Below are 56786 nucleotides of genomic sequence, written 5' to 3'. Positions count from 1 at the left end.
CCTGATCATGATTTGCTCTCCTTCCTGCAGAACGAAATAAATGATTCGGCCTCTATGAGCGAGCTGCGCGCGCAGCACTCGGAGAACAGGAACGCGAGAATCTCCCCGAGCGCCTGCGCCTCGGCCCTATATCTCAGGAACTGGCTCTCCCTCCTGACGCTCGCGAGCCCCGCTATCTTCAGTTTCTCCAGGTGGTGGGACAGCGTGGAGCCCGGTATCCCCAGCTCCGACTGTATGTCCCCCACTACCATGCCCTCCGGGTGGGATTGCAGGAGGAGCCTCATTATCATGAGCCTATGCTCGTTCCCCATGGCTGATATCATGTCGGCCAGGCGCTCTACGCTTTTCCTCTGCCTCTTTAGTTTCATATTTCTACTATAGCAGAAATAACGTAATAAGCAAGATGAGGGTATCAGGTTAACCGTTGCTCAGCCCTGAGTCCGTTCAGGTGCCAATTGACGCATCTTTCATTTCCCTCCCCCTCAATGGAGGGGGAACAGTTGTGAGCAACAGTTCTGAGCAGGCGTAAGAACTGGTCACTACCGGCTGATTATTGGGGTGTTACTATAGTTGGCAAGAGGCACATCAATACAAATTTGCAATCGGTCACTGCTGGCTAATTGCTTAGATGTCTATTATCTATGAGACTTAGTGAAATAAACTAAATCTCTATCGGGAATCCAGTCTTTAATAAACTGTAGGAGCGGCTTCCAGCCGCGATACCTTGAATTCCCTCCCCCTTTCTCAAGGGGGAGGGCACGGGTGGGGGTTTACCTCAATCTCTGTCATTGCGAACGTCTTGTCCGGCGGAGTTTATTTACGAAGTCGGAAGCGCGGCAATATCGCCTTTTATTTTAATTCCCTCCTTAGAAAAAGGAGGGTTAGGGAGGATTTGTAGTTTTTGTCTTTGCGAGGAACGGTTCTGAACGTGTGTAAGAACTGATCACTATCGGCCGACGGTAAGCACGCTCATCAATTTATGCACGAGGGTCACACGAGCCAAATTACGCTTTTGGTGACCGCGGCAATCTCATCCTTCTCTTTTCCTCCCCTCCACAGCCAGGAGAACCGCGGCAAACACCGCAACTCCTGCCAGCGCCATAAGCGGCATCTCTATGACGATCGCCGCGAGAAGCCCCGCGGCGAACCCCGAGAGCGCTTCCGCCCCAACCTGGAGCGACTGGTTATTCCCGAGCACGCCCCCCTGCTCGTCCGCGCTCACCATGAGCGACAGCATCGACGCGCACGCGGGCAGCGCCACGGCGAGCGCGAGGCCCGGCAGGAACAGCGTCACCCATAGCGCCCCTTCGCGCGAGGGGAGGATTATCGCAAACGTGAGTACCCCGAAGAGCAGCGTCGAGTATATGGTTATCCTCCGCGGCTGGAACCGCTTCGCCAGGTACCCCGTCAGCCACAGGTTGGCGAACACTATCGGCACCGCCACCCATGCTATGAAGTCGGACACCCTGCCCACGTCCATGTGGTAGCGGTCCACGAGATACATCGGATATGAGCGGAAAAACCCGAATATGGAAAAGTATATGAGAAAGTTGACGAGATAAATGATCCTGATACGCCCGGGCGAGAATATTGTCAGCATGTTCGTGAAGGCTTCGAAGTAGCCCGTCTTAGCCCCTTCCCCGGGCACTCGCGTCTCCCTGAACACGAAGAAGGTCAGCGAGACCGTGAGAATGAGGAGAAAGAAAACCGCCCAGTATGGCGTCGCGTAATCGAACCAGGGCAGTATCGACGGGTCGGCGAGCTTCCCTCCGAAGAGCGGTCCCGCGACGTATGCGCTGCTCGCGCTCAGGTATATGTATCCGAACAGCCTGCTCCTGTTCTCCTGCGTGCTCACGTCAGCGATCGCGCTCTGCGCGGTCACTATGTCCGCATCGGCGAGCCCCATTATGATAGAGATAATCATCACGGCGGGAAGGTTGCTCATCTGGAGCGAAAAAGCGAAGAGGGCATAGCATAACGCGATAACAACCAGCGAGATGAGCAGTATCGGCCTCCTGCCGAACCTGTCCGACATCGCGCCCAGCACGGGGGAGCCCAGGAACTGCCCCAGCGGATAGAGCATGAGCAGCACGCCCAGCACCACTGACCTGTCGACTTTGAACGGGAGCGAGTCGAGGATGCCCCCGCTGTTGTCGAGTATCAGCGGCGTGAATATGGTTATCATCAGGCTGTAGCCGAAAAACCCCACGAATATCACTATATAGAGAGGGAGTATCCGGATAAATCCCGATCTCCGGCTGCCGGTCACGACGATAGCTCCTCCACGCCGCAAGAGCTTAACCGCCGACAACAAATTTGTCATTCCCGCGCCCGATCCGGAATCCGGTTTCGATCTGTCTTTGCGAGGCTCAGAATGAGCCCCGCCTGCCCCGGACACCGATCCGGGGGCAATCTCATCCTTTGCTATTCAATTACCTCCTTTGGCAAAGGAGGGGTAGGGAGGATTTTTCCTTTCATTTCCCTCTCCACTCCGAGGAACAATTGCGATGAATAAGAGCAATCGGTCGCCTTTGAACAGTGGCAATGGAGCACATCAACAACAGGCTCAATTCTGATTAAACCAAATTAGGGCCAGGGTGAGGGGGTACCTTAAATCAATCTGTTCAACCCAACCAGTTCGTTCTGCTCGTCACGGCGTAGCATTTAGCGAAGCCGGAAGTTCGTCGAAGGGAGGGTTGGGGAGGATTTTATTCTTTGTCATTCCCGAATGCTGTTATCGGGAATCTCGCCTTCAATAAACTGTAGGAGCGGCTTCCAGCCGCGATACCTTTAATTCCCTCCTTTCGTAAAGAGCCTGAACTGAGCTCGTCGAAGGATCGAAGGGAGGGTTAGGGAGGATTTGTATTTATTATTCATTGCGAGGGAGCAAATTCCACGACCTCCGCACCCTCCCCTCACTCCACCATCATAAACGCCTTTATCCTCTCATGCGGATCGATGCACAAAAGCATATAGAAGAACATCAATGCCGCGAGCGCCGCCGCTGCCGCGATCACGATCAGCGCCGCCCTGCTGAAGTTCTTCCTGTCGGGTTCGACTTTCGCCCCGAACGCCCAGTAGAGAAGCACCGCCACGTTGACGACCGGCACGAGAGCGATCACTATCGCGCCCATCCACCCCGTCACCGAAATAGGCTTGTCCACCGCTCCCGGATCACGCATATTCATAAACCCCTCCTCTCGTTCCGCAATAAAGACACGTTCTAATTTTCTATCATTACCATCGGCCACACCAGCCGGAAATAAAGCGCGAGGAAGAGTATAAAATTCGCCCCTCCAATTATCAGGCTCGCGATGCTGAAATTCTTCCTGTTCACGCTCCCCTTCTTGCTGAAGGCCCAGTAAAAGAGGAATATCAGGTTGACCGGCGGCAGATATATGAGCAGAAGCGTTATTATCCACTGCCCGACCGTGAACGGCTTTTCGCCCGCATCCGTTGTCGCGATATCCATTTCCGCCTCCTGTCGGAAAGAAAAAGCAGACCCTGCGATATCTATATACGAACCGTCCTGCCTAAAGTTTTAATCCTCCGCCTTACCAATCATTTTCCTACTTTGGAAAAGGAGAGCCAGCGTGGAGGCGCACCTCAATTTCCTGTCATTAAGAGTGCGGTCCTACAAACTCATCATTTTTTGTCATGCTGAACTCGTTTCAGCATCTCGTCTTTCCTTTTTAATTGCCCTCCCCCTTGAGGGACGATTGCAAGCAAGCGCGCAATCGGACGCCACAGAACAGAGGCACATAAGCACATTACTTCCCTGCTCAATGCTGCCTAATACAAATCAGGGTTCGGGTGGGGGTGTCACATTTCACTCATCTATTCAAGAAAACCCGTTCGTCCTGCTTGTCACGGCGTAGCTTTAGCGAAGCCGGAAGCAGGAGGGTGTGCTGAGCGAAGTCGAAGGATCGAAGCACGCAGTCTTTCCCCCAACATCCCCCTCCCCCTCTTTTTATTGTTTCCCTTCCCTTTTCATGTTACGTTGAAGATACTGACTGAAACCCAACCGGAGGCCGCCTGATGAAGATTCACTCGTTCGCAGCTCTCGTATTACTGACCCTTTTGATCACCGCACAGCCTGAGCAAACGCGCTCAGCTGAGGACGAGCTCGAAGGGCTCGACGCCTTCGTCGAGCTCGCGATGGAGGAGTACGGCGTACCCGGCGCGTCCGTAGCGGTCGTAAAAGACGGCGACGTCGTATATCTCAAGGGGTTCGGCGTGAGACAAGTCGGCAGCAAGGAAATAGTGGACGGCGACACCGTTTTCCAGCTCGCCTCCGTCACAAAGACGTTCACCGCAGCGTCCGTCGCCTCTATGGTGGACAGGGGCAAGATCGGCTTCGACGAAGAAGTAATCAAGATCATCCCCGACTTCGCCCTCATGGACCCCTACTCCACCCGCTACACCACTCCGCGCGACCTCCTCGCCCACCGCACGGGACTCCCCGCATTCACGGGCGACATATTCGACCATCTCGGTTATTCGAGGAAGGAGGTCATAAGGCGCGTCCGCTACTTCACCCCCGCCTGCAGCTTCAGGGAGGAAGCTAACTATTCCAACATCGGATACTTCCTCGCGGGCGAGACAGCCGCTTACGCCGCCGACTCCTCCTGGGAAGACGTCGTCAGGGAAAACATCGTCAAGCCGCTCGGCATGACGCACACGGGCTTCACGTACCAGCTGAAAGAAGAAAAGAACCTCGCCTACCCCCATGCGGTCGTAGACGGCGAGACAAAAGTTATACCGTTCAACGAGCAGAGGGTCCTCGCGCCCGCTGGCGCTATGACCTCGTCCGCTTCCGACCTCGCCAGGTTCCTCATCATGCACCTTAATGAAGGCAAGTACAGGGGAAAGAAGATACTCACGCCGGAATCCGTCGAGCAGATATTCAAGCCGGCGATCGTGGACGAGCCGACGTTCGCGGAATTGCCTCCCATTTCGGCCGACAACGGGTTCAGCTACGGGCTCGCCTGGGGCATCTACTACTGGCATAACCACAAGATTCTCGAGAAGGGCGGAGCGCTCGACGGATACAGGACGGTGGTCGTGCTCGTCCCCGATCTCAAGCTCGGCATAGTCGTTCTCTCCAACATGAACCTCACTGTCTTCCCCGAAGCCGTGCGCGCTTACGTCCTCGAGCAGTACTTGGGCGAAGCGGACTACGACATGCAGGACGCGATCATGGACAGGTCGAAGAAGATAAAGGAGATGCTGGGCCTCGACACGACGGTCAAGCCCGAGAACCCGCGCCCGCCGAGCAAAGACCTCGACGCCTACACGGGCACGTACGAGAACGAGCTGTACGGCGAGTTCACGATACTTAAGGACGGCGACAGCCTAAAGGTCGAAGCGGGCCCCGCCAAATACACGGGCACCCTCACGCACGTTAACTACGACACGTTCTATCTTAAATGGCCCGTGTTCATATCCGCGCCCGACGAAGTCTCGTTCGTTATAGACGCTGAGGGCAACGTGACCGAATTCATCGACAACCCCCTCGGCAGGTTCAAAAAGGTGAAGGAATAGCTTTAACCGCACAAATCGAAATCCCATATATCTTTTGTCATTCCCGAAACGATTGCGAGCAAGTAAGCAATCGGTCACTGCTGGCTGATTGCTTAGATATTTATTATCTATGAGCCTTAGCAAATTAAACTAAATCTTTGTCGGGAATCTCGCATTTGTCTTTTCCCAATATAACCCAATCGCCATTAGGGGGAGCAAAGCAATCTCATCTTTTCTCTATTATTCCCCTCCCCCTTTGTAGGAGGGGGGAGGGCTAGGGTGGGGGTGTACCTTAAAAAAAATAAGTCAGTCACCCTGAACCATTTCTCGGACTCCTATCGGGATCATTTCGGGGTCTGTATCTTTTGTCATTCCCGAATGCTTTAATCGGGAATCTCACTGTCGTCGTTCCCACTTAATTACGGCCCCTCGCATGGCACGTTAGGCGGCGTGTCCCACCCCATATACGACGCGCACCTCTCGAGGTCGGCGCAGCTTATCTTGTCCTGCTTGCTCTCAGGGTCCATCGCCTCGTACGCTTCCACGCCCACGGGGATGTTGTTGCATATGCTCATGTCGAAATCGTCTTCCTTCTGCGCCGTCCCGTTCTGGGCTGCGCACGCCCCCAGAGCGAACGCCCCTATCACGAGCGCTTTACATAAGTCCTTCTTCATCATGCGTCTCATTCCTCCTTTGAAGTATCCCGAACCCATTCCTCATTATACACCTTATAGAGCCAAAATTAATCACCCCCTTCCGCTTACTCACATAGAGACGTAGGAGCGGCTTCCAGCCGCGATTATCCGACAACCAACTCGCTCTGTCATTTCGAGCGCAGCGAGAAATCTATTGTTTGTCTTTGCATTTAATTCCCTCCCCCTCCATAGGAGGGGGAGGGTTAGGGTGGGGGTGTACCTTACTCTTATCCATCGAACAAAACCCGCTCGCACTGAGCGTGTCGAAGAGCGCATATTCAGCCGGGATTCTGTGCGGGTGAGCACCCGCTGGCATACGATCTCTGATATCCGTTTCTGCTCGATTTCTGCGATTGTAATATTTGCGCCAGTGGTTGCTTAACAACCATAAAACACACTATGTGTGTGCTTCTTTTCATCAAGGAAAAGAAGAAAATTATAGTATTACTTTTTGATTATCTTTCTCTTTTCCTTTTCCTTAGTCCTTCCGAAGAGCACCTCAATCCCCTCCTCCCCATTGCCTTTCTCCCCCCTCCAATTATATTTTTCAGGAGCTGAAAGTAACCGCCATGACCGAAACGAAACCCGGCGCCGGAAGCGAAAAATCCCTCGAAGCGGACGTCGACAAATATTACTACTACGTGAACATGATCACAGAGAACGTCCGTAACGGCTACAACTTCATGGTAGTCAAATACTGCGACCTCTCCCTCCCTCTCATCCCCTCCTTGATCGAATACACGAAACGGTTCTCAGGAGAATTCGACGTCACGACGGTCCCCGCGATAGAGCTCGGCGCTAGGATCTGGAGCCACCAGGGGCGGCGTGACAAGATAGACGAGCTCGCCAGCCTCGTCTCCGCTCACCCCGAGCTCTCCCCCTGGCAGCTCCACATCGACCGCGCCTACGAAACCCTCCGCGAAACGGAAGAGTGAACACCTCGCACACGACATCAAGTTTCCCGTCTCAGCAACTCTTTCCTGAATATCCGTAGGACCGGCTTCCAGCCGCGATAATTTTTTATCTGTCTTTGCGAGCCCCCGAAGCATTAGCGGAGGGGGCGCGGCAATCTCATCCTGTATCCTGTATCTTGCATCATCCTTCTTCCCCCCTTTGAATTTCCCGCTCCATCCTTTATCCTTCTCCATTGCACCGGATGCCGCACATGAACGCAGTCCTCACAAAAACCGTCCTCGGAGCCGCGCTTCTGGCTGCGCTATGCTCCCCCCTCCCTTCCCTTTCCCGGGACACGAACCGATACGAGGTCGCGGAGACAGCGCCTGATAAGCCCGCGGACAGTCAGGCAGCCGAATGGCCGGCGAAAGACCTCCCGCTCGACGAGATACTGGGGAATTATTACAAGGCTATTGGCGGGCTCCCGAGCTGGCAGTCCCTCGACACGCTCGTGATCAAGGGCAGGATACTCTCACAGAACACCGAGATCACGACTACCGCCGAGTACATGCGCCCCGACAAGTGCAGGGTCTCGTACACGATCGGCGGGAAGCTCGTGGTCCAGTCCTATAACGGCGAGACCGCGTGGCAGCAGAGCGCCATGTCCGAAAGCATCGCGCCCGAAGCGCTCGATCCCGAGCGCACGGATTACCTCCGCGACAGGTGCGGCATAGAAAGCCCGCTCATCGACTACGCGAAAAAGAAGCTCAAGGTCACGCTCGAAGGAATGGACTCTGTGGACGGAAAAGAGGCGTACAAGATCAAGGTCACCTACTCGTCGGGAAATTTCCAGTATTACCTGCTCGACGCGAGGTCGTTCCTCCCCGTGAAGACGGTCGGCTTCTACACGGTCGGCGGACAGGAAGTCGTCATGATGACCCGGTTCAATGACTACAAAAGGGTGGGGAACATCCTCGTCCCCTACAAGCTCGCGATAGAGAAAAAGGGCAACGCCCCGCGCGAAGAATACGTAGTCGAATCCGTTACCCCGAATCCCCCGCTCGACCCCGCCATATTCAACATGCCCTGACACACACGCACACAATCTGTGCTCATATACAATCCTTACGCACCTCTTTTGCTTAAACCAGCAACGACTCCCAACCCCGTTCGTCCTGAGCTTGTCGAAGGACGAAGGATCGAAGGGTCGGAGCCGCGGCAACCTCACCCTTTATCCTTTAATTCCCACCGCCTGTCCTGAACTTGTTTCAGGATCTAAAGGAGGTTTAGGGTGGATTTTACAAAACCGTTCGTCCTGAGCCTGTCGAAGGACGGATTTTAGCCTGGATTCTGTGCTGTCTTTTCATCCAGGAAAAGAAGAAATAAATTTTTCTCTACCTCACCCAATCATAATGCGCAAAGCGCAGCCCGGCAATCTCACCCTTTATCCTTTAATTCCCTCCTTAGAAAAAGGAGGGATAGGGAGGATTTAGTCTTCGTCTTTTCCCGCTATTCATAATGCGCAATGCGTAGCCGGCAACCCCCTCATATCTCTCGTCCATCTCAACAAATCACGAAACTGTTGTATCATTACCCATGACGTCGCGTATCGGGCGGCCCGCCCCCATCCGGCACGCCCTCAGCTCACGGTCACCGTTGAAAACATGAAAAACAAAAGCGAGCTCATCATCCCCGTCCTCGTACTCATACTCCTCATATCCGTAGCAGGATGGATTCTGATCAGATATACGGGGGACCTCATCTTCTACAAAAGGCTCCGCGGCGAAGGGGTCGAAACGACCGCCAGGGTCGCGATGAAGGCCATATATAAAGACGGCCGCCATGTGAGGACAAACATTACCTCCCCGTCGGACGACCACCGCATCATGGTCGATCTCAAACTGCCGGGCGGCATCACGTCCGTCTGCACGCTCCGCGTATCCAAGTTCACTTACGACGTCGTCTCCAAGCGGGACATCCTGAACGTCGCATACCTGCCCGAAGACCCTTCCGAATGCACCCTGCCCGACGGCATCGAGCTCAACCTCTACCTCATCACCTCGCTCCTTGCCGTAGCTGTGATACTTCTCCTCCTCGCCGCGGGATTCGCCTTCTACATATACAGGTCGTTCAGAAAGCCGCCTCCGGGCAAGCCCGTCCCCATGACGACCGACCTCGGAATCCCCCCGGGCGGCGTCGCCTGCCCCAAATGCGGCGCACCAATGACGGAAGGCTATATGCCCACTGTCGGAGGGGTATCCTGGAGGGACAGGGGAGACCCGATCGGCATCCCGACCATGTTCACCGGGCTTCAGGGTACGGCCTTCTGGGTGAAACGACCCGCGCTCCACGCCTACAGGTGCGAGCCCTGCCGTATAATCGTATTTAAATACGGCGGCTGAGCGGCTCATACCTCGCGCTTTTCATTATTATTTGCACAGCCCGTACGAGGCCGTATCCGTCTTGACCTCCCCCGGCAAAGAAAATCCTTTAAATTCCTATTGTAATTCCCGCTTTATCCTATAATCTTCATTATCGTACCTACACACATTCAGGAGCGGACATATGCGAAGGAATTTCTATCTCACGTTGTTGCTGGCGGCCATGATCGGACTTGCGGGAGCGGTCTCATGCAGGCGCGCCGACGAAGCGGATCAGGCAAAGACCGAAGCGGAGAAAGAGGCGCCTCCACAAAAAGCCGCGCCCGAAGAGCCGGCTCAGCCGGAAAAAGCCGCCCCTCTTCCGGGGGACGCGGACGTCGACGCAATACTGGCTAAATACCTGACCGCCATAGGCGGACGGGACAAGTGGAACGACATCAAGAGCCTCAAATATACGGGCAAGATGAATTCTATGGGCAAGCTCTTCCAGATGGCGATAGTTTACAAGCGCCCGGATAAATGCAGGATCGACTTCAGCCTCGGCCACATATACTTCATACAATCATACGACGGCAGGGAAGCGTGGAAATTCAACCCCACGACCGAGGGAAGCAAGCCCCAGGTGCTCGAGGGCGAAGACGAACAGAGCCTCATCGAAACATGCGACTTCGACGGCCCGCTCGTCGACTATAAATCCAAGGGGATCAAGGTCGAGCTCATAGGAAAGGAATACGTGGAAGGCCGCGAGGCTTACAACCTCAAGGTCACGTTCAAGAGCGGGAATGTCGACAACTACTACATCGACACGAAGACGTACCTGCCGTTCATGGTCAAAGGGACCACGAAACAGGATGGCAAAGTCGTTCCTTCGACAACGGTCATCGACCAGTATATCGATACGGGCGGCGTGCTCATCCCTTATTACTTCAAGTTCGACACCAAGGGCGGAGAGGACAGCGAAACAATCAAGGTCTCGACGGTCGAGCTCAACGCCGAGCTCGAAGACTCCGTCTTCACCTTCCCCCGCCGCGTCGAGGACTCCTACTAGCACACGCATATTTCCGAGTGTACGTGTCTAATCTGTATTTGTCATCCTGAACCATGTCCTGAAAACTGAATCAAGTTCAGCACAGGCTTGTTTCAGGATCTTCCTTTAAATCTGTAGGAGCGGCTTCCAGCCGCGATTCCTTTTTATCTGTCTTTGCGAGGGAGCGATTTGTGCGACCGCGGCAATCTCACGCTACATCGCACCCGTAGAAGCGGCTTCCAGCCGCGATTCCTTTAATTCTTTCCCCTCCCCCTTACGTCAGTGAGGGGGAGGGCTTGGGTGGGGGTGTACCCTCATTTTCTTGGCTTTATGTGCAGCTTGTCACGGCGTAGTTTATTTACGAAGCCGGAAGCGCGGCAATCTCATCCTAATTTTGTCATTTCGAGCCGCAGGCTAGAAATCTATCTTTTGCCTTTGTTTTAATTCCCTCCTTTGTAAAGGAGGGTTAGGGTGGATTTTTTAAGTTTTAGCGCCCCCCTCAAACCTCATCGAACGCCTCGTGGTACCTAGCCTCCCCCCTCACTCCGTCGAGCGCGCCCTGTACCAGCTCTATCACGAAGAAATAAGGCGCAAACTCGTCGCTCTTCCAGTAGATCCCCCTGGCCGAGGCGTGGCTGAACCCGAACCTGGAATAATACTCCGGATGCCCCAGCACAAACACCGCCCCTACCCCTTCCCCGGCGCACGCGCGGAGTCCCTCCCTGATGAGCACCGAGCCCGTGCCCGTCCCCTGACGCTCCGGCAGCACCGACATGGGGCCGAGCCCGGCGGCCTTTACCGGGGAATCTCCCACCGTCACGGGAGAGAACAGTATGTGCCCCGTGAGAGCGCCGTCCCCGTCCTCGGCGACGAGCGATATGAAAGGGCTCACCGCTCCCCTGAGTTTGTCGACCAGCCTCCCCTCGTCCTCCCTTCCAAACGCCCGGAGGTTTATATTATATATATCCCGTATATCCTCGGAGGCTTCCCTCCTGACTCTTGCCGCCACCATTATAGTTTGACCGGTTTTTCCCGGTATGCGTAAACATTTTTTCTGCCGCGGACCCGCCCGTCCGCAAACGTCGTATGTCCTGATTCCTGACACCGCAGGGCGTGCGCGCCTCGCACGGATACGGGCAATACGCACAAATCAGCAATATCTCCGGCGGGTTACAGAGGCGGCGGCTATGCGGCACGATCATTGCACATATGGACAAGACTTACTCGCACCGCATGTTAAAATAATAAAAGGAGGTACACACATGAGTCTCGAATCACTATGCAGGAGAGAGATAGTTTGCGTCGATGTCAACACCAGGGTGCTCGAAGCGACCGAGATGATGGAGGAAATGAACGTAGGCAGCGTAGTAGTCATACAGAACGACAGGCCGGTCGGCATAGTCACGGACAGGGACGTCGTGCTCAGGGTGGTCAATAAAAAACTCAACCCGGCCGAATGCTCGGTCGGCGATATCATGTCCTTGGAGGTCGTAACGCTCAAGCAGAGCACGGGCTTATATGACGCGCTCGAGCAGATAAAGGAGAGCGGGAGCAGCGTCCGCCGCTTCCCGATCGTGGACGATAACGGAGCGATAAAAGGGATCATCACCCTCGACGACGTTATCTATCTTCTGGGCAGGGAGATGTCCGACGTCGCCTCCATAATCGAGAGCGAACGCCCCCGCCTCTGATAAACCATATCGGCTTCAATCCTTATTATCTACACATCATAAATTTTTTCCCTCCCCCTCAACAGGAGGGGGGAGGGCTTGTCCCCCGAAGCCTCGGTGAAGGGGGATATGATGAGGGTGTGCCTTCAATCAATCTGTTCAACCCAACCCGTTCGTTCTGAGGCGCAGAATCTGCGCTCATATATGATTACTCTGTTACTCCTCAGCTTTCGCCAGACAATGGAGCCCTGATAATACTAATCTGCGAGCCTGTCCTGAGCTCCGTTCATCCTGAGCCTGTCGAAGGACGAAGGGTCGAAGGACGTAGCCTTTCCCGACATTCACAGAATCGGCGGCGGATCAGTAACCGCAAATAAATTCCCTCCCCCCTTGAGGGGGAGGGTTCGGGTGGGGGGTTTACCTTAGTATTCTTATCATACTAGAAAGCCTTTTCTTCCCCATAATACGCACACAGACCACCCCCCGATTGACACAGCCCCCCCTTTATGAGACTATCTCTAGATAGGCGCACTTAACGTTCCGCGCCTCGCCTGACAAGGGAGAAAACGCCCGTGCTCAAGACCCCGGAAGAATACGTAGAGAGCCTCAGAGAGCTCGACCCGGTCGTCTACATCAGGGGCAAACGCATAGAGAGCGTCCCTGATGAGCCTCTGCTCGAGCCCGGCATAAACGCGGTCTCGGTCACGTACGAGTTCGCGCTCCTTCCCGAGTATTCGGACACGATGACCGCCGTCTCGCACGTCACTGGCAGGAAGGTCAACCGGCTGCTGCACATCAACACCGCCCAGAACGACCTCCTCAAAAAGCTCGAAATGGTGCGCCTGCTCTGTCGCGAGACCGGGTGCGCCCAGCGCTACCTCTGCCACGACGCACTGAACGCGCTCTACGAGACGACCCACAACACCGACCTCCACTTCGGCACGGACTATCATGTGAAGTTCCTCACCTATCTCGAATACCTCCAGGACGCGGACCTCACGACGTGCGTAGCCATGACCGACGCCAAGGGAGACCGCTCCAGGCGCCCCCACGAGCAGCACGACCCCGACCTCTACCTCCGCATCGTCGGCCGCGACGACGACGGCATCAAGGTGAGAGGCATCAAGGCCATAGTCACGGGCGCTCCGTACACCCACGAAATAATCGTACTCCCCACCCGCGGCATGACGGCCGAGGACGAAGACTACGCCCTGTCGTTCGCCATACCTATAGACACCGAAGGCGTCGAGCTCGTCTCACGCCAGGCCGGAAGGCCCGGAGAATCGGGCGCCCCGCTCACGTCCCGCTACGGGCAGGCGACGGCGCAGATCCTCTTCGACGACGTGTTCGTGCCGTGGGAGAGGGTCTTCCTCGCGGGCGAGTGGGAGATGGCGGGCTCGCTCACGGAGAGCTTCGCCACGCACCATAGGGTCTCATGCATCGGAGCGCGCGCCGGCCTGGGAGACATGCTCATCGGCGCGTCCGCGGCGCTCGCCGAAGCGAACGGCCTCGACCCTCGGAAGACAGGGCACGTGAGAGACAAGATCTCCGACCTCATCAAGTATGTCGAGTCCTCATACGCGTGCGGAGTCACGGCGTCCGTATTCGGAAAGGAGACCCGCGCCGGCAATTTCATCCCCGACCCCGTGTATTCCAACATCGGGAAGCTGCTCCAGGGCGTGCACATTTACGATATGTTCAGGATAGTCCACGATACCGCGGGCGGCATACTCGTCGCGTCCCCCTACCCGGAAGACATGGAAGCCCCCGCCGCGGGCGAGAGGCTCGCCAGGTATCTCCAGGGCCGGGAAGACATACCGGCGGACTACAGGCTCTCAGTCGCGAGGCTGCTCGAGGACATAACGGCTTCCTACCAGGGCGGCTGGTATTCCGTGATAAGCATATCCGGCGGCGGATCTCCCGAGGCCACGCGCCTCGAGATCATGCGCAAGTACGACATCGACGAGCGCAAGTCCCTCGCCGAAAAAATCTCCGGCACCTGATTGTTCTTTCTCATCTCCCGACATTACAGAATTTGCGTTAAGAAAATCGCGTGTTTAAGCGTGAAAATCTTTCAGCTTCCCATTTGAAAGATTTTAGCTTAAACACAAGATTTTTAGCAAATTATGTAGTCGGATGATTTTTGCTACTTTTCATCAAGGAAAAGTAGGATAAAAAATAGCCTTTCTCTTTTCTTTGTCTTCTCATAAAACACATTACGTGTGCCTTTTCATACGGGAAAAGAAGAAATAAAAGATGCCTTGCTTTTTCCTTTCAGGTGATGCGGGAGGGATAGGAAATCTAAGCCGTAACCTGTGCAGAAGCATAACCGAGACACGCACGCAGAATTATGCTAATCTATCAGATATGCCCGAAATGACCGACAAAAAACAAACCACCCCGTCAGCCGCGGACAAGCCCGCGGGCCGCTGCCCCGAAGAGTGCATAATAGGACTCGACGAATGCGCCGAATGCGGGGTGTGCGGGCACTGCGCGGACGGCGCGCATCTCATTGAGGACGAGCTCCCCTCCCACTGGCAGAAGTTCATCGAGAAGAGTAAAAAGACGCCCTGAGAAACCCCGGGCGCAGCTAGCCTTTGCGCAGGACAGCGCCGCCGTCCCGCGTGATCGGAAGATTCACCTAATCCGGCTTTACGGCAGCCGGAGCCGGCGGATTGAAATCAAGCTTGTCAAAACAGTTTAGACCGGCGGAAAATACGCGTGCTAATGTTCGTCGTTTCCGTTATGTGTATTGAAATCCCGCAAGTGGTTCAGTTCGAGTATCAAGAGAGCGCGCGCAATAAGTAACGATCGGTTGAATTCGAAATTGTATTGACAAACAAACCTGAATATCAGCCTTCCGCTTTCAAGCTCTTGAGAATTCCCCTTTCCTGTCTCGCCCTCGCTTCGAAGTCCTGAAGCGGGGTAACCTCCCACTCCAGCACCCCCCAGATGGGAAGCGACCTCAGCATCCGGTCGAGATCGTCGTGAGAATCGGCCTCCGCGACGAATACGAACGCGCGGTCGCCGACCGGGAGACCCCCTACTATAGTCCCCTCGTCCTCAAGATCCTTTAGCTCGTCGAAAGCGGGTATAACCACGCTTTCGAGGACCTCTACTTCCTCCTCGGGCGAAAAATACCCGGGGCCCTCGGTCCCCATAACAAGATATTTCATATATCCCCTCCTAAATCTTGCCAAAGCACTCAAACCAACTATCAATACTGTAAATGAATATCCACTAATACTATACCGTATAATAATTCTCACGCCATAACAAATTAAAGCGGTGCGGACAAATGGAGAGAACGACCCCGCAGCATTTCCGTATCATGCGTATTTATCCGTTTTGGCCGAAATCCGCGGGCCGGGTTCATGCGATTTGAGGGGAGAAAAAAAGTGCTGCCCGGGCCGTTAAGCCAGGCAGCACTCGAATGCCGCAATTAGGGTTGCCCATACCCTTTGTTAATTGCGCTCTTTAACGACATTACATAACATATCCTGCCTCACTCTATATTAAATCATTTTTCTTCGTTTTTGAACATCCCCCGTCCGATATTTAAAAACAACCCCTGGTTCGTGTCCCTGAGACTGATGCAAGTATAATAATTTACAGGTTTGCGGGATCGGGCTCTTTTTGGTCCTGCGTTCCATCCTGGAATCCAAGATGGCGGTAGGTGGAGGGAACGGACCCGGGATAGGAACGCAGGAAATTTTCAGTCTGATGTGTAACGCGGTTTTCTGCTAAATCTATTTCCGGTTAAAAGATTACCCCACACCTTTCCCGGATACCACAAATATTTTCCCCCGTGCACACGTTGTGTGAATCTACGGTTCCCTCCATCTCCGCTGCTTAATCCCTCAACTTAACCATACCGTTCGTCCTGAGCCTGTCGAAGGACGTATAAATTTATCCTGTCTTTGCGAGGGAGCGCTTTCCGCGACCGTGGCAATCTCATCCTTATCTCGTCATTTCGACCAACGGGAGAAATCCATCTTCTTGATTCTGTCATCCTTAACCATGTCCTGAACCATGTCCCGGACGTGATCCGGGATCGTTTCAGAATCCCATTTTTAAAATTTGTAGGAGCGGCTTCCAGCCGCGATTCCTTTAATTCCCTCCTTAGAAAAAGGAGGGTTAGGGAGGATTTATCTTTTCTGTCATTCCCGCCTGTCCTGAACTTGATTCAGGATCTCATCTTTTCATTGCGCTATTTCCGAGCAACAGTCCCGACAAGAACCGTGAGGTGGGCCCTCCCCTAAACAGGCCTCAGCTTCTCGCGAATATTCTCGAGGTGTATGCGGTAGTGGTCGCCGAACTGCTTGTACTTCCCGTCCTTGAACAGGTCGTGCGCCCTCAGCCTGATCTGGCGCTTCGTTTCATCGGGGAACGTGTCGAGGTTCTGCTCCGCGAGGAATACCGAGGAGTAGCAGGATATATTGTCCTGGCCCCTCACGAAAATGTCCGCGAGCATATTCGCCGACCCCGGGTAGCCCGACTCGCCCAGCACGTATACGCAGGCCTCCTGCCATATGTGAGTCCTCTGCCCGAACATCTTCTTGAGCGAGTGCCAGTCGAGGTCGCTGAATCCGCCCAATATGTGCTCGCCTTCCCGGAAATCGCGCTCGTACCAGTTCTCGCCCGGATGTATGTTGCCGTTCGCCGTGTGCTCTTTCAGGTGTCTGTCGAAAAGCTCCGTGCCGTCCATTCTCCACAAGCTCCCTTCTCGTGCCCGCCGCGTGAGACAATAGAAATTATTTTACACAATTTATTTATCTCGGCTAATCAATACGAACACTCGTGGGAGGGTCAGAGAGAATTATTTAATTTGTCATTCCCGAAAATTTAATCGCCTTTCTAATTTAGATTAATTTTGTAGGAGCGGCTTTCCTGAATAGATCCTGAAACAAGCCTGTGCTGAACTTGATTCAGTATTCAGGAGATGGTTCAGGAACCGATCGGGAATCTCGTCTTTTAAATCCGTAGGAGCGGCTTCCAGCCGCGATAACAAAACCCGTTCGTGCTGAGCTTAGCCTGTCCTGAGCCCGTCGAAGGATCGAAGCATGGACGGGTTATGTCTCTCTACGCCCGCACCTCACCCGTTCGTCCTCTTGATAATTCCCTCCCCCTAACAAGGGGGGACAGTTGCAAGCAAGCGAGCAACTGGTCGCTATCTCAGCAACGTTACTGAAGCCCATAAACTTCCGGGACTAAGTTGCCTAAGCCAAAATTGTTCGGGTGGGGGTGTACATTATTATTCATTCAATCAAGAAAGCCTTCTCCAGACATGCGCAAAACTGCCAATCCCCCTACTCCTTATACTTCACGCTGCACCCGTAGGGCTTCGTCTCGGGCGTCGTGACGGGCTTCCCCGCGAGCGCTTCGGTGAGCGCCTTGTCGATGTAGTTGGTCGCCTTCTCTATATCCCCGGTGTCCGTCGAATTGATGCTGTCCGCTGCGCCCGTATAAATGATCACCCCTTCCGGATTTATGATGAATATGTCAGGCGTCGTCTTCGCGCCGTAGAGCTTCCCTATCTCCCCCGAGGGATCGAGCACGATGTAAGTGGCGGAAGTCCCCTTCGTCTCTGCCTCCTTCTTCGATGTCTCTGCGTCCCTGTAGTTGTCGTGCCCGTCGCTTGTCGAGTTCACCGCTATCCACACGACGCCGGCCTCGGTGTACTTCCTCTGGAGGTCCTGCATCTTGTCGCTCTTGTAGTGCTTTCCGACGAACGGGCACCCGTGATTGAACCACTCGACCACGACGTACTTCCCCCTGAAATCTGATAGCTTCGCCTGCGTCCCCTCTATGTCCGTGAACGCAAATTCCGGGGCTTTCTTCCCGGCCTGCGCCTCCGCCGCCCCGGCTCCCGCGTGCGCCCACAGCAGCATGGACCCGATGCCCAGCACTATCAACGCTCCATGAATCATTCCGCTCCGCTTCATGTCGTCGCTCCTTCGCCGTGATTTGATGAGTAGAAAGTATAACCGCTCTCTCCCCGCTTTAATCACCAATTTCTCACCTCCTCGGTGGATGGTGTACATCACTAAAAATCTTGTCATCCTGAACCATGTCCCGGACTCCGATCCGGGATTGTTTCAGGATCTTCCTTTAAATCTGTAGGAGCGGCTTCCAGCCGCGATTTCATTAATTCTTTCCCCTCCCCCTTAATGAGAGGGAGGGCTAGGAGCCTGCCCCGAACCATGTCCCGTACTTGATACGGGATCAATTCAGGGTGGGGGTGTACCTTATTATGCTTGTGATTCCCGACGCCGATCGGGAATCTACACTTTTCCTCTCTTTGCGAGGGAGCGCTTTATCCCGGCGTAGCCTTTTGGCGCTCGTCACGGCGTAGGCCGAGCCGTAGCCGGGAAGCCGGAAGCGACCGCGGCAATCTCATCCTTATCTTGTCATTTCGAACCGAAGCGTGAGAAATCTATTGCTTGCTTTTTCTTTTAATTCCCTCCGCCTGTCCTGAACTCGTTTCAGGATTGTTTCAGGGCGGGGGTTTACATTAATCTCTCCGTCATTGCGAGCGGAGTGAATGAAATTAAGCGCAGCGCGGCAATCTCATTTTGTGCCTTCAATTCCCTCCTTTGGAAAAGGAGGGTCAGGGAGGATTTTCTTTTCCCAGTCTTTACTTTTATCTGTTATCCTGAACCATGTCCCGGACGTGATCCGGGATCGTTTCAGGATTGTTTCAGGGTTGGGGTTTACCTTATTATTCCCTGTCATCCCCGAAACGATTGCGGGCAACAGTTCCGTGTACATTACAATAATCAATATTTATATATACTAATTGATATTACTCTATAATGTTGTATTATTTGGGATACAGAAGGGTATTCGGGATTCCGGCCATGACCCGCGAATCCCCCGGGTAAAGCGCATGACGGAATGGGTTGTCCATACCCGGTAGTGATTTCGGGGGCGGAACGGGGGGCGGAGACTCTCCTCCCGGCCCTCCGGTCCGGTCCCTGAAGCTCCTAAGTTCAAGCCGGCCCCAGTTCATAAACATTGCAGCCAATTCATGGCTCGGATTCTAAATTCCGGGGCATATCCCGTATTTTTCGAGAGATGATCAGCAGACGACGTGAGAACTACAGGCAAACCGGCGGCCGGCACAGGCTCAGGAGTCACGTTCGCACCACCCTCACCGTCCCTAAATTTAACCCCTCGAAATCGCCCCGCTTTCTGGTATTCTCTTATACTCTGAAAACCGGCCGGGGCATTGCTGCCGGGGTCGGAAAAATAAACAACTCACAGGGGTACCACATGGGTTTCGAAGAATCGGTCAACAAGCTTAGCGGATATTACAACGACAAACAGCCGGTCACGACGCTTTATCTCAAGCTCGGGCCGAGAGAAAGGGAAAACTTCGGCTACAAAATCACGTTCAAGAACCTCGCCAAAGGGCTCAGGGACGAAATAGGCAAAAGGGGCATCTCGAAGGACGCCCTCGAATCCGTGGAAGCGGACCTCGCGAAGATACAGAGCTTCGTTGAAAACCCGGAAGGCCTCGCCGATTGCAGGGGCATAGCGGTATACTCATGCACCGGCGGCGGGCTCTGGGAGGTGCTCAAGCTCCCCTCCCTCTACCGGAACCAGCTCCTGATAGACCGCTCCCCGGTCATGGGCCAGCTCTTCAAGGTGGACGACGATTACACGCGCATCCTCACCGTGCTCGTCGACAGGAAGAAGGCGCGCGGATTCGGCATAGACCTCGACGGCACGAAAGAGGTGCTCGATTACTTCTACCCCGCAGCCGAGCGCTCGACCAAGTTCCACAACCCCCAGGGGAAATACAATAAGAAATCGACCTCCCTCGCTGGCACCAGGAACTTCTCGCAGGGGTTCGGCGAGTTCAGGTTCAACAGGATGATCGAGAACGAGGTGCAGCAGCACTTCAAATACGTCGCGCAGAAATTGAACGACTACTGCCGGAAGGAGAACGTCCACTGGCTCATACTCGGCGGCACCGAGGAGAACATCACCGAATTCTCTCACCACCTCCCGACCAGTCTGCACGAGAAGCTGGCGGGGACTGTCACGATGGACCTCGAGCGCGTGAAGCCCTCGCTCGTCACGGAAGCTTCCCTCGACGTGCTCGAGAAGACGCGGGCCGAGAGGCAGAAGAAGCTGATGCAGGAATTCGCGGACAAGCTCCCCGTGGGCTACGCTGTCGACGGCCTCCGGGCCTCGCTCGAAGCGCTCAAGAACAGCCAGGTGCGGGTGCTACTGGTCGAGGAAGGGTTCAAACAGCCGGGGTTCCTCTGCCCCGATACGGGCGACTACCTCACCGACGCTGGCGAGAAATGCCCGGGCGGCGGCGAAGCCGTCCCCGTGACCGACCTCGTCGAGCGTGCGATAGAGGAAGCTTTCAGCCAGGGCGCCGAGGTCGAGATGATCCAGGACGAGCCCTACAAAAAGAACGTCCGCGGCACAGGCGCAATCCTCCGCTTCAAGCTGTAATCTTTCTTTTTAATTCCCTCCTTTCGTAAAGGAGGGATAGGTAGGATTTTATTTTGCCTTCCCCCGACATTACAGAATTTGCGGCGGGTGTGCACCCGCGGACACCTAATCTGCTCAATCCAACCCGTTCGTCCTGAGCTTGTCGAAGGATAGAACGGCGTCATTCCCTAACGCTTTAGTCGGGGATCCACAAATATTGTCATGCTGAACTACGGTTCTGAACAACATTTCTGAGCGAGCGAAGAAATGGTCTCTAATGGTTGAGAGCACGCACGGAAATATCACGTCATACCATCGTTACAGTAGCCAAATTAGCAAGAACCGGACACATGAGGTAGATTGCAACGATGCAATTATTCCCCGGTTATCCCTTGAAGAATCCAAGATATTCAGCATCTCGTCTTTGTTTTCATTTCTTTGATCTGTCTTTGCGAGGGAGCAAAGCGACCGCGGCAATCTAATTTTTTTCTGTCATTCCCGAAGTTTTAATGGGAATCTCGACTTTCCCTGGAAGGAAACCCCGGCGTTCTCTAATACGGCGAACTCAGCCCTCCCTAAAACGGAAATCCGAAGTTCACCGCGAACGCGTCCAGGTCCCCGAACCTGTACCCGACACCTATCCTCGGGTCGGACAGTATCCAGACCTTGGTCGGTTTCGCGAAACCGACGGTCCCCGCGATCTCGAACTGGTTCTCCACCTTTAGAGGGTCCTTGAACGCCCTGTCGAAAGTCGTATCGGGAATGAAGTAGTACCAGTTGAAGAAGACGCTCACGTCGGGCTCGTATCCCTTGTACGAAAACCCGAGCGGGTGCTTAACGTCGACGCCGTTCTCGAGAAGCGCGAACGACTGCTCGACGCTCTCGTGGAAGTTCGTGTTCCCCGCCCACGACATCCTGTTCCCTAGGCTGAACGTGAACTTATCCCAGAACACCTGGTAGAGGCTCCCGAGCCCGGTCGCGTATACGAGCACGAACGAGTCGTCCACGCTTAGCCCGTTAGGGGTCGAGCTGTCGTAGACCTGCCACGCGAGCCCCATGTTGATGAACGGCTTTATGTGCCAGTGCTCGACCGGCTCCCACTGGAGCTCCACTCCGGGGATGACGCTCATCATGTCCTGGTCCACCTTGATCCTCGTACCGTCCGGAACATTCTCCCTGAACCTGAACCGCCCGTAGAAAACAGGCGCATCGACAACGAGCTTCAGCTTCTCGTTCCCGAGGAAATCGTCGAACGTATAAGAGAGGGGGAGGCTGTACACCTGCACGTCTAACCCGCCCACGTTGTAGGAGCCGAACCCGAGCTGGAACGCGTATATGAAATTGACCTCGACGTTGCCTTTCTTGTCCGCAGCGGAAGCTATGTCCGAAATATTGAGGGCAGCGACCAGCGCGAGTACGGGAATAAGCAGATGCAAGAGTCGCGGCTTCATTAGCGACAAAGTAAATACCCTTTTTCGCATTTAATCAAGAGCGATTAATAAATAATTCATACTTTTATTCATATTCCCCCCCTCACTTTTCAAGGGTAGGTTGCGGGTGAAGGGTTACCTCATAATTCTGTCATCCCCGACCACGTTCGGGAATCCAGCTTTTTAACTGTCATTGCGAGCACCCGACTCGTCCGGCTTAACTTTCTCGTCGGTCGGAGCTTTAGCGGAGTCCGAAGCGAAGACGGAAGCTATTGCGAGGGTGCGCGGCAATCTCATGCTACTTCGCACACGTAGGAGCGGCTTTCCTGAATAGATCCTGAAATAATCCTAAAACAAGTTCAGGACGGCGTTCAGGATCATTTCAGGAAAGGAAAAGAAGGATAAGAATAATTGCCTTTATCCTCTCTTTGAACATTCATATATACCATCATCGATTCAAGCTGTGCTTGCCTTCCCCTCCCCTCCTCATTATATTCTCAGAATCTCGAGCCCTGCCCGGACCCGCATGGAAACGCACATCCTCATCATCGCATTCGTCTCCTTCTTCGGGGCGGCCTTTTTGAAGGGCGTGACGGGCCTCGGGTTCATGAGCATATGCCTCCCGCTCATATCGAGCTTCACCGACATCACCGTCGCCATACCGCTCGTCATAATCCCCTCTCTCGCGAGCAACGTGATAGTCATAGCGCAGGCGGGGAGGACAAGGGAGAGCCTGAGGAGGTTCTGGCCGCTTTACCTCTCGGCGCTCCCCGGCCTGTACGCCGGAGTGAGCCTCCTCCACCAGACGGGGAACTCTATAGCGAAGGCCGTGCTCGGCGCGCTTTCGATCGCGTACTCGCTCTACCTGCTGCTCGACGTCAACATTTCGGTCGGAAACAAATACGAGAGGTTCCTGAACGTCCCGCTCGGGCTCGTGAACGGGTTCCTGAACGGGCTCACGGGCACACAGGTCATGCCCATGCTCCCATACCTGATCTCGCTCCGGCTCCACAGGGACCTCCTCATCGGCGCGATCAACATCGGCTTCACGGTGTCGACGCTGACGCTCCTCGCGCTGCTGGGCAAGTTCGACTTCCTCTCTCTCGACATAATCGGAATATCGGTCGCGGGGATCGCGCCCGTAGCCCTCGGCATCTACCTCGGCAGCAAGCTCAGATACCACATCTCGGAGTCGAGGTTCCGCATCGCCGTGCTGATAATACTTCTCATCATCGGCCTCAACCTGATCCTCAACCGCTGATTAATCCAAGTCTTTTTATTCCGTCATCCTGAACTCGATTCAGGATCTCATCTTTCGCCTTTTCTTTCAATCCCCTCCTTTGGAAAAGGAGGGTTAGGGAGGATTTAGTTTTTTGTCATTCCCGAGTGCCTTTATCGGGAATCCAAAAATTCTGTCATTCTGAACCATTTCCCGGACTCCGAGCCAGGATCTATTCAGGATCTCATCTTTTGTCTTTTCTTTCCCTCCTTTCATAAAGGAGGGTTAGGGTGGATTTAATGTCAGCCCAGTACGTCCTGAGCGCACACACAGTGTGCAGTCGAAGGACAAATTATCTGTCTTTGCGAGCGCAGCCCGGCAATCTCATCCTGTATCTTGAATCCTGCATCTTGCATAGTTACCGTAGGAGCGGGATCTTGCCGCGATAATTTTTTAATCCCCTCCTTTAGCAAAGGAGGGTTAGGGAGGATTTGTCTTTTTTCTTTACTTCCCTCCCCCTAGAGGGGGGAGGGTCAAGGAGCCTGTCCTGAACTTGTTTCAGGATGGGGGTGTACCTTAATTTTCTTTGTCATTCCCGACACCGATCGGGAATCTCGTCTTGTGCCATTAATTCCCTCCTTTAGCAAAGGAGGGTTAGGGAGGATTTTATTTTAGTCATTCTCAATAGTGTTTACCCGGAATCTTATTTCCCATCATGCATCGTGCATAATGTGTCTCCTCACAGCCAATCAGCCGCCTTCTTCACCTTCTTTTTCTTCTTCTTCCCCTTCTCCTTATACCTCTCCCGCGCCTCCTCGATCGTCTGAAGCGCCGCCTCCTTGTTCCTCCACCCCTCCACGTGCACGTTCTTCTTCTCGAGCGTCTTGTAAGACGCGAAGAAGTGCTCTATCTCCCGGAGCAGATGGGGCGGTATCTCGGTCAGCTTCTCGATATGGTTCCAGTGCGGGTCGTCCACGGGCACGCAGAGTATCTTCTCGTCGGGCCCTTTCTCGTCCCCCATCATGAACATCCCTATGGGCTTCGACAGTATTATGCACCCCGGGAACGTAGGCTCCCAGAGCAGCACTAGCGCGTCGAGCGGGTCCCCGTCCCCGCCGAGCGTGTCCTCTATGAACCCGTAATCACTCGGATAATGGACCGACGCGTAAAGGAGGCGGTCGAACTTGATCCGCTTCTTCACCTTGTCGTACTCGTACTTGTTCCTCGACCCCTTCGTGATCTCCACCATCACGGTTACTGTCTCGTTGTCCTTCTCCATTACCCTGCTCCCTGCGCCTTGGCTATTGATATAGGGAACATTATACAACGGTTTCAGGCATGTGCGAACATCGAGACTGGCTAGCGTCTGCGCGAATATTCCCGTCACCCTCTCCAAGTCGTGTGTTTTAATCTGTCTTTGCGAGGAGCGGTTTATCCCGGCGTAGTCTTTTGGCGAAGCCGGAAGCGACGCGGCAATCTTTCCTTATCTTGTCATTTCGAGCTGCGAAGCTACGCGGCAATCTCAACTTTTGTCTTTTCCTTTAATTCCCTCCTTTAGCAAAGGAGGGTTAGGGAGGATTTGAATTTTCTTTGCCTTCCGACATTACAGAATTTGCGTCAAGAAAATCGCGTGTTTAAGCGTAAAAAATCTTTCAGCTTCCCATTTGAAAGATTTTCGCTTAAACACAAGATTTTTAGCAAACTTCCCGTAGTCCCCAAAAGATTTTTGCTACTTTTGATCTCTCAAAAGTAGAAACTTGAGCTGAGCCTTTTCATAGAACACATTAAGCGCGTTTCATCAAGGAAAAGAAGGATAAATAAATTGCCTTTCTCCTTTCTTTGTCTTACTCCTCACCAATCCGAGATACGAATAGCTGCGTGGAAATTACATCTTCATCCTCATATCCACTTCCTCCTCCTGAAATAATAGAGCATTACGAGCGCGACAATCAGCATCAGCACCATCACCCCCGGATACCCCAGCCGGTGCCTGAGCTCCGGCATGTTCTCGAAATTCATCCCGTAGATGCCCGCGATGAACGTGAGCGGTATGAATATGGTCGCCATCACGGTGAGCACCTTCATCACCTCGTTCATGCGGTTGCTCGAAATCGAGAGATACGTCTCGAGCATCCCTGCGATCATATCCCTGTACGAGTCAGTCGTGTCCATGATCTGCATCGCGTGGTCGTAGAGGTCTCGTATGTAGAGCTTCGTGTTCCTGTCGATGAGCGGCGACTCCGATATCTGGAACTTGTGCACGAGCTCCCTGAGCGGGAACGTGTATTTCCTCAGGAGCACGAGCTCCCGCTTGAGCCCGTATATGTCCCGGAGCGTCTCCGCGCCCGGGTCCGCTAACAGCTCGTCTTCTATCTCCTCTATGAGCTCCCCTATTTCCTCGAGCGCGACGAAGTAGTTGTCGACCACCGCGTCAGTGAGCGCGTATACGAGATAATCGGCGCCGTACTTCCGTATCCGCCCTTTCCCCGTCCTTATCCTCTCCCTTATGAACTCGAACACGTCCGCTTCCCCTTCCTGGAACGAGATGACCGTATTCTTGCACAGCAGCATGCTCACCTGCTCGGCGTCTATCCTCCCCGTCTCCTTGTCGACGAGCACCATCTTGAGGATAATAAATATGTAATCGACGTAATCGTCGAGCTCGGGCCGCTTGTCCGTGTCCAGTATGTCCTCGAGCACGAGCGAGTGTATGCCGAAGTGCTCGCCGATCCTGTTGATTATTCCCGTATCGTGGAGGCCGTTCACGTTTATCCACGTTACTGTCTCCCTGTCGGCGTATTCGAGGCACTCTTCAACTCCCCCGAACTCCCTCTCGACGAACATATCCTGGTCGTAGTCGATGACGGTAAGCCTGACCTTCTCGACCTTCCTCTCGCCCACGTGTATGAGGGCCCCCGGATGGAGGCCTTTCTTCATAACCGCCGTTTTTTTCTGTCCGGTCATATCGCTTCCGGCCACGGGTGGAGAACCTATCCGAAGCCGCTCCCGTGAGATATTCTAATTCAAACAGGTGAACAGGGACAAGCCCGCGCTACAGAGCCCTTCACACTGAATACGCCTCGACTCATTAACAGGATTCGCAGCATCCCTGGAAGCTTTGTATTTCGTAGTTAATTCCCTCCTTAGAAAAAGGAGGACAATTCCGAGCAACAATTCCGAGCAAGCGAGGAATTGGTCACACCTGGTTGAGGGCACGAACGTATCATCCATCCACCCAATGTCGCTGAAGCCAAATCGGAGGAATTGGTCGGTGTTGATAAATGGCAAAGAAATGCCTTAATCGGAGTAACGCAGTTAGTAAATCCAAATTAGGGTGGATTTGGTTTTCCTCTTTACTTCCCTCCCCCTATTAAGGGGGAGGGCTAAGGGTGGGGGTGTACATAAATATTCTGTCATTCCCGAGAAATCGGGAATCTCGCTTTTATCTGTCATTGCGAGGGAGCGACTTGCGAGACCGCGGCAACCTCCTGCTCCATCGCGCCCGTAGGAGCGGCTTCCAGCCGCGATACCTTTAATCCCCTCCCTTTAGCAAAGGGAGGCCGGGAGGGATTTTTTTCTGTCATTCCCGCGAAATCGGAAATCCAGTCTTTTACCTCATTCCCCCTCATATTGAGGGGGAGGGCTTGGGTGGGGGTTCACCCAAATTTTCCTTGTTATTCCCGACACCGATCGGGAATCCAGTCTTTTCTTGTCATTGCGAGCGTAGCGAACGAAACTTAGCGGTGCGCGGCAATCCCGTCTTTGTCTTTCCCCCGACATTACGGAATTTACGTTAAGAAAATCGATTGTTTACGCGTTAAAAAACATTTTTGGGCTGCGGTGGAATAAAAATGTTTTAGCGTAAACATGAGATTTTTAGTAAATTCTGTAGTCGGATGATTTTTGCTACTTTTCATCAAGGAAAAGTAGGATAAAATTAACTCTTTTTTCTCCCCCGTGTCTTTTCATAGAACACATTACGCGCGTTTCATCAAAGAAAAGAGGGATAAAAAAATTGCCTTTTCCTTTTTGCTTGTTTGTCTTTTTCATTAGCTCCGGGGAAGCGAGGGTTCTGTCTTCCCCCAAAAAAAATTCCCGCTTCCGCTTCCCCTTTTTTATGTCATACTATTCCCGAGAGAGAAGCTTCCGCAGGCAATCAACCGCAGATATCGTCAGGCACGACGCCTGACCGACCGGAGTTCGAATTTCGTAACAGGCATTGCATTACGCACAGGGGTGTTTTATGAAAATTGTCGTGCTATCGAGAAACAAGAAGCTCTATTCCACTCGCCGTCTCGTCGAGGCTGCAGGCATGATGGGGCACGAAGTCGAGGTAATAGATTTCCTCAAATGCTACATGGCGATAAAACGGGGCAACCCCGAGATCTACCACTACGGGAAGAAGCTCAAGGGCGTAGACGCCGTCATCCCACGCATCGGGGCATCCCGCACGTTCTACGGCACCGCTGTAGTCCGCCAGTTCGAGATGATGCACGTCTTCTCGGTGAACGAATCGCAGGCGATAGCGAGGTCACGCGACAAGCTCCGCAGCATGCAGATACTCGCCCGGGCGGGGATAGGCATGCCCGTGACCGCATTCGCCTCAGACCCCACCGATATGAATCACATCATCGAGCTCGTGGGAGGCACCCCGCTCGTCATAAAGCTCCTCCACGGCACACAGGGCATAGGGGTCGTGCTCGCCGAGAACAGGAAGGCCGCGCGCTCCGTCATGGAGGCGTTCTACGGCGTCAAGGCGAACATGCTCATCCAGGAGTTCATCAAGGAGGCGAAGGGCTCGGACGTGAGGGCGTTCGTCGTGGGCGGCGAGGTCATAGGCGCTATGAAGCGTCAGGGCGCCGAGGGCGAGTTCCGCTCGAACCTCCACAGGGGCGGCTCCGCGAAGATGATAAAGCTCACGCGCCAGGAGCTGAAGACGGCCGTGGACGCGGCGAGGCTCCTCGGCCTGAACGTCGCGGGAGTGGACATGCTCCAGTCCTCGAAAGGCCCGATGGTACTCGAGGTAAATTCCTCGCCGGGCCTCGAAGGCATAGAGGCCGCCACAGGGATTGACGTCGCCTCCAGGATTATTAAATTCATAGAAGACAACGCTCACGTGCGCAGCATGAGGCGCGACCGCATAAGGGTGTAGATGAAAAGGGCGATAAAGATAAACGGCAGACTCATCCCGAGGGGCGGGAAGGAATTCCTCCGCATCGAGGTCGCCTCGCACAGGAGCGCGGTCAGGCTCCCCGTCTGCGTCTGGAGGGGCGAGGAGGACGGCCCCGTGCTGCTCATCACGGCTGGGCTCCACGGGGACGAGCTGAACGGCGTCGAGACGCTCAGGCGCATGATCGCGTCGGGATCCATCGTGCCTGATACCGGCACTGTCATCGCGCTCCCGATAGCGAACGTATGGGGCTTTCTCAACTCCTCCCGTTTCCTGCCCGACGGCATGGACCTCAACAGGGGCTTCCCCGGCGCCCGCTCGGGCACGCTCTCGCAGAAGATCGCGCTCGCGGTCATGCGGGACCTGCTCCCGGCGGCCGACTGCGGTCTCGACCTCCACTCGGGCGGGGTCAGCGAGAACTACCCGCACATAAGGTGCACGGCCGGCGCGCCCGTCGACATGGAGCTCGCCCGCGCTTTCGCTCCGCCCTTCATACTCGACTCCCCGCTCATGGAAGGCACGTTCAGAAAGGCGGCCCGGCTAAGCGGAAAGAGCGTGCTCGTTTATGAAGGAGGCGAGTCCCGCCGCATATCGGAATTCGCCGTCTCGGAATGTATGAACGGCATACTCAGGCTCATGGACTATCTGGGCATGACAACCTCGGGCGCGCCCGAGAGGAACGAGACCAGGGTCCTCAGAAAATGCTCGCCTGTGAGAGCAGCCGGCGCGGGAGACTTCGACCCGCGCGTCAAGTGCGGCGCCGAAGTCAGGAAGGGAGACATACTCGCTGCCGTTTCAAATCCGGAGAGCGGAGATCGTGCCGAACTTACCGCGCGCGATGACGGATTCGCGCTCTCGGTCAGACACGCCAAGCCGGTAAACACCGGCGATGTCCTCATCAACCTCGCAGTCCCAGTCTGATTATTATTCCTGTCAATCTAAAGCAGTGCGGTGAACTAATAGTTTGTCATTCCCGAAAGTCTAGATAGGGTATCCAAGTATTGTCGTCATTCTGAACTTGTTTCAGAATCTAAGTTTTTGTCATTCCCGACCCCGATCGGGAATCCATTTCTTTAATCTTGTATATTGAATCCTGCATCCTGTCCGCAGGAGCGGCTTCCAGCCGCGAAACAAGACTGTCCTTGCGAGCGGAACGAGCTATTGTGAGTGTAGCGCGGCAATCTCGTCTTTTTTCTTTCATTCCCTCCTTTAGCAAAGGAGGGCTAGGGAGGATTTAGTTTTTTCCGTTTGTCCTGCTCGCGGCACGTCGCCCGGAGGCTATGAGCCGTAGGGTAATCCGGCGTAGCCTTAACGAAGCCGGGAGCTTGTCGAAGGGTTGAACGGGTTCATAGTATTTTGTCATTGCGAGCTGCGATTTATCCCGGCGTAGCCGCCTTTAAGCGAAGCCGGAAGCAGCGCGGCAATCTCATGTTTCTCTATTTCCCTCCCCTTATCAAGGGGGAGGGTCAAGGGTGGGGGTGTTACCTTTCACCCATCGATCCAATAAACCCCCTTCGCCTAAGCCCCTACCGGACTCGCAAACATCTCCCTCCCCGCCAATCTCCCTGACTGTACCGGCTTTCCGGCCTGTGCTACATGAACCACCTGTCAGTTTCCCTGTTAGACAGGCCGTCTCCAATAGGGTTACTTTAACTTTTAAACCCAACCCTCATCCATCCTTGGCAGTGAAATTTTACACCCCATCCTGTCCGTTAAAAAACGGTTTCCCGTCAGATTCTGTTCCGTAGAATTTTACAGGAAATTTACCGGGAGGCCCTTTTTACGGGCTTCCGGGCGCTCGAAGGCAGGTATTTACTTGTTCCCGTCGTCCTTCGATTCGGGGAAGAGGTCCCCTCTTATGAGATTTATACCGTCCTGAAGGTATCTTATCTCCTTCATGGTTATAGAGGTGGGTATCTGTATAGTGGCGACCTCCCCGCTCCCCAGGGTTAGGTCGAGCCTCCTGAACGACCCCGTCGAGGCCGTCCCGCTCTGCTCGTGGATCATCACGTCTATGACTTCGGACTTGTTGTCCTCGCCGTATATGATATTGTCCGGTAAAATCTTAGCGAAATTGATGGTAGATTTCAGGTTGGCGATGAACATCTTCGCCCCGTTCTTGGTGAACCTGGTGTTGGCGAAGCTGTTCTGCCAGACGAGGTCCCTTTCGAGCACGTCGTTGCTCGGAAGCCCCCTCGACTTGTAATGCTGCCAGACCTCGTTGAAGAGCTTGGGCTCGAGCGCCGCCGTCCTGAGCAGCTTCGCCCTGTCGGGCGCCTTCTCGAGTATCCTGTACCCCCTGTCCGAAACGGCAACGCGCCTGTTTTCGCCCTTGGCCGTCGATTCTAACAAGCCATAGTAGGTAAGAGCCGCAATAAGCTGTCTGACATAGCTATTGTACTTGGGCAGACCCCACCTCGCTATGAGCAGGTTCACGGGAATTGGGGCCCTCTTGTCGACGGAGTATATCTTCTCCGTCAGCTCGAGCGCCTTTTCAAGATCGATGCATGGGAAATTAGGACTCCGCTTCTTCGACTTCCCGCCGGCTATTCCTTCCGCCGGCGCCTTGTATTTCGATTCGGGATTTTTCTCGGTCATGAGGCCGGTTCTCCGGTTCAAAAATAGTGCTGGGATAAATATAATCTGTCCGCCGAAGAAATCAAGCAAGGCTGACAGATAAATTAACAGGTAATTTTATTTGACAAAAATCTGTCAGTGTTGTATTATGTCAGTAATTTCACTGAAAGGAGGATTGCATAGATGAGAAAATAGACCCCCGTCATACAAGTGCAATAAGGTTGTCGTTGCATGACGGGCGTTTTACGGAAGCAGCGGTGGTTATAGTCGGCCCGATATAACGTATCTGCTGCGAGACAACCGGGTTAGTAAGTCTATTTATCTTTTATCTGTAAAAATCCACTTAAACAGGAGATTAGTAAATGGCTACAAAGAAACCAGCTAAGAAGGCAGTAAAGAAAGCGGCGAAGAAGCCGGCGAAGAAGAAGTCGAAGATGGCGCGTCATTCGGTAGCGTTCATGGCGACGGCGAAGAAGGCTGCGCCGAAGAAGAAGGCTGCGCCGAAGAAGAAAGCGGCTCCTAAGAAGACGGCTAAGAAAGCTGCTCCGAAAAAGGCTGCTGCAAAGAAGAAACCGGCAAAGAAAGCAGCACCGAAGAAGAAGACCGCTGCTAAAAAGAAGTAAGCGTTACACCAAAGGGGCGTGACCATTCACGCCCCTTTATTTTCTGGAGGAAAAAAAGAATTCTGTTTGCATTGTCCCCGTCGGGCCCGGGTGACTCTCTCAGCAGTGCAAATCCGCGTACTCTTCCACACGTTTTAACTGAGTCTCGGTCGGCCTTATGAACGGGCGCACCCTTTGTATCTCTTTCCACGCGCTTCCCGGAGTGCTTCCCTTGCTGACCAGATACGCGGCCGCCATCGTCGCGCTCCTTCCAATCCCTTCCCAGCAGTGGACGTAAACCCTGCCGCCGCCCTCGATCTCGTCCGCGATGAACCGGACGCCCTTGGCGAGATCCTCGAGCGCGGGCGCGCCGTTGTCGTCCGTCGGGAGCCTCAGGTATTTGAGCTCGTGGATGTTCGCAAGCTCCGGGTAGTCGTACTCACTCCGCATGTTCACGACTGCCGTGACTCCGTGCGATCTCAGCGTCCTCATTCCAGCCCCGCGCGGCTGCCCGCCTATCCAGAGGTCTTTCGTGATGCGGCAGAACCTCGTGAGCGGCCCTCCCGTAACGTACCTCGCGATCTTGTCGTAAGCGGCGAGCATCCCCTTCCGGGCGCCCTGGTACTTGAAGTGGAGATAGAGTCTCCGCAATTCGGTGAAAAAGCTCATGTCTTATTTTATAACCTCTTTCCGCGGAACCGCGACACGGAGCGCTCCGGGCTCTATCGTAATCGTTAGAGGGAAGCGCGAGTCGATCTGCTCACCGTCCCGCGCCACTATCTGCGCCGGTATCGGATTGACCGAGACCTCCCGCGCCGGGGCCGAATAGAGATGTATGTCCTTCCTCTCCCCCCACCCCTTCTTCACGGAAATAAGTCCCCTCACCGCGTTCGAGACGATACACCAGAGAGCGGGGAGCGTCGCCTGCCTCACGACGACGACGTTCAGGTATCCGTCATCAGGATCTATCTCCGGCATGAGCTTCAATCCCGGGAGTCCGAGGTTCCCCGAGTTGCACACGACGCACGTGACGCCCCTCATCCGCATCTTCCGCCCGTCTATATCGAGCTCGTAGAGCGTCCGCCCCGCTTGCCGCGAATGTCTGTACGCGGTCCACATGTAGGCGAGCACTCCGAACCTGCTTTTGAGCTCGGGCTCGGTGAGCACCGTCATCGCGGCTTCGATCCCGATCCCGACCCTGAGAAGGAAATGCTCGCCGACGACGGCTCCCACGTCTATCTGCCTCACCTCGCATTCGTCTCCAAGCAGAAGGTCGAGCGCCTTGCCGCTGTCAGAAGGTATTCCCATCTCGGCTGCGAAGACGTTCGCCGTCCCCTCGGGAATGACGCCAAGCGGAACGCCCGTCCCGATAAGCCCTTCCGCCGTGCCGAGCACCGTACCGTCTCCTCCGGCTGCCACGACGAGGTCGGCGCCTTCCTCGACAGCCTTCCGGGCGAGGACCTCAGGCCCCGTGTCCGTCTCCGTGAGCGCGATCCTGAACACGGAATCCGAGGCCGCGAGCTTCGACCTTATCATCTCCACGTCCGCGGGCTCCGTCCCCGACGCCGGATTAACTATCACGTGTACGTTCCTGAACCTCATCTCGAACCACTCTCAACAATTTCCCCCCCTTTTTAGAAAGGGGGAGTGTCTGGGTGGGGGATTTACAGTAATATACCCACCCAAGCTCATTAACATGGCGAGGTAGCAACTTATAATTCTACTATTGCCCGCCGTTTTACGGCGGGCAATAGGGACATTACTGAACGATTTCGAACGAGTGAGGAATCGGTCTCTCTCTCCTAATAGCATGCATGATGCTTTCTTGGCTCTGATATTTCCTACTGTCAAATTTACGGCGCGGAATCTGCGGCACACAATGTGTGCTCATATCCGATTCTAGTGAACCTCCTCTGCCTCCCCACATCGTCATTGCGAGAACGATTTCGAGCGTGCGAGGAATTGGTCGCACTTGAAAAATGGCGGAAATGCGACTGATCTTTGCTAATAGTAACTGTCAAACGAACCGTAGCGACGCGGCAATCTCGCTTTTTTTCCTTCCACGACATTACAGAATTTGCGTTAAGAAAATCAGCTGTTAACGCGTTAAGAAATGTTTTAGGTGTGTGGGAGGAATTAAAACATTTTAGCGTTAACTTGGGATTTTTAGCCAATTCTGTACAGTCGGATGATTTTTGCTTCTTTTCATCCCTGTCCCGAACCAAGTCCTGAACTTGATTCAGGATCATTTCAGGAAAGGAAAAGAAGGATAAAAATAATCTATTTCACCTTTCTTATTTTTTTTCATAATCTACACAGCGCGGGCGATTCCTCCCCCCTACCCCCTCGCCTACTCCTCCCCCCAATCGCTCTGCCAGTACTCGTACGTCCCCGCGTCCATTATCGTGAGTTTCCCGTACGTCCCCGCGCCCGTGTCGAGGTTCCAGAGGTTGGCCCGCCTCACGGGCTTCCCGTCCGGATGCTCGATGATCGTCTTCGTGTGCCCGATAAAAACGTCCTTGTAAGGGAACCTGAGCCCGCCTAGCTCGTAGAGCTGCGCGAGCACCGCGTACGTATTCCTGTCCGTGTAATAGACCTCCGGGTCGGGCTGCCTGTCAGGCGGATAATTCCAGTCGATCCCCGCGTGCACGTAGAACCTCCCTTCCTCGTCCGCGTAGTAGGGAACGCACTTCCCCCAGGCGAATTCCAGATGCTTCCTCATCCGTTCCCGGTCGGCCTCCGTCCGCCCGTCTCCGTAAGAGAGCGCGATCGCGGCCAGGTCCCCGACGCTCCACTTCCCGAGCGACCGCCTGCCGTCCCACTCGCCCCGTAGCCACGTGAGCGCGAGCGCGTCGTGGTTCCCCATGCACCAGACGAGGCGCTTCACCTTCATCAGCTCGTCGACGCATTCGGCTGAATGAGGATGGCCGTCGTACACGTCGCCTAACGAAACGAGCCTGTCCCTGTCCGGATCGAACCCCGAGCGCTCGAACACCTGTCTGAGCGCGCGAAGGTTCCCGTGTATGTCGCCAATTACGAACGTCCTCATGTGAGGAAGTATTCTCGCTCGGTAGTGTATTTGCAACAGGCGGAAAAATTTCCACCCACCCGTTCGTGCTGAGCTTGTCGAAGCACGGATTTTTAATTCCCTCCCCCTTTAAGAAAGGGGGAGGGCGTAGGTGGGGGTTTACCATATTAACTCTGTCATTCCCGAGAAATCGGGAATCGACTTCATTAATCCTGTATCTTGCATCCTGCATTTTGCATCCTGTATCCTTCCCCATCCCGGGTTAAACTATCCCCGGGAGGCATCACATGAAAATAGACACCTACACCAAAGTAGTCCTCACCCTCATTGCGCTCGCGCTCTGGGGCATATTCCTTTACCCGTTCTTCGAAACGAAGGAGTCTGACGCGACGACCGGGATCATCGACGTCAACCTGAAGCAGATAGACGGCTCGAGCATAGACAAGGTCCTCGACGTGAACATAGAGGAAGTGAACGGCACCTCCGTCTACAACTCTTTGCCCGTCGAAATAAAGCAGTGATTCCGGGATGCGTCTCGCTGTGAATCCCCGGGCGCTTAGATGCTACTAAAGGTATATCGACATCAGTTCCGAAAGGAGTCTAATAATGGGCAGATTAGAAGGCAAGACCGCGTTAATAACGGGCGCGAACAGCGGAATAGGCTTCGCCTCCGCAAGGCGCTTTATCAGCGAAGGCGCAAGGGTGGCGATCACCGGGAGACGCGCCGATGCGGTGGAGAAAGCCGCCCGCGAGCTGGGCCCGAACGCATCGGGCATTGTCGCCGACGCGGGGAAGCTTGAAGACATTGAGCCTCTCATCAAAAAAGTAAAAAAGCTCTACGGAAGTCTGGATATCCTGTTTCTCAACGCCGGCAATACTCTATCCGCGACCATTGACAAGCAGGACGAGGCGTCATTCGACGACCTTTTCAATGTCCACGTCAAGGGGGCTTATTTCACGGTGCAGAAAGCCCTCCCGCTCCTGAAAGAGGGCTCGTCGATAATTTTTACGACCTCGGTCGCCGACGTGAAAGGCGTACCCGGATTCGGTGTTTATTCGGCGGCGAAGGCGTCACTCCGTTCCTTCACCCGCACGCTCGCTGCGGAGCTCGCTCCTAGAGGGATCCGCGTGAATGCGCTCAGCCCCGGCCCGATAGATACGCCGATCTTCGGCAAAACGGGCCTCTCTCAGAAAGAGCTTGACGAGTTTCAGAAAAATATAGGCGCCATGGTGCCCCTCGGGCGTTTCGGTACGGCGGACGAGATCGCCGCGGTAGCGGTGTTCCTGGCTTCGGGAGATTCATCCTACATCACCGGCTCGGAAATCACCGCAGACGGCGGCATGGCGCAGGTCTAGTCAGCACGAAACGCGTACGGCGGCGCGGGGAATCCCACCCCTTCCCCTCTCCGCCCGGAGGCAGTATCCTTACTCAAAACCCGCACGGAGGGCTCGCGCAATGCCGGGATTCCATCACCCGCTCAGGAACGGACACACCCCTGAAGAAGTAACGGAGATATTCCGCCGCCATTGGGACATATACAGGAAAGTGGTCGAGCACGACTACATGTCCCACAAAGCCGCGTACGGCAGACTCCACGAAATACTGAACACAGAGATAGACTGGCCCTTCTCGTTCGCCGACCTCGCTTGCGGGGACGCATACTGGACTTCCCGCAGCCTCCTGGGCACGAGCGTAAGCGAGTACACGGGCATCGACCTCTCCGAATGGGCGCTTGAGATAGCCGGGAAGGAGCTCGAGCGGCTCCACGCCGAGCACCGCCTCATCACGGGCGATTTCGAGGAGTTCGACACGCTGATGGACATACCGCCCGACGTCGTGTGGGTCGGGCTTTCGGTGCACCACCTCGAGACCGGCGAAAAGGAAAAGTTCATGAGGAAGGTATATGCCGCGCTCCCCGAAGACGGCGTGTACATGATATACGAGCCCACGCTCACGGAGGGCGAAGACAGGACGACATACTTCGACAGGTTCAGCGACGTCGTAAAACGCAACTGGACGAGCCTCACGCCCGAAGAGCTCGATATCGTTTTCGACCACGTGAAGAAATCCGACATCCCGGAGCTTCCTTCGGAGTGGATTCGCCTCGGCGCCGAAGCCGGCTTCCGCACGGCGGAAGAGGCATACTCAGACCCGACCGGCCTCTACACCGTATTCAAATACAAACATACATAGCATAGAAGATGAGCACACGCTATAAGTTTCCTTCCCCCAATCAAGGGGGAAGGTGAGGATGGGGGTGTTACCTTTCACTCATTCATCCAACAAATCCCGTTCGTGCTGCTTGTCCCCCGACTTGTCCCCCGAAGCTTAAGCGTAGGGGGAAGCTCGGCACGTCGCCCAAAGGCTATGAGCCGTCGGGGAATTAGCGAAGGAGGATGGCGAAGGGGGAAGCCGGGAATCCAGATCTTCTAAAACCCGTAGGAGCGGCTTCCAGCCGCGATATATTTTTTATTTGTCATTGCGAGGCTCCGGAGGAGCCGCGGCAATCTTATGAAATAGCGAGATCGCCGCGGCCATTACATCGCCTCGCGATGACAGAATGAGGGTAGCCCCCCTAACCCCCTTTCCCCATTACATATATCAATCCCCTCCCCTTCCCTGTCCCTCTGTAACAATTTTTCTGAATCCGTTTACAAATTTCAGTCGTATTTTAGTTGCAGATATTGACACATCGGAGAAACAGGTATTTGTTTAGGCTTATGAAGAAGGTAATTCTCGCTTTAATCGCGGTGCTGATGACAGCCCCTGCCCTTACCATGGGCAGCGAAGGGTCCGGGGAAGTGATAGTCTACACTTCCTACCCGGACGACGTGATATCGTACATCTACGTCATCCCCTATCGGCAGGAAGTAACGGAATCCGGGAGCGACACGAAGATAACGTACCTGAAGCCGCCAGTGTTCACGAACCAGATACTCGTCAGCCGGAACTACAAAACAGTCCTCTGCACTAAATACACGATCTGCGACTGACCACTCTCAACCATCCATAACTTTTAATCCGTCATTTCGAGCCGGGCGAGAAATATATTCTTTGCCTTTAGTTCCCTCCTTTTGTAAAGGAGGGCTAGGGTGGATTTAATATTCTGTCATTCCCGGATAACGGTTCTGAGCGTGAAACAATTGCGAGCAAGCAAGCAATTGGTCGCCGCTGGCTGAGTGCAAGATCGCCCATTCCTTTGGGAAAATCCTGTGAAGCCAAATTAAACCGGTCGCATTTACAACAACGGCTCAAGTGCAAATCAACTCCCGGCTATATGCTGCTTGAGTCAAAATGGCCAGGGAGGATTTATTTGTTCTCTTTACTTCCCTCGCCTGCATAGGGGGGAGGGCCAGGAGCCTGCCCTGAACTTGTTTCAGGGTAGGGGTGTACCTTAAAATAACTAATAAATCTTGTCACCCTGAACTCGTTTCAGGGTCTCGCTTTTGTATTAACCAACATACACACACCCTGCGTCGCACCACTACTTGCAGTCCCCCACCCGCTTCCCCTCGGCCTTGTTGACGATCGTCAAAGTCTTCCCCTCGACATCGACTTTGAACTCAATGTTCCAGCCTATCGCCATACCGTTAGAGCTATACTCGGCTTTGCCCGTCATAGGCGGCATCTCGGCCCCGCCCGTGCAGGTGATGTCGAAGGTTACTGTGTTACCGCTCTTCTTCACGTTTTTGGCAGTGCAGCCTCTGTTTTGCGGGAGCGCGCTCACCGGGTTGAACACTTTATCTCTGATGCATCTCTCCTCGTTATTGACTATCGGCTCTGCGGTATCACTCGAGGTGGTTTCCCTGCTGATTTTGTAATTCCCTGGCGTCACGTCGAGCACCGCATCCTGCGCCGACGCTCCCGTCATCGGCAATGCCGCCAGAAACATAACCGTCACATACTTTAACGCGATTTTCATTTTAGAACTTCCTCCGTTATCAGCATGATCGAAGATGAAAGATTATAGTGCACGAACCGCCTTTCATCAACAACAGGCGCCTGACGATCCGATTCCCTCACCTGAAGAGACTCTCGTAGTCCTCCTTCTCCTCCGGGTCGTCCGCATTCCCTTCCTCGGGGAGCCCTACCCTGAACGGTATCGCCTTCACGGCGAGCGCCTTCTTTATGAAGAGCCTCACCGCCCCCGACGGGGTCATCCCCAGGCTCTCCGCCAGCCTCTCGAACTCCCTCTTCTCCCCTTCCTCTATCCTTACGTATATGGTGGAATCCTTTCCCATTCCGTCCTCCTTGATCCGCTCTCGACACATAATAATACATTGTATTACATTTGTCCATACATTGTTTCTATCTATTATTGCTACTATTGAGGACACACCGCGGCATCCTCCCCAACTCTCTATTACCCTCCCCCTTATGAAGGGGGGAGGGTATGGGTGGGGGGTTTACCTTAGACCCACAATCAATCGGAAGGTCTTTCCTTCCCGACATTACAGAATTTGCGTTAAGAAAATCGATTGTACGAGTGTGAAAAATCTTCCACGGGCTGGGGTGGAATTGGAAGATTTAGCGAGTACATGAGATTTTTAGCAAATTTTGTAGTCGGATGATTTTTGCTTCTTTGTATCCAGACAAAGAAGAAAATAATATGTTGCCTTTTCTCTTTCCTTGACTTGTTACAAATTACACATTGTGTGCCACAGTACGTATTTTCATCAAGGAAAAGAAGGGAAATATAATCGTCCCTTCTCTTCGTCTTCTCATAAACCACACAGGGGATGCCCGCTATCTTTTTCCCTCCCATGTGTTATATAAATTCCGTCGCGGGCTCAGGACCCCGCACAGCGAGGACTTATGGCGCTCATATCGAGGATCAGAAGGCGACTCGACAACCCTGACGAAGACATAGCGGGCGGAAGCGGCGCAATAGGCTTCATGGGCGCGTTTTCTATCGGCATAGGAGGCATCGTCGGGGGCGGAATTTTCGCGACTCTCGGCCTCGCGACAGTCGAATCCAGAGGCGCTACCTTCATCTCGTTCCTCATCGGCGGCCTTGTCGCTCTCCTCACCGCGTACTCGTACGTCAGGCTCTCGCTCGCCTATCCGGGCAAGGGCGGCACGGTCACGTTCCTCAACAAAGCCTTCGGCCCCGGGTTCTTCACGGGCTCCCTAAACGTCCTTCTCGTGATGAGCTACGCCGTCCTCCTCTCAGTCTACGCCTACGCCTTCGCCAACTACGCGGCCGCAACGTTCTTTCCGCGCGGCGAATACGCACTCTGGCACAGGGTCTTAGTCTCGGCGGTAGTCGTTGCCCTAGCCTTCGTCAATTTCACGGGCCCCGCCCTCGTCGAAAGGTCGGAAGGCTTCTTCAACCTGAGCAAACTTCTCATACTCCTCGTCTTCGTCGTCTTCGGGTTTTTCGCGTCCGGCCTCACGTTCGCGCGTATGGAGCCTTCCGAATGGGTCTCCGCGCCCGGCATAATAGCCGCGGGCATGCTGGTCTTCCTCAGCTACGAAGGGTTCGAGCTCATAGCGAACGTGTCCGACCAGGTGAGGGACAGGGAGAGGAACCTCCCGCTCGCCTATTACGGCTCCGTCGGCACGGCCCTCGCGTTCTACGTGCTGATAATCATAGTCGTGCTCGGGCACATGAGCTTCGACGCCGTCACGGCGTCGCGCGACTACACGCTCTCGGCCGCGGCCGAGCTGTTCATGGGCAGGCCGGGCTTCGTGCTCCTCGCGGCAGGAGCGGTGCTCGCGACCGCCTCCGCGATAAACGCTGGGCTCTTCGGCGCGTCGAAGCTCCCCGTCATACTAGCCCGGACAGAGGAGGCCCCTCCAGTATATCTGTGGGAGTACAAGGGGCGCCGTCCCGTAGGTCTTGTCGTGATCTCGGCGCTGGTGCTGCTGATCGCGAACTTCCTCGACCTCCATTCGCTCTCGGCCGCGGCGAGCGCCGGGTTCATCGTCATATTCCTCATGGTCAACATAGCCTCAGCGAAGCTCGCGAAAGAGACGGGATCGAGCAGGCGCGTATCGCTCACGGCTGCCGCGGTGTGCCTCGCTGCTCTCGCGGTGATGATCGCCGAGACGGCCCGGAGCCCCGCAAACAGAAAAGACCTCTGGTTCATCGCCGGGCTCATGGCCCTCCCCTTCATATATCAGGCCGTATTCCGCGGCGTCAGATACCTCCGCATGAGGAATGTCGTATAAGCGCCTTCAAATAAAATCCCCTCCCCCTTGAGGGGGGAGGGCTAGGGTGGGGGTGTACAAAATAATTCCTGTCGTTGCGAGGCTCCGACTTGTCCGGAGTAGCTCTAGCGGAGACGGAAGCAATGTGCGAAGGAGCCGCGTCAATCTCGTCTTTCTCTTCCCGACATTACAGAATTTGCGTCAAGAAAATCGCGTGTTTAAGCGTGAAAATCTTTCAGCTTCCCATTTGAAAGATTTTAGCTTAAACATAAGATTTTTAGCAAATTCTGTGCGGGTGAGCACCCGCAGGTATACGATCTCTAATCTCCGCTTCTGCTCAATTTCTTCAATTATAATATTTGCACCTGTGGCTGCTTAACAATCATAAAACACACTATGTGTGTGCTTCTTTTCATCCCTGTCCTGAACTTGTTTCAGGAAAGGAAAAGAAGGATAAAAAATACAGCCTTTCTCCTTCCTTTGTCATTTCATATACAACACTACGTGTGTGTCGCGATTGATGACTGAGATCGGGTGTTTATCGCCCCCACCTATATCCTCCCCCCTCATGGGGGAGGAAAGAAATATAAATCGCGGCTGGCTTGTCCTGAACCATGTCCTGAATTTATTTCAGGATCAATTCAGGAAAGCCGCTCCTACACATTGGTATTTCAGTACAGGTTCGACACGGCCATCCTTCTCCATTACAAAAAAAACTCCCCACTCCACCTTTTCCAGCGGAGCGGGGAGCGCTTTGTCTTTAATAATTTCCCTCTCCCCTTGAGGGAGAGGGCCAGGGTGAGGGGGTACTGCAATTTAATTTATCACCCGGCAGCTCGCGGGCGCTACACTCCACACCCGTCCTCGACTCACCAGCTTACTGCCCCTGCACGCAGTAGGCGCGTACCTGGACCTTGAGACAGTTGTCGGGCGACCCGGCGCCTTCCTTCCTGAACACGGATACCTTCCATCCGTTCCATCCGCTCGGGTTCATGTTGTCGGCGACGCTCGACGACACCCTGATCTCCTTCATATCTATGGTCGAGTCTTCCGGGACGAGCGTATAACCGCCGCCCAGCGCGAACGACCCCGCGGGACAATGCGCCGTGAAATCTACCGCCTTCCCCGCAATCATGCTAATCTGCTGGCTCTCGACGACCTCAGATATCGCGACCCCGCTCGACTTGACCGTCTCCACGTTGACGACCATCGGCACGCATGTCTCCGAGCACGAAATCCCTTCCTGCGACGAGCAGGGCGAGGGCGGAGGCGGAGGCGCAGGCTGGGGCTGTGGATAAACGGGCTGAGCGAAAACGGCCGATGCCGTAATGGCGATTACAAACGCGCCGAAGACAGCTGCGGCGGCGAACTTCTTAAACGATCTGATACTCTCCATAATCTAATTCCTCCCTTAAATGGATTTGTTAACTCCCCTTGCTCACACGATATTACTATATTATCCCGCCAGGTTCAACACGTCCCCGATAATCGCGGGCACGGTAATTATACACCTCAATATTGCGCGGGGGTGAGTTAAACCTGTGAGCGAAAGTTCGCTTTGCGCGGAACCGGAATTAAGAAATCGCGTCGAACATCAATTGCCGTTCATTAGTCAACAAAAAAGCCCCTTCCCTCTGTGTCGAAGAAAAGGGGTCAACTATCAGTCATTCTGAACCATGTCCTGAACGCCGTCCTGAACTTGTTTCAGGATTTATTTCAGGATTGTTTCAGAATCTAATCTTTAAGTTTTGTCATTCCCGACTCGATCGGGAATCTCATCTTTGTCTTTAAATTCCCTCCCCCTTTGAGAAGGGGGAGGGTTTGGGTGGGGGTTTACCTCACATTAATAATCCAAGTGAATTCAGACAGCCCTTTCCCTTCTTCTCCTCACCGCGAAGAACACTCCGATCAATCCCAGCCCCGCCGCCGTAGAGATCATCCCCCACTCATCTTTCCATTTCCCCCTTAGAAAAAGGGGGATTAAGGGGGATTTATCTTTTAAGAATTAAACGCCCTTCTCCTGCGAAGAGCGAAGAACACACCTATCAATCCCAGCCCCGCCGCGGCTGAGATCATTCCCCACTCAGACAGCGTCGGAATCTTGTCCGCAGAAATCCTGTTGGCGAACAGGCAGAACGCCAGCGAAAATTCTCCGGCCGGGTTGACGCATTCGAATGTCACGCTGTCCTCGGTCTGGGTTATATCCACGCCCGCGCCTTCGAAACATGTTATTTCCTCGAGCGTCCACCCTTCCTGGGGCAGCTCCGTGAATGTTAAGAAGTCCCCCTGGTCGAGGAACAGGATTTCGGGCTCTTTCTCGGGATTCGAGAAGAGAGTGATCTCGGTTTCGACCCCGTTCAGGTTCTGTATGAATTCGAAAGGTACGCTTTCCGTCTGGGGCGTGACTTTAATAATTGCAAATCCACAATTGTCATCAGGTATCTGGAACACCCCGGCTCTCGCCGAAACAGCCATAAAACAGGAAACCACTGTAATCATAAGGAAAAATCTCAAAGAGTGTTTAACCATATCGATCCTCCTTCAAGACAAGTTGATCAATTATACGATTTCGGGACAATTTTTTCAATATTATGGAGCAGGCAGTTACCGGCCCCCGATCGCCCCGTACGGGGACGCAAATACTCTTAAAAGAAACCCTTTCCCCGTGTCAGGATCGCGACCGCGGCAATATCGCCCTGGCCTGTCGTTGCGAGGAGCGCAGTATGCGACGCGGCAATCTCATTCTTTTCTTTGTCATTCCCGACCTGATCGGGAATCTCGCCTTTAATAAGCTGTAGGAGCGGCTTCCAGACGCGATTGCTTTTTCCCTCTCCCTTGAGAGACGATTGCAAGCAACAGTTCTGAGCAAGCGTAAGAACTGGTCACTTCCGGCTGATTACTATTGAGGGAGTGTGTATGGTAATTGGAACATTAATACAAATTGCGCAATCGGTCGCCCTCGAACGAAGGCACAAAACACATCGACCACAGACTCAATCTCACCTAAACCAAATCAGGATCGGGTGGGGGTTTACCTTACTTTATAAAAGATCCGACTAAATCAAACAGCGTGCATCCTCCTCCGCCTCACAGCAAAGAACACGCCGATCAATCCAAGCCCCGCCGCCGCAGAGATCATACCCCACTCGGAGAGCGTGGGAATTTCAGGAATCTGCCTGTTGCGGAAAATGCAGTTTGCGCCGTTAAACTCTCCCCCCTCGGTGCACAAAACCTGAACACCGCCCGGGTATGGCAGGGCTACCGCTCCGTCGAGGAAAAAACAATCGGCCTCTTCGAGCCGCCATCCCTCACGCGGCACCTCGGTCACAATGACGGACTCTCCCTCGTTTACTATCGCGCCGTCCTCCTGACCACCAGCGGCCACACTAAATTGTGTTTCGACACCGTTGACGATGCTGATGAAATCGAACACCTCCGAAGAATCGGGCTCAGTAGATTTTGTAATGACAATTCTGCACTGGTCTTGCTGTGAAAAGCCGGTACCGGCCGTAATCGCCAGCATCCCCGCGGCCGTTAGCAGGATAACCAAAGAATTGAATATGAATTTAACCATTCCAATCCTCCTCAAAGATCTAGCTGCTTTAACTCCTTCCCTGAGGAAAGGAGCTCAATTTTTCAATCATCTTGATCCAACTCAAGATCTCATCTTCTATCTCTTCTTGGTCGCTTTTATACAGACTGCGCCCTTCTCCTCCGCACCGCAAAGAACACTCCGATCAGCCCAAGCCCCGCTGCGGCTGAGATCATTCCCCACTCATCTTTTCATTCCCCCCTTTCTTAAAGGGGGGTTCGGGGGGATTTGCATTTCTTTCTTTAAGAATTAATCGCCCTTCTCCTTCTCACCGCGAAGAACACGCCTATCAATCCCAATCCCGCCGCCGCCGAGATCATCCCCCACTCATCTTTTCATTCCCCCCTTTCTTAAAGGGGGGTTCGGGGGGATTTGCATTTCTTTCTTTAAGAATTAATCGCCCTTCTCCTCCGCACCGCAAAGAACACACCTATCAATCCCAGCCCCGCCGCGGCTGAGATCATTCCCCACTCAGACAGCGTCGGAATCTTATCCGCCGACACCCTGTTAAAGAAGCCGCAGAACGCACCGGATAATTCACCGACCGGATTGACGCATTCGAAGGTTACGGAGTCCTCAGACTTCGTGATCTCGACGCCAACTCCCTCGAAGCAGTCGATCTCCTCAAGTGTCCACCCTTCCTGCGGCAGCTCCGTGAAGCTTACGGTGTCTCCCTGGTCGACGAAAATAAAATCGGGCGGCCCTACGAAATTCGAGTTGACAGTGATCTGGGTTTCGACCCCGTTCACCGACTGGATGAATTCGAACGGTATAGAGCCTTCGAATTGCGGTGTAAGTTTAAAAATGGCAAATGCGCAATTTCCAGGGGGGATAATTATCTCCCCTCCCTGCGACGATAGTGTCAGAAAGCCGGAAGCTACTGAAAACATAAGGAAAAACCGTATCGCGAGTCTGGCCATTCCAATCCTCCTCAATGATCAGATTGTTCCTATTTTACGATTTTTGAAAATCTTTTGCAAGCGCGCAAATTAAGGGCGCCCGCCCCCTTTCCGCCCGCTCCCGCGTCCGTGTATAATCACCCGGATGCGTAAAGCCCTCCCCGCGGCGGCCCTCTTTCTCTCGTCGCTCCTCATGAGCGCTGGAGGCGAAGATGCCCCCGCGCCCCCGTCGGTCTCGCTCCTCCCCGGCACGGACACGCCGGAAGCGGCCGTGTGCCCGGACGGCGCGGCCTATGTCTATAGGGAATATACCATATATGTAAGGCAAACAGCGGACACGCCCGGCCGGGACATAGACGTATACAAGCCCTCCGAGAAGGTTGCCGACCCCTGCGGAGCCGTCAAGGGCGCCAGGTATTACTCCGTCCCTGCAGGCGCGGCGGACGCCGGCTTCTTCGCGGGCGTCTCGGGGAGATACCTCTTCATAGACCAGGGCACGGGCCCGTCATACCGCACGATCAGCATCCTCGACATGAGAGAGAAGACATATCCGCTCCGCGCTGTCAGGTACTCGGACGCGAAGATAGAGGACGGCGTCTTTACGTATTACGAGACGCGTGACGAGATTGAGGGCGCGCTCGCGAAGATTCCCTGCCCCGAGGCGTCCGAATGGAAACAGCAGGGGCTCGGCGTCGAGTACGAAGAGAAAATTTCCTTCGATCTAGAGACGGGGAAATTAACCCCGCTCCGCGTCTTCCGCTGCTCCCCCGCGAATTGAAAAGATACTCGATGACAACCCCCTATTAAAGGTTAGTGCTTAGGAGGGAAATCCAATCCTAAATGCTCCGATAACCTCGTATTATCCTGATATTCTTCAACATATTCTGTAATTGTACAATCTGACAATGAGTACAATAATATTGAACACAAGACAATATTGAACAAGTATCTTGACATTTGTACAAATAATCCGTATGTTCAATAATATTGTACAATAATCTATATTGTACAATGCATCTGAAGCGTATGATGAAAAGGGTGAAATTAGAGACTGGTTTGCTGCGATATGCACTGGAGGTATTTAAAAATACCACTGGGGTGGACTATCGTCTCGATCAAATTGATAAAGATACACCGGGACAAGTGCCGGATGCCTTAGTACGCTTGAAAAAGGACGGAGTAGAATACCTCTACGCCGTCGAAGTCAAAGCGAGACTCACCAAGCCCATACTCGGCACGGTAATTGACCGAATCCGCAGATTCACGCGAAAGGGTCTGATCATCACGGATTACGTTAATCCGAATATAGCCGACAAATTAAAGGAATTAGATATTGCTTACATTGACGCTGTGGGGAACGCATATTTAAAAGAGCCGGGCTTGCATATATTCATTAAGGGCAATAAACCCGGCGAACACACGAGGACTTATGAATTCGAGAACGAGAATAAAACTCAAACAATAGGCGCGCCGCTTTTACAGCTTACTCCAGAATTCTTTCCCCCCGCTCTTTTTATGAGAGAGCCGAGGAACCAAGCGTTTCAACCCGCAGGTTTAAAAGTTGTCTTTGCTCTTCTCTGTGACAGGGATCTCGTAAATGCCCCGTATCGTAAAATAGCAAAAACCGCAGACGTGGCTCTGGGCACGGTCGGATGGGTCATAAGACACCTCAAAGAGCAGGGGTTCTTAGTCGAAATTAAAAAAGAGCAAAGACGCAAGCACCGCAGACTCGTCGACAGAAAAAAATTACTCGACAAATGGGTCGAGGAATACAACGAGAAATTAAGGCCGGCACTCACTCTCGGACGTTATACCGCTATGCAAGATTACTGGTGGCAGAATACAGATATCAGAAATTACGGCGCACTTTGGGGCGGGGAGGTCGCTGCGGCAAAACTCACTGGTCACCTCAAGCCCGGGGCCGCAACGATTTATGCGAAACAAATGCCGGTTCAATTGTTACGCGATCTGCAGATGAGACACGATCCGAAAGTCAATGTCGAGATACTGCGGCAATTCTGGGACGACAGATTTAATCCTGATAATCAGAACGAACATCTTGGTATCGCTCCTCTAATAATCGTTTACGCCGATCTGCTGGCGACAGGCGATGCCCGAAACATCGAGACGGCAGGAATTTTATATGACAGAGAGATTGCTGGACTTATCGGGGAGAACTGACGGGTTAATTCCGATATTCGAAGACATATCCAGGATCGCGGGCTCGTTGGGAATACCCTTCTTCGTTATTGGTGCGACAGCAAGGGATCTAATACTCGAGCTGGGATACGGAATACGTTCCTTCAGGGCGACCAGGGATCTCGACCTGGCAATACAAGTCGAAAACTGGGAGCAATATAATATTCTTTCAGCAGCGCTGCTCGAAACGGGACGATTCAGAAAGGATCGAAGCCCACACAGCTTTATATATAAAGAAGAACAATACATCGACATAATTCCATTCGGACAGATTCAGAACTCTGAAGGTGAAATCACATGGCCGCCTGAGAACGAAACCTCCATGAGTGTTATCGGATTCAGTGAGGCGTATGAAAACACTCTCAGGGTCAGGTTAAGGGCTGAACCCGTGCTCGATGCAAAGGTGGCATCTCTCCCCGGACTGACGGCGCTGAAACTCATTTCATGGAATGATAGGAGAGCGGGTGAGGACAGAGACGCCTCAGACCTGGCGCACATAATAAAGCACTATTACCAGGCGGGTAATGAAGACCGTCTCTTCAATGAAAAATACAATATCATGGAAGAGCTCGACCACCGTATAGAAGAGGCAGGCGCGAGGCTTCTTGGACACGATATAGAAGCGATAGTCAAACAAGAAACGAAAGAATTGATCCTCCGTATTCTTGACGAAGAAACGGATGAAGCCGGACAATTTAAATTAGCAACAACAATGGTCGGACGATCAATCACATTCGACAGAGATCTCGACAAATGTAAAACCCTTTTGATAGAACTAAAAAAAGGTATTTACGGAACCCCATAGCCAATCAGACTCTCATTTTCGCCATCCAGTCCTGTAACGCCTGCGTCCTCCCCCCTCACCTGTAAAGCATCACGGGCGGCGGGACCTTGTTGCTTACGGGGTCGATTGTACGGAGATACGCGTATATGGATACGAGGTCAGCGTCCGGAAGCTCCGCGAGCTCCTGCCACGGCATCGGGTACAGCAGCCTCTTGCCGAGTCCCATGTGCTGCCCCTGCCTTATCGTCGCGACGAACTGATCGGGCGTCCACGCCCCTATTCCCGTCTCCATGTCGGGCGTGAGGTTCGCCGAGAAGACGAGCGTGTCGTTAGACGCCCACGTCGTGTTGTCGAGGTTGTCGAGGAATTCCATGAACGCGTCCGATGTTATGACCATTTCGGCCACGTCCGGCACAGGCTCGTCCTGCGGGTGGCCGGAAAGCAGTTTTTCCGGGTTGGGTATCGGCTTCCCGTCGGGGCCCTTGAGCTCGGGCGTGTGGCAGAAGTTGCACTTCCACTCGTTCACCAGCTCGGCGCCCCGCGTCACCTGGTCGGCCGTGAAAGACGCCGCCGTATACGCAGGCGCGCTCGCCTGCCCGGGTGCGTTCTTGTTGCACCCCGCGGCCAGGGCTGCGAGTGAAAGCGCTATGACTGCTGCAAATTTCAGATCGATCATTTTCATTTCTCACCCTCCTGAAAATCACTTTTAATTATGCCGGATTTTTCGTAATTTTCTATCGCGCATACACATAGTGTGTTTAATGATTCCATCCGACTCCTCGGCCCAACCAAGAAGTTCCCTCTCCCTCCACACGAGGGGAGAGGGCCAGGAGCCTGTCCCGAATCATGCCCTGAACGCCGTCCTGAACTTGTTTCAGGATTTATTTCGGGATCGTTCAGGATCGCGACCGCGGCAATCTCATCTTTTCTCTTAATTTCCTTCCCCCATGCAAGGGGGAAGGACAGGATGGGGGTGTCGCCTTTCATTCATCCATCAAATATAACCCGTTCGCCCTGAGGCGCAGAACCTGCGCTCGTATACAGTCTCACAGTTACTCCTCTGCCTTAGCCATACAATGGAGCCGGCCCTGAACTACGCGCCTGTCCTGAGCTCCGTTCGCCCTGAGGCGCAGAATCTGCGCTCATATATGATTGCTCCGTCACTCCTCAGCTTTCGCCAAATAACGGAGCAAGGACAATACTGATCTGCGAGCCTGTCCTGAACGAAGTCGAAGGGTCGAAGGACGAAGGATCGAAGCATGAAAGGGTTTCACTCCCGCAGGGCTGCCCCCCTCAAAAGTGTTCCCGCTCCCCCGTCGGATAGAACGTCGCGCGCGGCCGTTCCTTGATCCCCAGCTCTTTTTCGATGAACCTGTCGAGAGACTTCGCCATGAGCCTCTGCCCCGCGGGCGTCCAGTGCATGTCGTGTCTGAAATAGAGCCGCTCCCCGCCCCTATACTCCCTGAAGCATGGGAACGCGTTGAAAAAATCGATGCCGTTTTCACGTGCGAACTCCCCGAGCTTCTCCACAGTCCTGTCCGATATCCGCGCCCCCTCCGGGATATATCCGTACCTGCCCGGCACCCATTCTTCGTCGTTCACCTGGTGCCCCCACGGGTACACGGAGAGGATGAATGTACACCCGTACATGTCGCAGAGCCGCTTCGCCCTCAGTATGCTGTCCCCGACCATCCTGTACATCTCCTCCGACTGCGGGAGCTGGGGAGCGTCGAGCGTATGCAGGAGCTGCATCCCGCTCCCCCTCTCGACTGCGTTCCTCAAGCTCAGGTCCCCGGCTTCCGGCTCCGCCCGGTTAAGCGCCCGCCTGTTGAGCGTCTCGTACAGTATCCCCGTTATGAAGAGCCGCTCCCTTACCCATTTGATCGTCCTTTCGGTCACGCTCTCCCTCCTCCTCTCGTATTCCGGAAAACCGTCCACCGCGATTATGTCGCCCTTGTCGTCGAAAACGGCAGCCCGGCGGTAGGCGTATTCGTTGAGCAGGTCGGACATGTCGAAATTGAGTATGACCATGTCGGGCCCGAGCTCACGGATAACCCTCTTAAGGAGCGAATACTCGAGCACAGGCGCATAGCTCTCGACCCCGAGGTTGATCACCTCGTACTTCCTTCCCCCCCTTCCGTTCAGATACTCCTCAGTAAGCCACGGGAACGTGCTCGCGTCCTCCACACCTTCCCCCATCGTGAAGGAGTCGCCGAGCATAACGATGCGGTACGTGCCGGGCGCTTTCTTCCCGATGTCCCTCCCCCTGAACCCCATGTTGTTGGTGACCATTTCGACGCTATAGTCGCCGTAAGGGTTTTCCATCAGGTACCGCATGCGCGGGGGCATCTTGTGATGGACGTACTTGTCAGGGTAGTTGTGGAACAAGACGGTACGGATGAATATCGCGCCGCCTGCGATATCGACGACCGCGTATGTGATTACGAGGGTCGCGATGAAGAGCCAGAGCCGCCCCGCGGCCCTTCCCCGGCCCCTGGCGGCCGCCTCCGCGGAGTAGAGGCAAAGCGCCGCGAGTGCGGCGAGGACGGCGGAGAGCCCGATGATTATAAAACCGGGCCTCTCCCCGCGTATGAGGAGCTTCCATACGAGGACCGCGCCTAAAATCAGTAAGGTTAAGGCGAAGGCCGTATAAAAGGTTGTCCTAACCCCTTTCATCTCCCTGGGCCCGTTCGTTCACATTATATACCAAACCGGCCCCTGAAAACCAGTGGAGAATCGTGCCCGGCCCGGGGGCGGTCACTTCGTCATCGGGTTCAGGTTCGCGTGCGCGATCCACTGCCAGCCCGACGGAGTTCTTATCCACACGCTCTGCCTCGGCGTAGGCTCGGGGTTCGTGAGGCTCCTGCCGTCGATTGTCTCGGCGACAGACACGCTGTAGGTGACAATGATGGTGTCCCCCTGCTCCGTAACCTTGAAATCGGAAAACTGCACCTTGAGCGGGTCGAGCCCTTTGAGGAGCTTGATCTCCGCGTCCCTGTCCCTGGCCCCGTCCCCGTGGACGCTCTGGAATCCGGGCGCGATCATCGACTCGACCGCGGCCATGTTTCCGGCAATGATCATCGTCCACATCTTCCTCTCGAGCTTCTCGCCCTCGCTCATCGAGTCCCCGGCGTATGCCGCGCATACGCCCGACAGGAGTACCGCCGTGAATAACGCCGTCCTGATAATCTTCATATCCGCCTCCGTGTTCGGCTGTAGAACATCTGCATGCAAGTATATACCAGTATGGGTGCGCACACCACGCGCGGCGTGATCTTACGACTCAATCCAGCTACTCAGCATAATCCGGCGGCCCGACCCCTCCGCCCGCATATTAGTTTGCCTCCCCCTCGACTGAGGGGGGAGGGCAAGCAACCGAAGCGTTTTATCAACCGAAGTTTAAACGAAGGGCGATAGCGGAGGCGGCGCGGGCGGGGGTGTACATGAATTTTCCTGTCGTTGCGAGGTTGCGGCTTGTCCGGCGCAGCTTTTTATCCTCCGAAGCTCGGTACGCCGCCCAAAGGCTTTGAGCCGCCGGGAGATTAGCGAAGGTGAATGGCGTAGCCGGAAGCAACCGCGGCAATCTCATCTTTTCATCCCCGCGCCCGGCGGTTAAACTTATACCCATGAACCGGCCGCTCGAATTCGCGTGCGCGGCGCTCGCCCTACTGGGCGCGTCGCTTTTCATCCCCGCGCTCATCGCCGCCAAAGACATCAGGGACCAGGTGATAAAGGAGACCGTGCTCGACGAGCAGATAAAGGCGTTCTGCGCGTTAAGGTGCGTCGGGAACGAGAGGCTCGGGACGCTCGAGACGCTCACTGTCGACCCCGCCGGGAAAGACCTCTACTCGGTCTTCGGAATAGCCGCTCTCAGGAACAGGCAGGTGATGAAGAACCCGTTCGAATACGTGCTCTTCGATCATACCGTGTACGTGAGCTCGCGTGGGACGCTCAATTCCGGGACCTGCATGCTCAAGGTCGACGACGCGAAGGTGGACAACGACTACCGGGGAATATTCACGGAGATGCTGCGCTCCGAGTCGGACGTAATAGGCAAGAGCTTCAAGGTCCCCGACTGCCGCCGCTTCATCGAATAGCGCAGAACCTGCGCTCGTATTCGATTCCTTCCAACTCCCATGCTGTAGGAGCGGCTTCCAGCCGCGATATATTCAAATTACAACAAAAAACCCCTTTCACCTGAATCTAGTGTAGGGGCTTTTTATTAGTCATGCTGAACCATGTCCTGAACTTGTTTCAGGATCGTTTCAGCTTCTCATCTTTTGTCTTTCAATTCCCTCCTTTGAATAAGGAGGGCTAGGGAGGATTTAGTTTTAAATCCCCCTGTATCCCCCTTTGCTAAAGGGGGAAAATGCTTTTCTGCATTCTAAATCCTGAATCATGACTCGTCCTCCCCCTCGTGCTCCTCGAAAAGACGCTTGGCCCTCTGGTCATTCCATTCCGCATTGCAGGATTTGCAGTGGAGGTCGGGGGCGCTGTCGTACACGATGCACCCGCCGAGCACGACCTCTCCCCTCACGGCCCTCGCTTCGAGCTCCGGGCCCGGGAGGCCGTAAACTATCGGCAGGACGTCGTGCGAGCCGCATTCCGGGCACGCGGGTTTTTCAAACATGGTCATACTTAAATATTAAACTATCGTCCCCATTGCCGCAAAAAAAAGCCCCTTCCCTCCGGTTAGAGAGAAGGGGCTCCATATATCTCGTTATTCCCCCCGCCGCCGCGATCCCTACTTTTCTTTAATTCCCCCCTTTAGCAAAGGGGGACTAAGGGGGATTTTCAGTTATTCGTTCATCCGTTTAACGCCCTTCTCCTCCTCACAGCGAACCACACGCCCACAATCATCAACCCCCATTCATCTTTTCATTCCCCCCTTTCGTAAAGGGGGGGTCGGGGGGATTTTTCTCTTCCTTTAAGAATTAAACGCTCTTCTTCTCCTAAGAGCGAAGAACACGCCGATCAAGACTAATCCCCCCGCCGCCGCGATCATCCCCCATTCAGAAAGCGTTGGAACATTAGCTGCCACTCCCCGTCCATTTACGAACGTGCATGTCGCTGATGCCTCTGCCGTCGTGTTGCAATCGGCGTCTATACCTTCTGGTATGCTCGTAAACGAGATATCGCTGCTGCCTTGGCAGACGACATCTAGGAGCGTCCAGCCAGGCGTTGGCGTTTCAGTCACCTCAAGATCGGGTGACGGACCAAAAGACTCTGTAAAACAATCGCCGCCGTCGAAGAGCTCCACCGAGAATGTCTGTCCTCCCTCGTCGAAATTGATCGTAAAGCCCGTCTCTCCTGCGCCTTCCGCGAACTTGCATATTTCCAGGAAACACTGCTGCGCGCTCGCGCTGCCCGAGATGCCGAGTATTACGAAAACAAAGAGCGAAAGCCCCAATAATGTATTTAACACGTTACGCATACGATCCTCCTGAAAAAAAGTTTGATAGCATTATTTTTTAACAATCCTTCTCTGACTCGCCTCCGCCGAAATCATCTCTTCGGTGAGAGGGTTTACATTTTCAGTTGCCTGTCATTGCGAGCAACGATTTCGACCGAGGGAGGAATCGGTCGCTCTCGGCCGAGTATGAGAAAGTAACTATGCATTGCAAAGAACTTTCCGTATATATCTACGAGTGAATACGAGTGCAGCGCGGCAATCTCGTCTTTTATCCCGCATCCTGCATCTTTCTTCTGCGTACCGCAAACCACACTCCCGCCAGCATCAGCCCGGCCGCCGCCGCGATCATCCCCCGCTTATCATTTCATTCCCCCCTTAGAAAAAGAGCCTGTCCTGAGCTCCGTTCATCCTGAGCCTGTCGAAGGACGAAGGGTCGAAGGAGGGACTAAGGGGGATTTCAAAGGTTGTCATTCCCGACCCTGAATAGATCCCGTATCAAGTACGGGACACGGTTCAGGGCAGGCACCGATCGGGAATTTCACATTCTTGTCATCCTGAACTTGTTTCAGGATCTCGTTTTTTCATCCTGCATCGTGCATCCTTCGTCAGACAGCCCTTCCCCTTCTTCTCCTCACCGCAAACCACACTCCCACAATCATCAACCCCCCAGCCGCCGCGATCATCCCCCATTCGCTGAGCGTGGGTATGTTCTCCGCCGGTACGTTTGTAAAAGTGCATACGCCCTCACTGACGGTCAGGCAATTAATCAGCACGTTGTTTTCTTCGTCGATGATTATGGCAATACCGGGACCGGATTCACAAGTGACGTCAACGAGCCTCCATCCCTCGGGCACGATCTCGGATACGACGGCTGACTGACCGAAGTTCAAATTAAACCCGGTCGACGAACCTGAAACCGTATTGATCATTAAATCATCCCCAACCGACGGCTCCACGAGGAATTCGAAAAGTATGCCCGCTACAGTTGCCTCTTTGGCGATCGCGATCGAACAAGCTTGCTGACCGCCGCCGGCCTCCGCCCTGTCAGCAAATACGCTGGATATAGCGAAAAGGAAAAGAAAAAAACTCAAGATCGATGCGATAACCTTACGCATAATTTCCTCCTCAATACTCTATTGAATATCTGCCTCCCCCAGCCGCCGCGATCATCCCCCACTCCTTTTAATTTCCCTCCCCATATCAAGGGGGGAGGGTTGGGGTGGGGGTGTTACCTTACATTTATAAATCAACAGTATTTAAACGATCTGCGCTCTTCTCTTCCTTATAGCGAAGAACACTCCTGCCAATCCTAATCCCCCCGCCGCCGCGATCATCCCCCATTTATATTTTAATTCCCTCCTTTGGCAAAGGAGGGCAAGGGAGGATTTGTATTTATTCTTTTATATGTTTAAAGCCTTCCTTCTCCTCACCGCAAACCACACTCCCACCAGCATCAGCCCCCCAGCCGCCGCGATCATACCCCACTCCGAAAGCGTGGGGATATTCCTCGTCTGCACGTTAAAAAACACACAGAACCCTTCGCCGATCCCAACGCATTCAGCCGTGAAACCGTTATCAGTAATTTCGAACAGTATTCCGCCGATGCTCTCGCAATCTATGTCCACAAGCTCCCATCCCTCAAGCGGCAGCTCAGTCACGACGACGGTCGATGAAAAACCCCCGCCATCAGACTGTCCGTCCGCTAAGGTTCCGAAATTGGGTCCGTCGCCGTCGACCGTGAACTCGAACCCGAATTCAGTGCTACCCCCGCCGGGCGCGGATTTCCCGATGCCTATGCCGCACTGCTGCGCGCTTGCGTCGGGCGTCTTTAAAAGTGTGATGGAATATACTGAAACGATTAAAAATAATAGAAAAAGACAGGCAGAAAGGCTCGAAACTTTCCTCATTGGATCCTCCTTTTAAGAGCTTCTTGGGGAGATTTTACAATATTTTCAGGGAGTAATCAATCAGTTTTAATTAATTACATCCCTCGTTAACAGACCGTTAACCCGGCCTGTCCAGCTCGATGAAACTTGAGGGCCTCACCAAAAAAAGCCCCTTCCCCGCACCGGAGGAAGAGGCTTCCGCATTCTTGTCATGCTGAACGACGTCCCGGCCTGCGAGCCGTGATCTATTCAGCATCTCGTTTTGTCTTTTAACATCTGTCATTCCCGACCCTGAATAGATCCCGTATCAAGTACGGGACATGGTTCAGGGCAGGCGCCGATCGGGAATCCATAAACCCGTTCGTACTGAGGCGCAGAATCTGCGCTCATACGCGATTGCTCCGTCACTACTCAGCTTTCGCCAAATACAGGAGCAAGGATAATACTGATCTGCGAGCCTGTCCTGAGCGAAGTCGAAGGGTCGAAGTATGAACGGGCCGCAGAGCATATCCTGCATCTTGCATCAAACAGCCGCCCGTCTCCTCCTCACCGCAAAGAACACACCGACGATCATCAACCCCGCCGCAGCCGCGATCATACCCCACTCGGACAGCGTGGGTATCACATCCAGCTGCACGTTATAGAATGTGCATTCCGCAAAACCTTCCCCCGGGGCTGTGCAAGTCGCAATAAACCCGTTCTCGATCTCTTCAATGGCTACGCCGTCGTTGAAACAGATTACGTCCTCGAGCCGCCATCCGTCAGGCACATTCTCAACAACCGTGAGGGGGGTACCCGGCCCTATTACCGTAACAAAAGCTCCATCGAAGGGGACAAGAGTGAACCCCCCGAGGACCAAGTCCCCCTCCATGCGGGTGAAATCGAAACTCGTATCCTCACCTATCGCCGCCTTGATAACCTCGATCTGACACCCCTGCTGACCCCATGCGTCTTTAGCTGGGCCCGTCACGAGAACTGCGCCTGCTGTGAAGGAAATTAATAGAAGAAAAGCAAGAAAACTGCCTGATTTTTTATACATGCAATCCTCCTTCAATCATGTAATTAAACCGGATTTTAGATCAAATTCAGTCTTAATTCAAGATTATTTTAAATCCCCCCTCCCGCCGCCGCCGCGATCATCCCCCACTCCTTATTTTCTTCCCTCCCCCTTGATTTAAGGGGGAGGGTTTGG

General features: G+C 54.0%; 56 protein-coding genes (1 of these 56 cut by a window edge). 22 read left to right on the top strand and 34 right to left on the bottom strand.

What is annotated here, in order from left to right; translation table 11 throughout:
* The 5 genes from AB1598_06350 to AB1598_06330 all read right to left on the bottom strand — a co-directional run.
* Positions 1-9: the 5' end (the start) of an arsenate reductase ArsC gene (locus tag AB1598_06350; GenBank protein ID MEW6144625.1), read on the bottom strand. It extends 453 nt beyond the left edge of the window; 9 of the gene's 462 nt are visible here — the first part of the coding sequence; its start codon is at positions 7-9; its stop codon lies beyond the left edge, outside the window.
* Complete coding sequence (locus AB1598_06345; GenBank protein MEW6144624.1) at positions 6-368, bottom strand: metalloregulator ArsR/SmtB family transcription factor; 363 nt, start codon at positions 366-368, stop codon at positions 6-8. Before AB1598_06345 ends, AB1598_06350 begins: the two co-directional genes overlap by 4 nt.
* 662 nt (positions 369-1030) lie before the next feature.
* On the bottom strand, positions 1031-2323 hold the full coding sequence (locus AB1598_06340; GenBank protein ID MEW6144623.1) for an MFS transporter: 1293 nt from the start codon (positions 2321-2323) through the stop codon (positions 1031-1033).
* A 592-nt stretch (positions 2324-2915) separates the two neighbouring features.
* Positions 2916-3188 carry a hypothetical protein gene (locus tag AB1598_06335; protein ID MEW6144622.1) on the bottom strand — a complete coding sequence of 91 codons (273 nt, stop codon included), beginning with the start codon at positions 3186-3188 and terminating at the stop codon, positions 2916-2918.
* Positions 3189-3223: 35 nt separating this feature from the next.
* Positions 3224-3472, bottom strand: a complete 249-nt coding sequence (locus AB1598_06330; protein MEW6144621.1) for a hypothetical protein — start codon at positions 3470-3472, stop codon at positions 3224-3226.
* Positions 3473-4038: 566 nt separating this feature from the next.
* Between AB1598_06330 and AB1598_06325 the strand changes: the two genes are divergently transcribed.
* Complete coding sequence (locus AB1598_06325; protein MEW6144620.1) at positions 4039-5544, top strand: serine hydrolase; 1506 nt, start codon at positions 4039-4041, stop codon at positions 5542-5544.
* A 398-nt stretch (positions 5545-5942) separates the two neighbouring features.
* On the opposite strand, the gene AB1598_06320 is transcribed toward AB1598_06325, so the two are convergent.
* The gene (locus AB1598_06320; protein ID MEW6144619.1) at positions 5943-6200 is read right to left on the bottom strand and encodes a hypothetical protein; all 258 of its coding nucleotides are present in this window, start codon (positions 6198-6200) and stop codon (positions 5943-5945) included.
* A 587-nt stretch (positions 6201-6787) separates the two neighbouring features.
* On the opposite strand from AB1598_06320, the gene AB1598_06315 reads away from it, so the two are divergent.
* The 4 genes from AB1598_06315 to AB1598_06300 all read left to right on the top strand — a co-directional run bounded on the left by AB1598_06315 (position 6788) and on the right by AB1598_06300 (position 10541).
* On the top strand, positions 6788-7153 hold the full coding sequence (locus tag AB1598_06315; protein ID MEW6144618.1) for a hypothetical protein: 366 nt from the start codon (positions 6788-6790) through the stop codon (positions 7151-7153).
* Between the two features lie 230 nt (positions 7154-7383).
* The gene (locus tag AB1598_06310) at positions 7384-8202 is read left to right on the top strand and encodes a hypothetical protein (GenBank protein MEW6144617.1); all 819 of its coding nucleotides are present in this window, start codon (positions 7384-7386) and stop codon (positions 8200-8202) included.
* A 574-nt stretch (positions 8203-8776) separates the two neighbouring features.
* Entirely contained in the window at positions 8777-9514 is a 738-nt protein-coding gene (locus tag AB1598_06305) for a PF20097 family protein (protein ID MEW6144616.1), read from the top strand.
* A gap of 163 nt (positions 9515-9677) precedes the next feature.
* Complete coding sequence (locus tag AB1598_06300) at positions 9678-10541, top strand: hypothetical protein (protein ID MEW6144615.1); 864 nt, start codon at positions 9678-9680, stop codon at positions 10539-10541.
* Positions 10542-11019: 478 nt separating this feature from the next.
* Here AB1598_06300 and AB1598_06295 read toward each other — a convergent pair whose 3' ends face one another.
* Positions 11020-11532 carry an N-acetyltransferase gene (locus AB1598_06295; GenBank protein MEW6144614.1) on the bottom strand — a complete coding sequence of 171 codons (513 nt, stop codon included), beginning with the start codon at positions 11530-11532 and terminating at the stop codon, positions 11020-11022.
* Positions 11533-11782: 250 nt separating this feature from the next.
* Between AB1598_06295 and AB1598_06290 the strand changes: the two genes are divergently transcribed.
* The 3 genes from AB1598_06290 (at position 11783) to AB1598_06280 (ending at position 14764) form a co-directional block, all read left to right on the top strand.
* Positions 11783-12211 carry a CBS domain-containing protein gene (locus AB1598_06290; protein MEW6144613.1) on the top strand — a complete coding sequence of 143 codons (429 nt, stop codon included), beginning with the start codon at positions 11783-11785 and terminating at the stop codon, positions 12209-12211.
* Positions 12212-12762: 551 nt separating this feature from the next.
* Positions 12763-14193, top strand: a complete 1431-nt coding sequence (locus AB1598_06285; GenBank protein ID MEW6144612.1) for a 4-hydroxyphenylacetate 3-hydroxylase N-terminal domain-containing protein — start codon at positions 12763-12765, stop codon at positions 14191-14193.
* Positions 14194-14566: 373 nt separating this feature from the next.
* Positions 14567-14764: a hypothetical protein gene (locus tag AB1598_06280; protein MEW6144611.1), complete on the top strand. Its 198-nt coding sequence runs from the start codon at positions 14567-14569 to the stop codon at positions 14762-14764.
* A gap of 278 nt (positions 14765-15042) precedes the next feature.
* Here the strand turns inward: AB1598_06280 and AB1598_06275 are convergent, their stop codons facing one another.
* The 4 genes from AB1598_06275 to AB1598_06260 all read right to left on the bottom strand — a co-directional run bounded on the left by AB1598_06275 (position 15043) and on the right by AB1598_06260 (position 18973).
* On the bottom strand, positions 15043-15366 hold the full coding sequence (locus tag AB1598_06275; GenBank protein MEW6144610.1) for a muconolactone Delta-isomerase family protein: 324 nt from the start codon (positions 15364-15366) through the stop codon (positions 15043-15045).
* Positions 15367-16448: 1082 nt separating this feature from the next.
* A complete protein-coding gene (locus tag AB1598_06270) occupies positions 16449-16898 on the bottom strand; it encodes a hypothetical protein (protein ID MEW6144609.1) in 450 nt (149 codons plus the stop codon).
* 601 nt (positions 16899-17499) lie between these two features.
* The gene (locus tag AB1598_06265; protein ID MEW6144608.1) at positions 17500-18135 is read right to left on the bottom strand and encodes a redoxin domain-containing protein; all 636 of its coding nucleotides are present in this window, start codon (positions 18133-18135) and stop codon (positions 17500-17502) included.
* 625 nt (positions 18136-18760) lie between these two features.
* On the bottom strand, positions 18761-18973 hold the full coding sequence (locus tag AB1598_06260) for a hypothetical protein (protein ID MEW6144607.1): 213 nt from the start codon (positions 18971-18973) through the stop codon (positions 18761-18763).
* Between the two features lie 492 nt (positions 18974-19465).
* Between AB1598_06260 and AB1598_06255 the strand changes: the two genes are divergently transcribed.
* Positions 19466-20662 (top strand): hypothetical protein, encoded by a 1197-nt coding sequence (locus AB1598_06255; protein MEW6144606.1) that lies wholly within the window; start codon positions 19466-19468, stop codon positions 20660-20662.
* A 554-nt stretch (positions 20663-21216) separates the two neighbouring features.
* Here the strand turns inward: AB1598_06255 and AB1598_06250 are convergent.
* Positions 21217-22077 carry a hypothetical protein gene (locus AB1598_06250; protein ID MEW6144605.1) on the bottom strand — a complete coding sequence of 287 codons (861 nt, stop codon included), beginning with the start codon at positions 22075-22077 and terminating at the stop codon, positions 21217-21219.
* A gap of 520 nt (positions 22078-22597) precedes the next feature.
* On the opposite strand from AB1598_06250, the gene AB1598_06245 reads away from it, so the two are divergent.
* Positions 22598-23332 (top strand): sulfite exporter TauE/SafE family protein, encoded by a 735-nt coding sequence (locus AB1598_06245; protein ID MEW6144604.1) that lies wholly within the window; start codon positions 22598-22600, stop codon positions 23330-23332.
* Positions 23333-24029: 697 nt separating this feature from the next.
* Here AB1598_06245 and AB1598_06240 read toward each other — a convergent pair.
* Together AB1598_06240 and corA are read right to left on the bottom strand one after the other, a co-directional pair.
* Positions 24030-24569: an inorganic diphosphatase gene (locus AB1598_06240; GenBank protein ID MEW6144603.1), complete on the bottom strand. Its 540-nt coding sequence runs from the start codon at positions 24567-24569 to the stop codon at positions 24030-24032.
* Positions 24570-25189: 620 nt separating this feature from the next.
* Positions 25190-26254, bottom strand: coding sequence for a magnesium/cobalt transporter CorA (corA, locus tag AB1598_06235; GenBank protein MEW6144602.1), 1065 nt, complete (start codon positions 26252-26254; stop codon positions 25190-25192).
* A 1279-nt stretch (positions 26255-27533) separates the two neighbouring features.
* Here corA and rimK point away from each other — a divergent pair.
* Complete coding sequence (gene rimK / locus AB1598_06230) at positions 27534-28442, top strand: 30S ribosomal protein S6--L-glutamate ligase (protein MEW6144601.1); 909 nt, start codon at positions 27534-27536, stop codon at positions 28440-28442.
* Positions 28443-29381 (top strand): succinylglutamate desuccinylase/aspartoacylase family protein, encoded by a 939-nt coding sequence (locus tag AB1598_06225; GenBank protein MEW6144600.1) that lies wholly within the window; start codon positions 28443-28445, stop codon positions 29379-29381.
* 891 nt (positions 29382-30272) lie between these two features.
* Here the strand turns inward: AB1598_06225 and AB1598_06220 are convergent.
* Positions 30273-31058: a hypothetical protein gene (locus AB1598_06220; GenBank protein MEW6144599.1), complete on the bottom strand. Its 786-nt coding sequence runs from the start codon at positions 31056-31058 to the stop codon at positions 30273-30275.
* A 341-nt stretch (positions 31059-31399) separates the two neighbouring features.
* On the opposite strand from AB1598_06220, the gene AB1598_06215 reads away from it, so the two are divergent.
* Complete coding sequence (locus AB1598_06215) at positions 31400-31660, top strand: hypothetical protein (protein ID MEW6144598.1); 261 nt, start codon at positions 31400-31402, stop codon at positions 31658-31660.
* Between the two features lie 99 nt (positions 31661-31759).
* Here the strand turns inward: AB1598_06215 and AB1598_06210 are convergent, their stop codons facing one another.
* The 3 genes from AB1598_06210 to AB1598_06200 all read right to left on the bottom strand — a co-directional run bounded on the left by AB1598_06210 (position 31760) and on the right by AB1598_06200 (position 34688).
* Entirely contained in the window at positions 31760-32308 is a 549-nt protein-coding gene (locus AB1598_06210) for a dual specificity protein phosphatase family protein (GenBank protein MEW6144597.1), read from the bottom strand.
* A gap of 3 nt (positions 32309-32311) precedes the next feature.
* On the bottom strand, positions 32312-33241 hold the full coding sequence (locus tag AB1598_06205) for a diacylglycerol kinase family protein (protein ID MEW6144596.1): 930 nt from the start codon (positions 33239-33241) through the stop codon (positions 32312-32314).
* Positions 33242-33989: 748 nt separating this feature from the next.
* Complete coding sequence (locus tag AB1598_06200) at positions 33990-34688, bottom strand: metallophosphoesterase (protein MEW6144595.1); 699 nt, start codon at positions 34686-34688, stop codon at positions 33990-33992.
* A 266-nt stretch (positions 34689-34954) separates the two neighbouring features.
* Between AB1598_06200 and AB1598_06195 the strand changes: the two genes are divergently transcribed.
* The 4 genes from AB1598_06195 to AB1598_06180 all read left to right on the top strand — a co-directional run bounded on the left by AB1598_06195 (position 34955) and on the right by AB1598_06180 (position 37661).
* Positions 34955-35188, top strand: a complete 234-nt coding sequence (locus AB1598_06195) for a hypothetical protein (GenBank protein ID MEW6144594.1) — start codon at positions 34955-34957, stop codon at positions 35186-35188.
* 85 nt (positions 35189-35273) lie between these two features.
* Positions 35274-36023 (top strand): SDR family oxidoreductase, encoded by a 750-nt coding sequence (locus tag AB1598_06190; protein MEW6144593.1) that lies wholly within the window; start codon positions 35274-35276, stop codon positions 36021-36023.
* 100 nt (positions 36024-36123) lie between these two features.
* Complete coding sequence (locus tag AB1598_06185; GenBank protein MEW6144592.1) at positions 36124-36861, top strand: methyltransferase domain-containing protein; 738 nt, start codon at positions 36124-36126, stop codon at positions 36859-36861.
* Positions 36862-37376: 515 nt separating this feature from the next.
* Entirely contained in the window at positions 37377-37661 is a 285-nt protein-coding gene (locus AB1598_06180; protein MEW6144591.1) for a hypothetical protein, read from the top strand.
* A gap of 491 nt (positions 37662-38152) precedes the next feature.
* Here AB1598_06180 and AB1598_06175 read toward each other — a convergent pair whose 3' ends face one another.
* Both AB1598_06175 and AB1598_06170 read right to left on the bottom strand, forming a co-directional pair.
* A complete protein-coding gene (locus AB1598_06175; GenBank protein MEW6144590.1) occupies positions 38153-38590 on the bottom strand; it encodes a DUF3617 family protein in 438 nt (145 codons plus the stop codon).
* A 97-nt stretch (positions 38591-38687) separates the two neighbouring features.
* Positions 38688-38909, bottom strand: coding sequence for a type II toxin-antitoxin system RelB/DinJ family antitoxin (locus AB1598_06170; protein MEW6144589.1), 222 nt, complete (start codon positions 38907-38909; stop codon positions 38688-38690).
* A gap of 574 nt (positions 38910-39483) precedes the next feature.
* On the opposite strand from AB1598_06170, the gene AB1598_06165 reads away from it, so the two are divergent.
* Complete coding sequence (locus tag AB1598_06165) at positions 39484-40842, top strand: APC family permease (GenBank protein MEW6144588.1); 1359 nt, start codon at positions 39484-39486, stop codon at positions 40840-40842.
* An 856-nt stretch (positions 40843-41698) separates the two neighbouring features.
* On the opposite strand, the gene AB1598_06160 is transcribed toward AB1598_06165, so the two are convergent.
* From AB1598_06160 to AB1598_06145, 4 genes are all read right to left on the bottom strand, one after another.
* Positions 41699-42217, bottom strand: a complete 519-nt coding sequence (locus AB1598_06160; GenBank protein ID MEW6144587.1) for a hypothetical protein — start codon at positions 42215-42217, stop codon at positions 41699-41701.
* A gap of 602 nt (positions 42218-42819) precedes the next feature.
* A complete protein-coding gene (locus tag AB1598_06155) occupies positions 42820-43350 on the bottom strand; it encodes an IPTL-CTERM sorting domain-containing protein (protein MEW6144586.1) in 531 nt (176 codons plus the stop codon).
* A gap of 532 nt (positions 43351-43882) precedes the next feature.
* Complete coding sequence (locus tag AB1598_06150) at positions 43883-44395, bottom strand: IPTL-CTERM sorting domain-containing protein (GenBank protein MEW6144585.1); 513 nt, start codon at positions 44393-44395, stop codon at positions 43883-43885.
* A 404-nt stretch (positions 44396-44799) separates the two neighbouring features.
* On the bottom strand, positions 44800-45333 hold the full coding sequence (locus tag AB1598_06145; GenBank protein ID MEW6144584.1) for an IPTL-CTERM sorting domain-containing protein: 534 nt from the start codon (positions 45331-45333) through the stop codon (positions 44800-44802).
* A 124-nt stretch (positions 45334-45457) separates the two neighbouring features.
* Between AB1598_06145 and AB1598_06140 the strand changes: the two genes are divergently transcribed.
* From AB1598_06140 to AB1598_06130, 3 genes are all read left to right on the top strand, one after another.
* Positions 45458-46090, top strand: a complete 633-nt coding sequence (locus AB1598_06140; GenBank protein ID MEW6144583.1) for a hypothetical protein — start codon at positions 45458-45460, stop codon at positions 46088-46090.
* 260 nt (positions 46091-46350) lie between these two features.
* Positions 46351-47493: a type IV toxin-antitoxin system AbiEi family antitoxin gene (locus AB1598_06135; GenBank protein MEW6144582.1), complete on the top strand. Its 1143-nt coding sequence runs from the start codon at positions 46351-46353 to the stop codon at positions 47491-47493.
* Entirely contained in the window at positions 47456-48316 is an 861-nt protein-coding gene (locus AB1598_06130) for a nucleotidyl transferase AbiEii/AbiGii toxin family protein (protein ID MEW6144581.1), read from the top strand. Before AB1598_06135 ends, AB1598_06130 begins: the two co-directional genes overlap by 38 nt.
* A 55-nt stretch (positions 48317-48371) precedes the next feature.
* On the opposite strand, the gene AB1598_06125 is transcribed toward AB1598_06130, so the two are convergent.
* The 4 genes from AB1598_06125 to AB1598_06110 all read right to left on the bottom strand — a co-directional run bounded on the left by AB1598_06125 (position 48372) and on the right by AB1598_06110 (position 51490).
* Positions 48372-48977: a diheme cytochrome c-553 gene (locus tag AB1598_06125; GenBank protein MEW6144580.1), complete on the bottom strand. Its 606-nt coding sequence runs from the start codon at positions 48975-48977 to the stop codon at positions 48372-48374.
* Positions 48974-49282, bottom strand: a complete 309-nt coding sequence (locus tag AB1598_06120; GenBank protein ID MEW6144579.1) for a hypothetical protein — start codon at positions 49280-49282, stop codon at positions 48974-48976. The genes AB1598_06125 and AB1598_06120 overlap by 4 nt, the downstream gene beginning before the upstream one ends.
* Positions 49283-49588: 306 nt before the next feature.
* Positions 49589-50971 (bottom strand): SGNH/GDSL hydrolase family protein, encoded by a 1383-nt coding sequence (locus AB1598_06115; GenBank protein ID MEW6144578.1) that lies wholly within the window; start codon positions 50969-50971, stop codon positions 49589-49591.
* Positions 50972-51052: 81 nt separating this feature from the next.
* On the bottom strand, positions 51053-51490 hold the full coding sequence (locus tag AB1598_06110; protein ID MEW6144577.1) for a nuclear transport factor 2 family protein: 438 nt from the start codon (positions 51488-51490) through the stop codon (positions 51053-51055).
* A gap of 431 nt (positions 51491-51921) precedes the next feature.
* Between AB1598_06110 and AB1598_06105 the strand changes: the two genes are divergently transcribed.
* A complete protein-coding gene (locus AB1598_06105) occupies positions 51922-52392 on the top strand; it encodes a hypothetical protein (protein MEW6144576.1) in 471 nt (156 codons plus the stop codon).
* A 299-nt stretch (positions 52393-52691) separates the two neighbouring features.
* Here AB1598_06105 and AB1598_06100 read toward each other — a convergent pair whose 3' ends face one another.
* The 6 genes from AB1598_06100 to AB1598_06075 all read right to left on the bottom strand — a co-directional run bounded on the left by AB1598_06100 (position 52692) and on the right by AB1598_06075 (position 56633).
* Positions 52692-52925 carry a hypothetical protein gene (locus tag AB1598_06100; protein ID MEW6144575.1) on the bottom strand — a complete coding sequence of 78 codons (234 nt, stop codon included), beginning with the start codon at positions 52923-52925 and terminating at the stop codon, positions 52692-52694.
* Between the two features lie 297 nt (positions 52926-53222).
* Complete coding sequence (locus AB1598_06095) at positions 53223-53729, bottom strand: hypothetical protein (protein MEW6144574.1); 507 nt, start codon at positions 53727-53729, stop codon at positions 53223-53225.
* Between the two features lie 247 nt (positions 53730-53976).
* Entirely contained in the window at positions 53977-54057 is an 81-nt protein-coding gene (locus AB1598_06090; protein ID MEW6144573.1) for a hypothetical protein, read from the bottom strand.
* A gap of 256 nt (positions 54058-54313) precedes the next feature.
* Positions 54314-54823, bottom strand: coding sequence for a hypothetical protein (locus AB1598_06085; GenBank protein MEW6144572.1), 510 nt, complete (start codon positions 54821-54823; stop codon positions 54314-54316).
* A 285-nt stretch (positions 54824-55108) separates the two neighbouring features.
* Positions 55109-55615: an IPTL-CTERM sorting domain-containing protein gene (locus tag AB1598_06080; GenBank protein MEW6144571.1), complete on the bottom strand. Its 507-nt coding sequence runs from the start codon at positions 55613-55615 to the stop codon at positions 55109-55111.
* A 502-nt stretch (positions 55616-56117) separates the two neighbouring features.
* Positions 56118-56633 carry a hypothetical protein gene (locus AB1598_06075; GenBank protein MEW6144570.1) on the bottom strand — a complete coding sequence of 172 codons (516 nt, stop codon included), beginning with the start codon at positions 56631-56633 and terminating at the stop codon, positions 56118-56120.
* Positions 56634-56786: the final 153 nt, after the last annotated feature.

This window comes from Thermodesulfobacteriota bacterium, assembly GCA_040754335.1.
Lineage (GTDB): Bacteria > Desulfobacterota_D > UBA1144 > Nemesobacterales > UBA2774 > 2-12-FULL-53-21.
The sequence above is the reverse complement of the archived record's forward strand: the minus strand, read 5'-3'. Positions and strand labels throughout refer to the sequence as shown.

Bases quoted from the DNA above. Each gene is read 5' to 3' on its own strand.
- AB1598_06155 (MEW6144586.1), bottom strand. From the start codon at position 43,350: ATGGTTAAACACTCTTTGAGATTTTTCCTTATGATTACAGTGGTTTCC.
- AB1598_06290 (MEW6144613.1), top strand. From the start codon at position 11,783: ATGAGTCTCGAATCACTATGCAGGAGAGAGATAGTTTGCGTCGATGTC.
- AB1598_06255 (MEW6144606.1), top strand. From the start codon at position 19,466: ATGGGTTTCGAAGAATCGGTCAACAAGCTTAGCGGATATTACAACGAC.
- corA (MEW6144602.1), bottom strand. From the start codon at position 26,254: ATGACCGGACAGAAAAAAACGGCGGTTATGAAGAAAGGCCTCCATCCG.
- AB1598_06170 (MEW6144589.1), bottom strand. From the start codon at position 38,909: ATGGGAAAGGATTCCACCATATACGTAAGGATAGAGGAAGGGGAGAAG.
- AB1598_06210 (MEW6144597.1), bottom strand. From the start codon at position 32,308: ATGAGCTTTTTCACCGAATTGCGGAGACTCTATCTCCACTTCAAGTAC.
- AB1598_06100 (MEW6144575.1), bottom strand. From the start codon at position 52,925: ATGTTTGAAAAACCCGCGTGCCCGGAATGCGGCTCGCACGACGTCCTG.
- AB1598_06150 (MEW6144585.1), bottom strand. From the start codon at position 44,395: ATGGTTAAATTCATATTCAATTCTTTGGTTATCCTGCTAACGGCCGCG.
- AB1598_06315 (MEW6144618.1), top strand. From the start codon at position 6,788: ATGACCGAAACGAAACCCGGCGCCGGAAGCGAAAAATCCCTCGAAGCG.
- AB1598_06330 (MEW6144621.1), bottom strand. From the start codon at position 3,472: ATGGATATCGCGACAACGGATGCGGGCGAAAAGCCGTTCACGGTCGGG.
- AB1598_06280 (MEW6144611.1), top strand. From the start codon at position 14,567: ATGACCGACAAAAAACAAACCACCCCGTCAGCCGCGGACAAGCCCGCG.
- AB1598_06270 (MEW6144609.1), bottom strand. From the start codon at position 16,898: ATGGACGGCACGGAGCTTTTCGACAGACACCTGAAAGAGCACACGGCG.
- AB1598_06265 (MEW6144608.1), bottom strand. From the start codon at position 18,135: ATGAAGCGGAGCGGAATGATTCATGGAGCGTTGATAGTGCTGGGCATC.
- AB1598_06165 (MEW6144588.1), top strand. From the start codon at position 39,484: ATGGCGCTCATATCGAGGATCAGAAGGCGACTCGACAACCCTGACGAA.
- AB1598_06145 (MEW6144584.1), bottom strand. From the start codon at position 45,333: ATGGCCAGACTCGCGATACGGTTTTTCCTTATGTTTTCAGTAGCTTCC.
- AB1598_06185 (MEW6144592.1), top strand. From the start codon at position 36,124: ATGCCGGGATTCCATCACCCGCTCAGGAACGGACACACCCCTGAAGAA.
- AB1598_06115 (MEW6144578.1), bottom strand. From the start codon at position 50,971: ATGAAAGGGGTTAGGACAACCTTTTATACGGCCTTCGCCTTAACCTTA.
- AB1598_06125 (MEW6144580.1), bottom strand. From the start codon at position 48,977: ATGAAAATGATCGATCTGAAATTTGCAGCAGTCATAGCGCTTTCACTC.
- AB1598_06275 (MEW6144610.1), bottom strand. From the start codon at position 15,366: ATGAAATATCTTGTTATGGGGACCGAGGGCCCCGGGTATTTTTCGCCC.
- AB1598_06130 (MEW6144581.1), top strand. From the start codon at position 47,456: ATGACAGAGAGATTGCTGGACTTATCGGGGAGAACTGACGGGTTAATT.
- AB1598_06310 (MEW6144617.1), top strand. From the start codon at position 7,384: ATGAACGCAGTCCTCACAAAAACCGTCCTCGGAGCCGCGCTTCTGGCT.
- AB1598_06160 (MEW6144587.1), bottom strand. From the start codon at position 42,217: ATGGAGAGTATCAGATCGTTTAAGAAGTTCGCCGCCGCAGCTGTCTTC.
- AB1598_06190 (MEW6144593.1), top strand. From the start codon at position 35,274: ATGGGCAGATTAGAAGGCAAGACCGCGTTAATAACGGGCGCGAACAGC.
- AB1598_06075 (MEW6144570.1), bottom strand. From the start codon at position 56,633: ATGTATAAAAAATCAGGCAGTTTTCTTGCTTTTCTTCTATTAATTTCC.
- AB1598_06345 (MEW6144624.1), bottom strand. From the start codon at position 368: ATGAAACTAAAGAGGCAGAGGAAAAGCGTAGAGCGCCTGGCCGACATG.
- AB1598_06295 (MEW6144614.1), bottom strand. From the start codon at position 11,532: ATGGTGGCGGCAAGAGTCAGGAGGGAAGCCTCCGAGGATATACGGGAT.
- AB1598_06325 (MEW6144620.1), top strand. From the start codon at position 4,039: ATGAAGATTCACTCGTTCGCAGCTCTCGTATTACTGACCCTTTTGATC.
- AB1598_06175 (MEW6144590.1), bottom strand. From the start codon at position 38,590: ATGAAAATCGCGTTAAAGTATGTGACGGTTATGTTTCTGGCGGCATTG.
- AB1598_06215 (MEW6144598.1), top strand. From the start codon at position 31,400: ATGGCTACAAAGAAACCAGCTAAGAAGGCAGTAAAGAAAGCGGCGAAG.
- AB1598_06140 (MEW6144583.1), top strand. From the start codon at position 45,458: ATGCGTAAAGCCCTCCCCGCGGCGGCCCTCTTTCTCTCGTCGCTCCTC.
- AB1598_06085 (MEW6144572.1), bottom strand. From the start codon at position 54,823: ATGCGTAAGGTTATCGCATCGATCTTGAGTTTTTTTCTTTTCCTTTTC.
- AB1598_06090 (MEW6144573.1), bottom strand. From the start codon at position 54,057: ATGATCGCGGCGGCGGCCGGGCTGATGCTGGCGGGAGTGTGGTTTGCG.
- AB1598_06240 (MEW6144603.1), bottom strand. From the start codon at position 24,569: ATGGAGAAGGACAACGAGACAGTAACCGTGATGGTGGAGATCACGAAG.
- AB1598_06340 (MEW6144623.1), bottom strand. From the start codon at position 2,323: ATGACAAATTTGTTGTCGGCGGTTAAGCTCTTGCGGCGTGGAGGAGCT.
- AB1598_06220 (MEW6144599.1), bottom strand. From the start codon at position 31,058: ATGACCGAGAAAAATCCCGAATCGAAATACAAGGCGCCGGCGGAAGGA.
- AB1598_06320 (MEW6144619.1), bottom strand. From the start codon at position 6,200: ATGATGAAGAAGGACTTATGTAAAGCGCTCGTGATAGGGGCGTTCGCT.
- rimK (MEW6144601.1), top strand. From the start codon at position 27,534: ATGAAAATTGTCGTGCTATCGAGAAACAAGAAGCTCTATTCCACTCGC.
- AB1598_06120 (MEW6144579.1), bottom strand. From the start codon at position 49,282: ATGAAAGGCGACACCCCCATCCTGTCCTTCCCCCTTGCATGGGGGAAG.
- AB1598_06300 (MEW6144615.1), top strand. From the start codon at position 9,678: ATGCGAAGGAATTTCTATCTCACGTTGTTGCTGGCGGCCATGATCGGA.
- AB1598_06200 (MEW6144595.1), bottom strand. From the start codon at position 34,688: ATGAGGACGTTCGTAATTGGCGACATACACGGGAACCTTCGCGCGCTC.
- AB1598_06335 (MEW6144622.1), bottom strand. From the start codon at position 3,188: ATGAATATGCGTGATCCGGGAGCGGTGGACAAGCCTATTTCGGTGACG.
- AB1598_06205 (MEW6144596.1), bottom strand. From the start codon at position 33,241: ATGAGGTTCAGGAACGTACACGTGATAGTTAATCCGGCGTCGGGGACG.
- AB1598_06080 (MEW6144571.1), bottom strand. From the start codon at position 55,615: ATGAGGAAAGTTTCGAGCCTTTCTGCCTGTCTTTTTCTATTATTTTTA.
- AB1598_06110 (MEW6144577.1), bottom strand. From the start codon at position 51,490: ATGAAGATTATCAGGACGGCGTTATTCACGGCGGTACTCCTGTCGGGC.
- AB1598_06195 (MEW6144594.1), top strand. From the start codon at position 34,955: ATGAAAATAGACACCTACACCAAAGTAGTCCTCACCCTCATTGCGCTC.
- AB1598_06305 (MEW6144616.1), top strand. From the start codon at position 8,777: ATGAAAAACAAAAGCGAGCTCATCATCCCCGTCCTCGTACTCATACTC.
- AB1598_06105 (MEW6144576.1), top strand. From the start codon at position 51,922: ATGAACCGGCCGCTCGAATTCGCGTGCGCGGCGCTCGCCCTACTGGGC.
- AB1598_06095 (MEW6144574.1), bottom strand. From the start codon at position 53,729: ATGCGTAACGTGTTAAATACATTATTGGGGCTTTCGCTCTTTGTTTTC.
- AB1598_06245 (MEW6144604.1), top strand. From the start codon at position 22,598: ATGGAAACGCACATCCTCATCATCGCATTCGTCTCCTTCTTCGGGGCG.
- AB1598_06225 (MEW6144600.1), top strand. From the start codon at position 28,443: ATGAAAAGGGCGATAAAGATAAACGGCAGACTCATCCCGAGGGGCGGG.